This is a genomic window from Halopiger aswanensis (genome assembly GCF_003610195.1).
GTDB lineage: Archaea > Halobacteriota > Halobacteria > Halobacteriales > Natrialbaceae > Halopiger > Halopiger aswanensis.
Map to the genome: position 1 here is coordinate 167,751 of NZ_RAPO01000003.1, position 54,883 is coordinate 222,633.

At 66.5% G+C, this 54,883-nt stretch carries 57 protein-coding genes and 1 pseudogene (2 of these 58 only partly in view); 26 read left to right on the forward strand and 32 right to left on the reverse strand.

Annotated features, from left to right (window positions below):
* From ATJ93_RS14780 to ATJ93_RS14815, 8 genes and pseudogenes are all read right to left on the reverse strand, one after another.
* Positions 1 to 2,098, reverse strand: partial view of a DNA-directed RNA polymerase subunit A' gene (locus ATJ93_RS14780; protein WP_120245430.1) — the 5' portion only. 830 nt of this gene lie to the left of the window's left edge; only the first 2,098 of its 2,928 coding nucleotides appear in the window; the start codon lies at positions 2,096 to 2,098; its stop codon lies off the left edge, out of view.
* Between the two features lie 9 nt (positions 2,099 to 2,107).
* Entirely contained in the window at positions 2,108 to 3,937 is a 1,830-nt protein-coding gene (rpoB, locus tag ATJ93_RS14785) for a DNA-directed RNA polymerase subunit B (RefSeq protein WP_120245431.1), read from the reverse strand.
* Between the two features lie 3 nt (positions 3,938 to 3,940).
* Positions 3,941 to 5,521: a DNA-directed RNA polymerase subunit B'' gene (locus ATJ93_RS14790; protein ID WP_120245432.1), complete on the reverse strand. Its 1,581-nt coding sequence runs from the start codon at positions 5,519 to 5,521 to the stop codon at positions 3,941 to 3,943.
* Positions 5,522 to 5,749, reverse strand: a complete 228-nt coding sequence (locus ATJ93_RS14795; RefSeq protein WP_013879254.1) for a DNA-directed RNA polymerase subunit H — start codon at positions 5,747 to 5,749, stop codon at positions 5,522 to 5,524. It abuts the gene before it with no gap.
* Positions 5,750 to 6,027: 278 nt separating this feature from the next.
* A complete protein-coding gene (locus tag ATJ93_RS14800; protein ID WP_120245433.1) occupies positions 6,028 to 7,461 on the reverse strand; it encodes a hypothetical protein in 1,434 nt (477 codons plus the stop codon).
* A gap of 139 nt (positions 7,462 to 7,600) precedes the next feature.
* Positions 7,601 to 8,029: a universal stress protein gene (locus ATJ93_RS14805; RefSeq protein ID WP_120245434.1), complete on the reverse strand. Its 429-nt coding sequence runs from the start codon at positions 8,027 to 8,029 to the stop codon at positions 7,601 to 7,603.
* A 192-nt stretch (positions 8,030 to 8,221) separates the two neighbouring features.
* Positions 8,222 to 8,464 (reverse strand): annotated as a pseudogene (locus ATJ93_RS14810) (amphi-Trp domain-containing protein); the annotation flags it as partial.
* 134 nt (positions 8,465 to 8,598) lie between these two features.
* Positions 8,599 to 9,858 (reverse strand): KaiC domain-containing protein, encoded by a 1,260-nt coding sequence (locus tag ATJ93_RS14815; protein WP_120245436.1) that lies wholly within the window; start codon positions 9,856 to 9,858, stop codon positions 8,599 to 8,601.
* A 184-nt stretch (positions 9,859 to 10,042) separates the two neighbouring features.
* On the opposite strand from ATJ93_RS14815, the gene ATJ93_RS14820 reads away from it, so the two are divergent.
* Complete coding sequence (locus tag ATJ93_RS14820) at positions 10,043 to 10,885, forward strand: NAD(+)/NADH kinase (RefSeq protein ID WP_120245437.1); 843 nt, start codon at positions 10,043 to 10,045, stop codon at positions 10,883 to 10,885.
* Between the two features lie 4 nt (positions 10,886 to 10,889).
* On the opposite strand, the gene ATJ93_RS14825 is transcribed toward ATJ93_RS14820, so the two are convergent.
* A complete protein-coding gene (locus tag ATJ93_RS14825) occupies positions 10,890 to 11,201 on the reverse strand; it encodes a hypothetical protein (protein WP_211334070.1) in 312 nt (103 codons plus the stop codon).
* A gap of 222 nt (positions 11,202 to 11,423) precedes the next feature.
* Between ATJ93_RS14825 and ATJ93_RS14830 the strand changes: the two genes are divergently transcribed.
* The 5 genes from ATJ93_RS14830 to ATJ93_RS14850 all read left to right on the forward strand — a co-directional run bounded on the left by ATJ93_RS14830 (position 11,424) and on the right by ATJ93_RS14850 (position 13,624).
* Complete coding sequence (locus tag ATJ93_RS14830) at positions 11,424 to 11,774, forward strand: hypothetical protein (RefSeq protein WP_211334071.1); 351 nt, start codon at positions 11,424 to 11,426, stop codon at positions 11,772 to 11,774.
* A 62-nt stretch (positions 11,775 to 11,836) separates the two neighbouring features.
* Complete coding sequence (locus tag ATJ93_RS14835; RefSeq protein WP_120245440.1) at positions 11,837 to 12,121, forward strand: ubiquitin-like small modifier protein 1; 285 nt, start codon at positions 11,837 to 11,839, stop codon at positions 12,119 to 12,121.
* A gap of 95 nt (positions 12,122 to 12,216) precedes the next feature.
* Positions 12,217 to 12,417 (forward strand): hypothetical protein, encoded by a 201-nt coding sequence (locus tag ATJ93_RS14840; RefSeq protein ID WP_120246016.1) that lies wholly within the window; start codon positions 12,217 to 12,219, stop codon positions 12,415 to 12,417.
* A 102-nt stretch (positions 12,418 to 12,519) separates the two neighbouring features.
* Entirely contained in the window at positions 12,520 to 13,296 is a 777-nt protein-coding gene (locus ATJ93_RS14845) for an AzlC family ABC transporter permease (RefSeq protein WP_211334072.1), read from the forward strand.
* Positions 13,286 to 13,624, forward strand: coding sequence for an AzlD family protein (locus ATJ93_RS14850; protein WP_245977586.1), 339 nt, complete (start codon positions 13,286 to 13,288; stop codon positions 13,622 to 13,624). Before ATJ93_RS14845 ends, ATJ93_RS14850 begins: the two co-directional genes overlap by 11 nt.
* Before the next feature lie 40 nt (positions 13,625 to 13,664).
* Here ATJ93_RS14850 and ATJ93_RS14855 read toward each other — a convergent pair whose 3' ends face one another.
* The gene (locus tag ATJ93_RS14855) at positions 13,665 to 15,305 is read right to left on the reverse strand and encodes an ABC transporter permease (RefSeq protein ID WP_120245442.1); all 1,641 of its coding nucleotides are present in this window, start codon (positions 15,303 to 15,305) and stop codon (positions 13,665 to 13,667) included.
* Complete coding sequence (locus tag ATJ93_RS14860) at positions 15,306 to 16,211, reverse strand: ABC transporter ATP-binding protein (RefSeq protein WP_120245443.1); 906 nt, start codon at positions 16,209 to 16,211, stop codon at positions 15,306 to 15,308.
* Between the two features lie 141 nt (positions 16,212 to 16,352).
* Here ATJ93_RS14860 and ATJ93_RS14865 point away from each other — a divergent pair, with 141 nt between their 5' ends.
* From ATJ93_RS14865 to ATJ93_RS14875, 3 genes are all read left to right on the forward strand, one after another.
* Positions 16,353 to 16,610 carry a hypothetical protein gene (locus tag ATJ93_RS14865; protein ID WP_120245444.1) on the forward strand — a complete coding sequence of 86 codons (258 nt, stop codon included), beginning with the start codon at positions 16,353 to 16,355 and terminating at the stop codon, positions 16,608 to 16,610.
* A 4-nt stretch (positions 16,611 to 16,614) separates the two neighbouring features.
* Positions 16,615 to 16,998 carry a hypothetical protein gene (locus tag ATJ93_RS14870; RefSeq protein ID WP_120245445.1) on the forward strand — a complete coding sequence of 128 codons (384 nt, stop codon included), beginning with the start codon at positions 16,615 to 16,617 and terminating at the stop codon, positions 16,996 to 16,998.
* Positions 16,999 to 17,127: 129 nt separating this feature from the next.
* Positions 17,128 to 17,580, forward strand: coding sequence for a pyridoxamine 5'-phosphate oxidase family protein (locus ATJ93_RS14875; protein WP_120245446.1), 453 nt, complete (start codon positions 17,128 to 17,130; stop codon positions 17,578 to 17,580).
* A gap of 217 nt (positions 17,581 to 17,797) precedes the next feature.
* On the opposite strand, the gene ATJ93_RS14880 is transcribed toward ATJ93_RS14875, so the two are convergent.
* Positions 17,798 to 17,947 (reverse strand): DUF7560 family zinc ribbon protein, encoded by a 150-nt coding sequence (locus ATJ93_RS14880; RefSeq protein WP_120245447.1) that lies wholly within the window; start codon positions 17,945 to 17,947, stop codon positions 17,798 to 17,800.
* A gap of 127 nt (positions 17,948 to 18,074) precedes the next feature.
* Positions 18,075 to 18,743, reverse strand: coding sequence for a helix-turn-helix domain-containing protein (locus ATJ93_RS14885; RefSeq protein ID WP_120245448.1), 669 nt, complete (start codon positions 18,741 to 18,743; stop codon positions 18,075 to 18,077).
* Between the two features lie 251 nt (positions 18,744 to 18,994).
* Between ATJ93_RS14885 and ATJ93_RS14890 the strand changes: the two genes are divergently transcribed.
* Positions 18,995 to 19,399, forward strand: coding sequence for a winged helix-turn-helix domain-containing protein (locus ATJ93_RS14890; protein WP_120245449.1), 405 nt, complete (start codon positions 18,995 to 18,997; stop codon positions 19,397 to 19,399).
* Positions 19,400 to 19,562: 163 nt separating this feature from the next.
* Here ATJ93_RS14890 and ATJ93_RS14895 read toward each other — a convergent pair whose 3' ends face one another.
* The 4 genes from ATJ93_RS14895 to ATJ93_RS14910 all read right to left on the reverse strand — a co-directional run bounded on the left by ATJ93_RS14895 (position 19,563) and on the right by ATJ93_RS14910 (position 24,871).
* Positions 19,563 to 20,225, reverse strand: a complete 663-nt coding sequence (locus ATJ93_RS14895; protein ID WP_245977588.1) for a metal-dependent hydrolase — start codon at positions 20,223 to 20,225, stop codon at positions 19,563 to 19,565.
* Between the two features lie 186 nt (positions 20,226 to 20,411).
* Entirely contained in the window at positions 20,412 to 22,349 is a 1,938-nt protein-coding gene (locus ATJ93_RS14900; RefSeq protein ID WP_120245450.1) for an aldehyde ferredoxin oxidoreductase family protein, read from the reverse strand.
* 249 nt (positions 22,350 to 22,598) lie between these two features.
* On the reverse strand, positions 22,599 to 22,784 hold the full coding sequence (locus ATJ93_RS14905; RefSeq protein WP_120246018.1) for a DUF1328 family protein: 186 nt from the start codon (positions 22,782 to 22,784) through the stop codon (positions 22,599 to 22,601).
* 104 nt (positions 22,785 to 22,888) lie between these two features.
* Positions 22,889 to 24,871, reverse strand: a complete 1,983-nt coding sequence (locus tag ATJ93_RS14910; RefSeq protein WP_120245451.1) for a bacterio-opsin activator domain-containing protein — start codon at positions 24,869 to 24,871, stop codon at positions 22,889 to 22,891.
* Between the two features lie 107 nt (positions 24,872 to 24,978).
* On the opposite strand from ATJ93_RS14910, the gene ATJ93_RS14915 reads away from it, so the two are divergent.
* Both ATJ93_RS14915 and ATJ93_RS14920 read left to right on the forward strand, forming a co-directional pair.
* Positions 24,979 to 25,167 carry an HVO_0649 family zinc finger protein gene (locus tag ATJ93_RS14915; RefSeq protein ID WP_120245452.1) on the forward strand — a complete coding sequence of 63 codons (189 nt, stop codon included), beginning with the start codon at positions 24,979 to 24,981 and terminating at the stop codon, positions 25,165 to 25,167.
* A gap of 338 nt (positions 25,168 to 25,505) precedes the next feature.
* Positions 25,506 to 26,603: an archaeosine biosynthesis radical SAM protein RaSEA gene (locus tag ATJ93_RS14920; RefSeq protein WP_120245453.1), complete on the forward strand. Its 1,098-nt coding sequence runs from the start codon at positions 25,506 to 25,508 to the stop codon at positions 26,601 to 26,603.
* A 38-nt stretch (positions 26,604 to 26,641) separates the two neighbouring features.
* Here the strand turns inward: ATJ93_RS14920 and ATJ93_RS14925 are convergent, their stop codons facing one another.
* From ATJ93_RS14925 to purS, 3 genes are all read right to left on the reverse strand, one after another.
* Complete coding sequence (locus ATJ93_RS14925) at positions 26,642 to 29,707, reverse strand: PAS domain S-box protein (RefSeq protein WP_120245454.1); 3,066 nt, start codon at positions 29,705 to 29,707, stop codon at positions 26,642 to 26,644.
* Between the two features lie 118 nt (positions 29,708 to 29,825).
* Positions 29,826 to 30,515 (reverse strand): phosphoribosylformylglycinamidine synthase I, encoded by a 690-nt coding sequence (purQ, locus tag ATJ93_RS14930; protein WP_120245455.1) that lies wholly within the window; start codon positions 30,513 to 30,515, stop codon positions 29,826 to 29,828.
* Positions 30,516 to 30,767 (reverse strand): phosphoribosylformylglycinamidine synthase subunit PurS, encoded by a 252-nt coding sequence (purS, locus tag ATJ93_RS14935; protein ID WP_120245456.1) that lies wholly within the window; start codon positions 30,765 to 30,767, stop codon positions 30,516 to 30,518.
* 234 nt (positions 30,768 to 31,001) lie between these two features.
* Here purS and ATJ93_RS14940 point away from each other — a divergent pair, with 234 nt between their 5' ends.
* Positions 31,002 to 31,427: an SHOCT domain-containing protein gene (locus tag ATJ93_RS14940; protein ID WP_245977590.1), complete on the forward strand. Its 426-nt coding sequence runs from the start codon at positions 31,002 to 31,004 to the stop codon at positions 31,425 to 31,427.
* Positions 31,428 to 31,472: 45 nt separating this feature from the next.
* Here the strand turns inward: ATJ93_RS14940 and ATJ93_RS14945 are convergent, their stop codons facing one another.
* Positions 31,473 to 31,787, reverse strand: coding sequence for a HalOD1 output domain-containing protein (locus ATJ93_RS14945; RefSeq protein WP_120245457.1), 315 nt, complete (start codon positions 31,785 to 31,787; stop codon positions 31,473 to 31,475).
* Between the two features lie 318 nt (positions 31,788 to 32,105).
* On the opposite strand from ATJ93_RS14945, the gene ATJ93_RS14950 reads away from it, so the two are divergent.
* The 3 genes from ATJ93_RS14950 to ATJ93_RS23725 all read left to right on the forward strand — a co-directional run bounded on the left by ATJ93_RS14950 (position 32,106) and on the right by ATJ93_RS23725 (position 33,927).
* Positions 32,106 to 33,056: a formyltetrahydrofolate deformylase gene (locus tag ATJ93_RS14950; protein WP_120246020.1), complete on the forward strand. Its 951-nt coding sequence runs from the start codon at positions 32,106 to 32,108 to the stop codon at positions 33,054 to 33,056.
* 363 nt (positions 33,057 to 33,419) lie between these two features.
* Positions 33,420 to 33,593 carry a DUF7556 family protein gene (locus ATJ93_RS23720; RefSeq protein ID WP_170155588.1) on the forward strand — a complete coding sequence of 58 codons (174 nt, stop codon included), beginning with the start codon at positions 33,420 to 33,422 and terminating at the stop codon, positions 33,591 to 33,593.
* Between the two features lie 169 nt (positions 33,594 to 33,762).
* Entirely contained in the window at positions 33,763 to 33,927 is a 165-nt protein-coding gene (locus ATJ93_RS23725; RefSeq protein WP_170155589.1) for a DUF7576 family protein, read from the forward strand.
* Positions 33,928 to 34,037: 110 nt separating this feature from the next.
* Here the strand turns inward: ATJ93_RS23725 and ATJ93_RS14955 are convergent, their stop codons facing one another.
* On the reverse strand, positions 34,038 to 34,445 hold the full coding sequence (locus ATJ93_RS14955) for a DUF2267 domain-containing protein (protein ID WP_120245458.1): 408 nt from the start codon (positions 34,443 to 34,445) through the stop codon (positions 34,038 to 34,040).
* A gap of 127 nt (positions 34,446 to 34,572) precedes the next feature.
* On the opposite strand from ATJ93_RS14955, the gene ATJ93_RS14960 reads away from it, so the two are divergent.
* The gene (locus ATJ93_RS14960) at positions 34,573 to 35,526 is read left to right on the forward strand and encodes a TIGR03560 family F420-dependent LLM class oxidoreductase (RefSeq protein WP_120245459.1); all 954 of its coding nucleotides are present in this window, start codon (positions 34,573 to 34,575) and stop codon (positions 35,524 to 35,526) included.
* A gap of 101 nt (positions 35,527 to 35,627) precedes the next feature.
* Positions 35,628 to 36,935, forward strand: coding sequence for an acetamidase/formamidase family protein (locus tag ATJ93_RS14965; RefSeq protein WP_120245460.1), 1,308 nt, complete (start codon positions 35,628 to 35,630; stop codon positions 36,933 to 36,935).
* 43 nt (positions 36,936 to 36,978) lie between these two features.
* On the opposite strand, the gene ATJ93_RS14970 is transcribed toward ATJ93_RS14965, so the two are convergent.
* The 3 genes from ATJ93_RS14970 to ATJ93_RS14980 form a co-directional block, all read right to left on the reverse strand.
* Positions 36,979 to 37,254, reverse strand: a complete 276-nt coding sequence (locus ATJ93_RS14970; RefSeq protein ID WP_120245461.1) for a MoaD/ThiS family protein — start codon at positions 37,252 to 37,254, stop codon at positions 36,979 to 36,981.
* 119 nt (positions 37,255 to 37,373) lie between these two features.
* Positions 37,374 to 37,580 carry a hypothetical protein gene (locus ATJ93_RS14975; RefSeq protein WP_120245462.1) on the reverse strand — a complete coding sequence of 69 codons (207 nt, stop codon included), beginning with the start codon at positions 37,578 to 37,580 and terminating at the stop codon, positions 37,374 to 37,376.
* Between the two features lie 162 nt (positions 37,581 to 37,742).
* Complete coding sequence (locus tag ATJ93_RS14980) at positions 37,743 to 38,783, reverse strand: phosphoribosylaminoimidazolesuccinocarboxamide synthase (RefSeq protein ID WP_120245463.1); 1,041 nt, start codon at positions 38,781 to 38,783, stop codon at positions 37,743 to 37,745.
* A 206-nt stretch (positions 38,784 to 38,989) separates the two neighbouring features.
* Between ATJ93_RS14980 and ATJ93_RS14985 the strand changes: the two genes are divergently transcribed.
* The 4 genes from ATJ93_RS14985 to ATJ93_RS23925 all read left to right on the forward strand — a co-directional run bounded on the left by ATJ93_RS14985 (position 38,990) and on the right by ATJ93_RS23925 (position 45,393).
* The gene (locus tag ATJ93_RS14985) at positions 38,990 to 41,635 is read left to right on the forward strand and encodes a methyl-accepting chemotaxis protein (RefSeq protein ID WP_120245464.1); all 2,646 of its coding nucleotides are present in this window, start codon (positions 38,990 to 38,992) and stop codon (positions 41,633 to 41,635) included.
* 83 nt (positions 41,636 to 41,718) lie between these two features.
* On the forward strand, positions 41,719 to 43,089 hold the full coding sequence (gene cofH / locus ATJ93_RS14990; protein WP_120245465.1) for a 7,8-didemethyl-8-hydroxy-5-deazariboflavin synthase subunit CofH: 1,371 nt from the start codon (positions 41,719 to 41,721) through the stop codon (positions 43,087 to 43,089).
* A 247-nt stretch (positions 43,090 to 43,336) separates the two neighbouring features.
* Positions 43,337 to 44,356, forward strand: a complete 1,020-nt coding sequence (locus tag ATJ93_RS14995) for a S49 family peptidase (RefSeq protein WP_120245466.1) — start codon at positions 43,337 to 43,339, stop codon at positions 44,354 to 44,356.
* Positions 44,353 to 45,393 (forward strand): DUF4350 domain-containing protein, encoded by a 1,041-nt coding sequence (locus ATJ93_RS23925; RefSeq protein ID WP_211334073.1) that lies wholly within the window; start codon positions 44,353 to 44,355, stop codon positions 45,391 to 45,393. Before ATJ93_RS14995 ends, ATJ93_RS23925 begins: the two co-directional genes overlap by 4 nt.
* Before the next feature lie 38 nt (positions 45,394 to 45,431).
* Here ATJ93_RS23925 and ATJ93_RS15005 read toward each other — a convergent pair whose 3' ends face one another.
* Entirely contained in the window at positions 45,432 to 46,457 is a 1,026-nt protein-coding gene (locus ATJ93_RS15005) for an AI-2E family transporter (RefSeq protein WP_120246021.1), read from the reverse strand.
* A 121-nt stretch (positions 46,458 to 46,578) separates the two neighbouring features.
* On the opposite strand from ATJ93_RS15005, the gene ATJ93_RS15010 reads away from it, so the two are divergent.
* Positions 46,579 to 47,319 (forward strand): DUF547 domain-containing protein, encoded by a 741-nt coding sequence (locus tag ATJ93_RS15010; RefSeq protein ID WP_120245467.1) that lies wholly within the window; start codon positions 46,579 to 46,581, stop codon positions 47,317 to 47,319.
* 21 nt (positions 47,320 to 47,340) lie between these two features.
* On the opposite strand, the gene ATJ93_RS15015 is transcribed toward ATJ93_RS15010, so the two are convergent.
* A complete protein-coding gene (locus tag ATJ93_RS15015) occupies positions 47,341 to 48,105 on the reverse strand; it encodes an amphi-Trp domain-containing protein (RefSeq protein ID WP_120245468.1) in 765 nt (254 codons plus the stop codon).
* A 119-nt stretch (positions 48,106 to 48,224) separates the two neighbouring features.
* Between ATJ93_RS15015 and ATJ93_RS15020 the strand changes: the two genes are divergently transcribed.
* The 3 genes from ATJ93_RS15020 (at position 48,225) to ATJ93_RS15030 (ending at position 50,722) form a co-directional block, all read left to right on the forward strand.
* The gene (locus ATJ93_RS15020) at positions 48,225 to 49,127 is read left to right on the forward strand and encodes an HNH endonuclease (protein WP_211334074.1); all 903 of its coding nucleotides are present in this window, start codon (positions 48,225 to 48,227) and stop codon (positions 49,125 to 49,127) included.
* Between the two features lie 102 nt (positions 49,128 to 49,229).
* A complete protein-coding gene (locus tag ATJ93_RS15025; RefSeq protein WP_120245469.1) occupies positions 49,230 to 50,396 on the forward strand; it encodes a hypothetical protein in 1,167 nt (388 codons plus the stop codon).
* An 89-nt stretch (positions 50,397 to 50,485) separates the two neighbouring features.
* On the forward strand, positions 50,486 to 50,722 hold the full coding sequence (locus tag ATJ93_RS15030) for a hypothetical protein (protein ID WP_245977592.1): 237 nt from the start codon (positions 50,486 to 50,488) through the stop codon (positions 50,720 to 50,722).
* Positions 50,723 to 50,734: 12 nt separating this feature from the next.
* On the opposite strand, the gene ATJ93_RS15035 is transcribed toward ATJ93_RS15030, so the two are convergent.
* The 5 genes from ATJ93_RS15035 to ATJ93_RS15055 form a co-directional block, all read right to left on the reverse strand.
* Positions 50,735 to 51,463: a nucleoside phosphorylase gene (locus ATJ93_RS15035; RefSeq protein ID WP_120245471.1), complete on the reverse strand. Its 729-nt coding sequence runs from the start codon at positions 51,461 to 51,463 to the stop codon at positions 50,735 to 50,737.
* A 194-nt stretch (positions 51,464 to 51,657) separates the two neighbouring features.
* Positions 51,658 to 51,957: a HalOD1 output domain-containing protein gene (locus ATJ93_RS15040; protein WP_120245472.1), complete on the reverse strand. Its 300-nt coding sequence runs from the start codon at positions 51,955 to 51,957 to the stop codon at positions 51,658 to 51,660.
* 133 nt (positions 51,958 to 52,090) lie between these two features.
* Complete coding sequence (locus ATJ93_RS15045) at positions 52,091 to 52,981, reverse strand: carbohydrate kinase family protein (protein WP_120245473.1); 891 nt, start codon at positions 52,979 to 52,981, stop codon at positions 52,091 to 52,093.
* A 39-nt stretch (positions 52,982 to 53,020) separates the two neighbouring features.
* On the reverse strand, positions 53,021 to 53,842 hold the full coding sequence (locus ATJ93_RS15050) for a DUF63 family protein (RefSeq protein WP_120245474.1): 822 nt from the start codon (positions 53,840 to 53,842) through the stop codon (positions 53,021 to 53,023).
* Between the two features lie 88 nt (positions 53,843 to 53,930).
* A protein-coding gene (locus tag ATJ93_RS15055) for a ribose 1,5-bisphosphate isomerase (protein WP_120245475.1) crosses the window boundary here: on the reverse strand, positions 53,931 to 54,883 show its 3' portion. Its footprint extends 103 nt past the window's final position; the window shows 953 of its 1,056 coding nt (coding positions 104-1,056); the start codon falls outside the window, past its right edge; it ends in the stop codon at positions 53,931 to 53,933.

The window sequence follows — 54,883 nt, forward strand, 5'->3', positions numbered from 1 at the left end:
TCGAGAACCCGAAGTGCATGATCGCACGCATCGCCAGCGTCGAGACCTCGTTGATGAAGATCCGGGCGCGGGTGTTGCCGTAGATCTTCGTGATGGTGTCGACGATCTCGCCGCCGAACTCGCCGACCTCGTCCTCGGCGATGGTGCCCTCGATGAGCTGGCCGTCCTCGATGACGACCTCGTCGCCGACGGTGCCGGTGAACTCGAGGTTCAGGTCGTCGGGCAGCAGCTCGGAGAAGACGTCGTAGCCGGTCCAGAACGGCTGGCCCTCGTCGTCGATGCCGCTGGGTTCCGGCAGTTCGTCGATCCGGGTCGCACGCAGCAGGTCCAGGGCCTGCGTCTCGTTGAACCGCGGATTGTCCGCGGTCAGCAGGTACATCCCGCTGATGTGGTCCTGGATGGCGCCGATGATGTTCTCGCCGAACCGGGGGCTCAGGATCTGTTCCTGCACGCGCATAAGGACGCGCGCTTCGGCGCGGGCCTCCTCGTTCTGGAGCGCGTGCATGTTCATCTCGTCGCCGTCGAAGTCGGCGTTGTACGGCGGGCAGACGACGGTGTTCAGCCGGAAGGTCTTGTACGGCATGACCACGACTTCGTGGGCCATGATCGACATCCGGTGGAGCGACGGCTGGCGGTTGAAGATGACGATGTCGCCGTCCACGAGGTGGCGGTTGACCTCCCAGCCGGCCTCGACCTTCTCGGCGAGGGCTTCGCAGTTCTTCTCGGTCACCTTCAGCCGGCGGCCGTCCGGTCGGCGGACGTAGTTCGCGCCGGGGTGGGCCTCGGGCCCGTTGGCGACGAACCGCCGCGCGTCCTCGACGTTGCGCTCGGTGACGTTCATCGTCTGGGTCATCTCCTTGGCGACGCGGTCCGGGACGCCGACCTCGTTCAGGCTGAGCGTCGGGTCCGGGGAGATGACGGTCCGGGCCGAGAAGTTCACGCGCTTCCCGGACAGGGAGCCACGGAAGCGACCCTCCTTGCCCTTCAGGCGCTGGGAGAGGGTCTTGAGCGGCCGACCGGAGCGGTGGCGGGCCGGCGGCGTCCCCGAGATCTCGTTGTCCATGAAGGTGGTGACGTGGTACTGGAGCAGTTCCCAGAGGTCCTCGATGATCAGCTGGGGCGCGCCGGCCTCGCGGTTCTCCATGAACCGCTGGTTGATCCGGATGATGTCGACCAGCTTGTGGGTCAGGTCGTCCTCGGAGCGCTGGCCGTTGTCCAGCGTAATCGACGGTCGCGCGGTGACCGGCGGGACGGGGAGGACGGTGAGGATCATCCACTCGGGCCGGGAGCGATCGGAGTCGATGCCGAGCACCTCGATGTCCTCGTCCGGGATGTCCTCGAACCAGTCGCGGATGTCCGAGGGCATCAGCTTGTTCGTGTCCTCTTCGGTCAGATCGATATCCAGGGCCTTCTCGATGGCCTTGCGCTGACTCTCGCGCGGGCGGAACGAGCCCGAGAGGATCTCGTTGACTCGCTGGAGGTCGATGTCGGTCTCCTCGGCGAGTTCGTCCGGCGACATGCGCTCGCCGTCCTCCTCGCCCTGCATCGCGGCCGCGATCTGCTGGGAGTACTCGCTGGTGAGGACCTGCTGGACCTCGTAGTAGGTGGTCGGCTTCTCGTGGTCGATGTCGTACTGGACCTCGCCACAGAACGGACAGCGGTCCTTCTTTCGAGCCTGGCGGATCGCCGCCTTCGTCACGTCGTTCAGGTCGCGACCCAGCTTGCGGGACTCGTCGAGCTGGCCGCGGAACTCCTCGCGCTCGTCCTCCGTGAGCAGGAGCCGCGAACACTCGCGACAGGTACCGCGCAGCAGGCGGCGGATGAGCTTCGTAAAGCCGACGTGGATGACCGGCGCGGCCAGTTCGATGTGGCCGAAGTGACCGTTACAGGAACCCGAGTGCTTGCCGCAGGTCTTGCACTCGAGGCCGGGGTCGATGACGCCGAGCCGCGGGTCCATCAGCCCCATGTCGATGGGGAACCCGTCGTCGTCGTAGGTGTCGGCGGTGATGATCTTCGTCGCGCTCATCTCCCGATACTCCTCGGGCTCCATGAGCCCGAAGTTGATCGATCCGATGTCTTTTGGTGTACTGTTTTGCATGGTGAGACGTTAGACGGCGTCCTCCAGTTCGAGTCGCGGTGCGATGCCGAGCGCCTTCATCTCGTCGAGCAGGAGCTTGAACGCGTAGCTCATCTCGATCTCGTGGATGTCGGTCTCCTCGTCACAGTTCGGACAGTAGACGCGGCGTTGCTCGACGTTTTCGACGGCGCTCATCCCGCAGTTCGCACAGATGGGGATGTACTCGCGGTCGGATTCGTCGAGCAGGCGCTCCTTCAGCGTCATGGCGGCGCCGTGGCCGATGAAGACGTCCCGCTCCATCTCCCCGATACGGAGCCCGCCCTCGCGGGCGCGACCCTCCGTGGGCTGGCGGGTCAGGACCTGCACGGGACCGCGCGAGCGGGCGTGTAGTTTGTTCGAGACCATGTGGTAGAGCTTCTGGTAGAAGATCACGCCCACGAAGATCTCGGCCTCGATCTTCTCGCCGGTGACGCCGGAGTACATCGTCTCCTTGCCGGAGGATTCGAAGCCGGCCTCCTCGAGGCCTTCGCGCAGCTTGTCCTCGTCCTCGCCGAGGAACGGCGTCCCGTCGACGCGCCGACCCTCGAGCGAGCCGAGTTTGCCGCCGATCATCTCGAGGATGTGCCCGACGGTCATCCGAGACGGCAGGGCGTGGGGGTTCAGGACGAGGTCGGGGACGAGCCCGCTCTCGGTGAAGGGCATGTCCTCCTGGGGCGCCAGGTGACCGACGACACCCTTCTGGCCGTGTCGCGACGCGAACTTGTCCCCGAGTTCGGGGATCCGCTCGTCGCGCACGGAGACCTTCGAGAGCTTCGAGCCGTCCTCACCCTCCATGAGGGTGACGGTGTCGACGACGCCGCTCTCGCCGGATCGCATGGTAACGGAGGTCTCGCGGCGCTTCTGGGGCGAGAGGCCGCCCATGTCGTCGGGCTCCTCGAGGAATAGCGGCGGGCTCGTCTTCCCGAGCAGGACGGAGTTCTCGTCGACCTCGGTCTCGGGGTTGACGAGGCCGTCCTCGTCGAGGTGCGCGTAAGCGTCCTCGCCGCGGGCCCCGCGGACGTCCTGGGAGGGAATCTCGAAGCGGTCCTCCTGGCCGCCCGGATACCGGCGCTCCTCGCCCTCGTAGGTCCGGAAGAAATGGGAGCGGGCGAGCGCGCGCTCGACGCTGGCCTTGTTCATGACCAGCGCGTCCTCGATGTTGAACCCCTCGTAGCTCATGACGGCCACGACGAAGTTCTGCGCGGCGGGCCGGTCGTCGTACCCGATCTGCTCGGTGGTCTGGGTCTTGACCATCGAGAGCTGCGGGTAGTGCAGCAGGTGTTGGCGCGTGTCCGGCCGGATCCGATAATTAGCCGACGGGAGGCCCAGCGACTGCTTGATCATCCCCGCCCCCATCGTAATACGCGGACTGGCGTTGTGCTCGGGGTAGGGGATCATCCCCGCACCGATCGAGAACATCAGCGAGGGGTCGATCTCGAGGTGCGTGTGCTTCTCGGTCAGGTCGTCTTCGTCGACGGCGACGAGGATGTCCTCTTCCTCCTCGGCGTCGATGAATTCGATGTACCCGTGGTCGACGAGGTCGCTGAACTCGAGGTCGCCGTCCTCCATCGCCTCGATCTCCTCCTGGGAGATACGGGGTTCGCCGTCCTCGACGACCAGCAGGGGGCGTCGTGCGCGGCCGGCGTCGGCGTTGATGATGACCTCTCGGGTACGGTCCTTGACCGAGACGTTGACCATCTCGCTGACGTCGCCGATACGGCGCGCTTCGCGGATCTGTTCGGCTAACTCGTTCGGGTTCGGGTGTGTTCCCACCAGCGACCCGTTGACGTAGACTTTGGCTTCGCGTTCTTGGCTGCTCATGGATTAGTCGTCCGCCGCGGATGTCGATCGTTCGATGCTGTCGATGCCCGGAATGCCCTCGACGCCCATCGAGGCGAGTTCGCGCTTCAACGCCTGCTCGTCCTCGATGTTCTGCGAGAGCTCGACGGCCTGGGCGAAGTTCTTCACCAGGCCACAGTTCGGTCCCTCCGGGGTCTCGGAGGGGCCGATGCGACCCCACTGGGTCGCGTGCAGGTCCCGCGCTTCGAAGTGCGGCTGCGAGCGCGAAAGCGGGCTGCGCAGGCGCCGCAGGTGCGAGAGAACCCCCATGTAGTTGGTGCGGTCGACCAGCTGGGAGACGCCCGAGCGGCCGCCGACCCAGTTGCCCGTCGCGATCGGGTGCTCGAGGCGCTCGGTCAGGACGTCCGACCGAACGACGGTCGAAACGGAAAGCTGCCGATTACGCATGTTGGCGCGCTCGAGTTGGTACTTCACGTCCCGGGCCAGCTTGTTCAGCGCGGTCCGGAACAGGTCCTTCATCAGGTCGCCCGAGACCTTCAGCCGCTTGTTGGCGTAGTGGTCCTTGTCGTCGGCCTCGCGGCGGCCGAGCGCGAGCTCGAAGCAGGCCTCGGCCATCCGACAGAGGTAGTGAGCCTTGTTGATGCGGACGTCCTCCTCCGGAACGCCGTCCTCGTGGAGGTGCGGGAGAAGGTAGCGGTCGATGACGTAGTTGGCCCGCTTGAGCTGGTAGTTCTTGCCCTGGCCGGAGGCGACCCGCTTCCCGAGGGCTTCGATGGCTTCCTCCTCGGTCTGGACTTCCGCTTCCTCCAGGTTCTCGAGCATGTACTTGACGACCTCGGGGTCGTTCGAGACCTTGTGGACGATCTCCTCGTCGGACTCGAGCCCCAGCGCACGCACGAGGGTGACGAAGTTGATCGATCCCGAGACCGAGGGGAACGAAACCTCAAGCAGGCCGTCCCGGGTCCGTTCGCAGAGAACGAGCGCGCGGTAGCCGCGGCGTTGCGAGAAGGTCTTGGCGACCTGAATCTCGTCGCCGTACTTGGTGTCGTACTCCGCGAGGATCTTGTTCGGTGCGAGGTCCTCGCTGGTCATCAGGACTCGCTCGGAGCCGTTGACGATGAAGTAGCCGCCGGGGTCGGCGGGGTCCTCGCCGATCTCGATGAGTTCTTCGTCGGAGAAGCCGGCGATGTTACACTTCTCGGAGCCGACCATGATCGGCATCCGACCGATCTTGGTCTCCGTCGAGTCGACGACGCGCTCGTCGCCCTCCTCGCCCTTGACGATGGACATCTCCATGAAGACGGGCGCGGAGTAGGTGATGTTACGCAGGCGCGCTTCCTGCGGATACAGCAACTCCTCGGAGCCGTCGGCCTCCCGAACGCGAGGGGTGACGACGCGCACGTCGCCCAGTTCGACGTGAACCGGTTCCTCGCCTTCCTTGTCGCCGATGTCAGTGTCGATCGTCTCCTTCTCGTCGACGACCTCCTGCATCCCCCGGTTGAGGAAGGAGTTAAAGGAGCGGTAGTGGTGTTCAGCGAGCCGTTCCCTCGAGAAGTATTCGCGCGAAATTTCCCGCCGCGTGTCGCGATCCAGTTCCATTGCCATTTATTCCACCACGAGTCGGTATACGACTGCCTGGTCGGTTGTCCGTGAGTCCCGAACGATCTTGATGACGTCGCCGACCTCCGCTTCGTCGGGGAGAGCGGGGTCGTTGCGCTTGATTTTCGGCAGATCTGTACGATCGATGTCGTACTCGTCGAGCACCTCCTCGAGCGTCTCCTCCTCGAGGACGGTGTGCTCGGGTACGAGTTCGTGTTGGCTTACGTCTACCATGTGTTGTGGGTGTGCGTGTCGGCTATCGGGAGAGAAGCGGCTGTCACGAGATACTACAGTTAGATACCGGCGGGAGGCATTTAACGGTTACTAACTCGACCCACAAGCACGGCTACCCGGCCGGCCGATCCGGTCCGGAACGACCGAGCACGTCTGAGAGTACCTGACTATCGGTTAAATTCCTTGTGGGTCGTGCGAGTAACTGACATTCGGTTCGTCGGGGTCCCAAAGCGGTCCGCTCGAGAACGGCAGCGGCGGACGGGAACGGACGCGACGGGCTACAGATATCCCAGCAGCGTCCCGGCGAGGACGGCGATCCACCCGACGGCGCCGACGACGAGCAGATCGTTGAGTCGACCGTCCCGCGTCGCCCGGCCGACCGCGCTGCCGGCGATCAGTCCCAGCGCGGCGACCACGAGCATCCGCTGGAGGATGACGTCGACCGGTAACACGTCGACGCCCAGCAGCGCGTAGTCGAGCCAGATCGCTACCGCGAGCGACAGCGACGCGGCGAGGGCGGCGTCGAGTCGCCGCTCGAGGCCGCTCGCGATCGCGTAGGCCGCGACCGGGAGTCCGACGGCGATGAACGGATACAACAGCCCTGCGATCATGTGCGCCGTGAGCGCGTCGACGGTCCGATCCAGGGCGATGCCGGCGATACGGACGCCGAGGACGATCGCGAGAATCGTCGCGGCGAGCACGAGGTGGCGTGCGTCGACCCGCTCGGCGGCGGCCGCCAGTCGCGCCCGATCGGTCTCGGTCACGTGGGCGGCGACTCGCTCGCGGAACCGCTCGCGACGGGTCGTCGAGCGCGCGTCCCGCCGCGCCGCGAGTCCGAGGGCGACCGGCAGGATCGCCATCGCGGTGAGATCGACCCGCGTCGCCCAGCCGTCGGCGTCCGACCCGCGAGCGTTCCCGAGGTAGATCCGCTGGACGTCCTCCTGGATGTCGACCGAGGGAATCGCCATCAGATCCGCCTCGAGTCGCGCTTGGGCCTGGGCGGAGCCGTGGACGCGGTGGCGCAGCGTAAACCAGTCGAAGTGCTCCGAGTGGGTCTGCATGACGACCCACCGATCGTCGGGGTTGGGACTCTCGTACGCGCGGATGTGATAGCGGTGGCCGTAGTACTCGCCGTCCTCGAGTTGGAGGGTCTCGGTGGTCCAGTACCCCTCCTCGTCGGGCCCCGGATCGAGGTAGGCGTACCGGGTTGCGCCGTCGGCCTGCGACCACGGAATCGAAGTCGGCGCGATTGCCCGCGGAGCGTCGGTTTCGGCCGTCGCGTTCGGCTCCGGGGGCGGCACCGAACTGTTGTCGGGTGCCTCCGCCGGAATCGTCTCGTTCCCGGATTCGGTTTCGGTCTCGTTATCGGCCGCGCCGACGAGGTCGCCGGACTCGAGGTGGTCCTCGGCCGTCTCGTTCCAGTCGCCGTCCCCGTGTTCGGCTAACAGGCGGACGATCTCGTCGGTCTCGCCGCGGACGATCACGTTGATCGGACTCCGCTTCTCGTGGGCGGTTTGTGCGCTTAAGTACGGCCAGAACCGACTGTCGCTGTCCTCGAGTGAGACGAGTTCCGGTTCGGGTTCGGATCCGGACTCGATCGCCGGGTCGGAAGCCACCTCGTCGCTTGTGGGAGTGAAAAACAGCGACGGCCCGCCGACGAACAGGAACGCGACCGCGACGACGACCGCGGCGATGACGAGCGAACGACGCATGTCTCCGGCACTAGCAAGGGCGAGTACATCAATGTGACTGGTCGCGACGCCTCGAGCCGGACTCGAGACCGCAAGGCGAGCCCCCGCAGGTAGGGGTGACGACCGAGAAACGAGTCGACAACTGAGAGCCGAGCGGCGATTACGCGTCCGGGCCGACCGTCAATACCGGCACCGGTGCCGTCCGGACGACGCGCTGGGAGACGCTCCCGACGACGTTGTTCTCGTAGTCGTCGCCGCTGGTTCCCATGACGATCAGATCGATCCCGTGCTCGTCGGCGTACTCGACGATACACTCCGCCGGATTACCGGTCTCGACTGCCGTCTCGACGTCGAGGTCGTGTTCGGCCGCACGCGTCGCCGCCGCGTCGGTCGCCTCGCGGGCGCTCGCCTCGAGGTCGCTGCGGACGTCCGCGACGCGGTCGTCGTCGAGAACGAGGAAGGCGCGATCGTCGACGACCGACAGAACGTGGACCGCAGCGTCCCGCGTCGTCGCGATATCGATTGCGTGGGCGGCGACGGTCTCGGCGCGGTCGCTCCCGTCCGTCGGAAAGAGGATCGTCTCGTACATCGAGTCGAACCTCTCGCGCTCGAGGAAAAATACGTTCGGTCTCTTCTTCGGCGGCGGGAACGAGCAGCCGTTCGAGTCGGTGGGCTGACGACTCGGACGGCCAGCAGCCGATCACTCGACGTTCGGGTTTGGATTCGGATCCGAATTCGGGTTCGGCTCCGCCTCCGCGTCTGTTTCCGCCGGTGCCGTGTTCGTGTTCGCCTTCCAGTTCAACTCGAGTTGGATCGTCTCGCGGTCGCCGCGGAACATCGTCGAGCGTTCGATCACGTCGACCGACAGGTCGACCTCGTTCGGCGGGTTCAGTTCGACGGTCTTGTTTCCGACCTCGACGTTGATCTCCCGGCCACCTTCGCCGAACTCCTCGGCGAGGCGATGGAAGTATGCCGCGAGTTCTTCGCGCGCGATGGTTTCGTCGGCCGTCGTGCGCTGTGCCATACCAACACTCACACGCTCCACGCCGGAAAAGTATGGGTTGCAAACGCCGCCTCAACGCCGGCTTACTGACTGTTGACGGGGTGAAACTGATAACTACGTGACAGTGGAGCCATCACGGCATCGGCGAACGGCCCTCAAAAGAGGTTCGCCTGCTGATAGACCGAGATCCCGTCGGCGGTGAGTTCGTACGGCTTCTTCTCCCGGGAGTGGTTCGCGTCCCGGATCTTCTGGATCTCGATCGCCAGCCGCGTCTCCCGGAAGTCGTCGGGCCGGACGTACTGCATCACGAAGACCGCGTCCGTGAGGTACTCGACGATCCCGTGGCGCGAGGTGTAGGGGTTCTCCGCGGCGGCCTCACTCGTCAGCAAGGCGGTGACGCCGGCCTCCTTCAGCCCGCGCGCGAACTCGTAGATCTCGTTGCGTCGCTTGGCGCGGTCGTCGTACATCATCTCGAGCAGCGAGACCGAGTCCAGCACGAGTCGCTCGGCCCCGAACTCGTCGACGAGTCGCGGGAGTTCGTTCCGGATCGAGGCCAGACTGTTGGTCATCTCGACCGGGTCGAGGTCGACGATCGCGAGTCGATCGTCCGCGAGGAACTCGTCGAAGGCGTAGCCCTTCTCCAGGGCGCTGTCGAGCACGCGCTGGCGGCTCTCCTCGAGCGCGATGAAGACGGCGGGGTCGCCCTGCTCTAAGCCGTGGTTGAGAAACTGCAGGCCGAAGGTGGTCTTGCCGGTGCCGGCGCTGCCGATCGCGACCATCAGCGATCGTTCGGGGACGCCGCCCTGGATCATGCGGTCGAGTCCCTCGACGCCGAGTTCGATGCGGGGAAGCGCCGACTCGACCTCGTCGTCGAACTCGGCGTCACCCTCGCCGTCGAAACCGAAGTCGAGGTCGCCGAACCCCTCGGGATCGAGCCCGGCACCGTCGCCGACGTCGGGGACGTCGACGTTCTGCAGCGCCGCGCCGAAGTCCTCCTCGAAGAGCCCGTCGCTCCCGCTCGCTCCGGCGGCTTCGGTCGACTCGGTATCGGTCGTCTCGGCGGTAGTTAGCCCGGCGTCGCTCGCGTCGCGCTCGCTCGAGGCAGTAGCAGCCTCGGTTTCCGGGTCGAACTCCGACTCGGCGGAGACCGTCTCGGCGTCGAAGGCGAGTTCGTCGGCTCCGCTCGGCTCGTCTGGCTCGTTCGGTTCGTCCGATTCGTCTGCGTGTCTTCGTTCCGTTCCGTCGGAGCCGCTCGCCTCGCGTGCCGTGTCCGCGCTGGTGGCATCGGTAGGACCGCCAGTATCGTTACCACCGTCGGCACTGTCGGCACCGTCGGCACCGTTGGTACCCTCAGCACCCTCGGTATCGTCGTCGATCGCCCGCTCGAACCAGTCGTCGTCGCTCACGGCGACCACCCGCGGCTACGGGCCGGTCGTCGAACGCAGTCGAGAGTGATAGCGGCGATCTCCATGGCAGCGATCGCGACAGGTCCGTCGCGATGACGTTCAGATAGGTCGAATGTACCCGTCCAGCTTAATGGTGTTGCCCATCGATCCGCGAAGCGGGGCTTTTTGATGTCGGGGCGGGTAGCCGCCGACGATGGACGTCGCCGTCGGAATCGTTGCCCAGCGGAACAACGCGCGTGCACAAGAGCTCGCCCAGACGCTCGTCGACACCCTCGAGCGCGAGTACGAGGGCGTCACGACCGTCGTCGACGAACTGACCGGCGCTGCGATCGAGGCCGACGGCGTCCCGATCCCCGCGATGGGCGATCGCGAGTTCGTCGTGAGCATCGGCGGCGACGGCACGCTGCTGTTCGTCGCCCGCGAGGTCGGCGCGACGCCGATCCTCGGGGTCAACCTCGGCGAAGTCGGCTTTCTCAACGCCGTTGCGCCCGACGACGCCCGCGAGGTCGTCACCGAACTGGTCGGGCAACTCCGCGAGACGGGCTCGCTCGAGGGCCGGAAACTCGCGCGGCTGCAGGCCAGCGGCGCCGATGGCGCGTGGGCGCTCGATCCGGCCCTCAACGAAGTGGTCGTCCACGGGCCGCGGCGGGGCCACGGCGGCGGGGCGACGATCGAGGTCGAAATCGACGGCCAGCAGTACACGACGAGCCACGCCGACGGCGTCCTCGTGGCGACGCCGACCGGCTCGACCGCCTACAACCTGAGCGAGGGCGGCCCGCTGGTGCAGCCGACGGCCGACGCGCTGGTGGTCACGCAGATGGCCGCGAGCGACGGAATGCCGCCGCTGGTCGCCGATCCCGGCGCCGAGATCGCGCTGACGGTCTCGGATACCGAGACCGCGTACGCGATCAGCGACGGCCACGACCGACGGGAACTCGAGCCGCCCGCGACGGTGTCGATTTCGGTCGCGGACGAGCCCGTCACGCTGGTCGGGCCGCGGGCGAACTTCTTCGATGCGCTGGAGAAATTGGAGTAACGACTTACGCGCTCTCGTTGTCGCTTTCGTTCTCCATCGACTGGCCGTTCCCGGTTCCCTCTTCGGCCTCGAGTTCGTCGTCCGACTCGTTGGACTCGTTAGATTCGTTGTCGGACTCGTTCTCGTCCATTCCGGTCTCGTTCTCGTCGGTCTCGTTACCGCCCAGACCGGTCTCGTTCTCCTCTTCGGTTTCCGTGGTGTCGGTTTCGTTACCGGCCCCTTCGGTCTCGTTGCCGCCTTCTTCCGTCTCGTTGCCGCCACCGCCGGGACCACCGCAGCCGGCAAGGACCAGCGTCGATGCCGCGGCACCGACCATTCCGATTGTCTGACGACGCGTCTGTTGATTGTCTCGAACCATGTACCAGCGTCTTGCCCTCGAGTTCCATAAACCGATAGCCGGCATTCGCGTAGTTTCGGACGGTAGCGACCGATTACGGCCGGTTCTGCGCATTGGTACCGAGATTCACTCGAGGGGAAACATGGCGAGTACGCTAGACTTTCCAGCAGGTTCAAACCCTCCCGGTCGATACGGGGTGACATGGAGTTTGCCGTATCCCGGGCCGGAACGGCGCACGTGACCCTTCACGGCGGCGCCGACGCGACCGCTTGCGCCGACGCGCGAACGGAGTTCGCGACCACCCTCGAGCGCCTCGAGGCCGACGACGCGATCACCGACTGGGAGGTCACCGACGCCGGGGTCTACGAGCACCCGGCCGCCCCCTTCGATCCGTACACGATCGCCCTCGAGTTCACCGTCTCAGTCACCGTCGAGGCCGACGACGCCGACGCAGCGACCGAAATCGGCGCCGAAACGATCGACGAGATCCTCGAGCGCGCCGATCTGAGCGCCGTGTCCTTTGCGACGGCGCCGGCAGCATCGGCGGCCTGACGACGACCGGGCGCCGCGAAGCCACCGCCCGAACTTATGGCGTTTCGCGACGACTAGTCGGTATGGAGATCGATCTGCGATTTTTCGCCACCTTTCGGGACGCGGTCGGCGACAAGGAGCGCACCCGCACGGTCAACGAGGACGCGACCGTCGGCGACATCCTCGCCGCACTCGAGGACGAGTACGACGGCCTCGACGGACGGCTCTTGACCGACGACGGCGAGGCCGTCCGCGAGCAGCTGAGCGTGCTCAAAAACGGCCGCAACGTGGCCCACATGGAAGGCCCCGCCACCGCCCTCGATGACGGCGACGTCGTGTCGGTGTTCCCGCCGGTTGCGGGCGGGTAAGTCCGGCGAGCTGACCGTCTCGAGTGCGAGCCGCGGACGGCCCGGAGCTGACAGCTAACCGAACGCTTTTCACGACACTCGGAGAATCGCCGAACGTGTTAGTCGAGTTACTGCTCGAGATCGGGTTCGACGCGGTGCTCGAGCGCCGCAACGATCGAACCGGCCCCCAGTGGGCCGCGCTGTTTCTCGGCGTGCTGGTGTTGCTCGCCGCCGTCGCCGTCGGCGCCGCGAGCGGACTCTGGTACGGGCTCGCCGTCGCGGTCGTCGGGGTTGCGCTGGCGGCGTACGGGTTCTGATCGTTTCGGCCCGGGGTCCGCGGCACGAGCGTCCGTCCGCCGGCCGGCGGTTTCGACGACGATTTCGAGAAGGGTTTAGGCGTCGTGTTCGTCTGACAAAATGTGACCGAAGAGAGCCCTCCAGCCGACGGGAACGCCGCCGGCGAGAGTACCCCGGAGCCGTCGACGAGCGTCGCGGCCGACGCGGATCCGGACCGCGTGACGTTCAGCCGGGAGGGATTCCGCGCCGGGTTCGTTACCTGCGTCCCGATCGCACTGGGCGTCGGCGGCTACGGCATCGCCTTCGGCGTGCTCGCGGACCAGGCCGGGTTGAGCGTCGCCGAAGCCGCGCTGATGAGCGCGACCGTCTTGGCCGGCGCGTCCCAGATCATCGCCGTCGAACTCTGGGCCGACCCGCTGCCGATCGCGACGATCGTCTTTACGGTCTTCGCGATCAACCTCCGCTACTCGCTGATGGGGGCGGCGCTGCAGCCCTGGTTCCGGCGCCTCTCGCCGACACAGATCTACGGCAGTCTCTACTTCATGGCCGACGAGAACTGGGCCCTGACGATGCGCGATCTCAAGTCCGGCAGCGGCCGCGGCGCCTTCCTGCTGGGCAGCGGGATCGCCATCTGGGTCTTCTGGGTCGGCTCGACGATCCTCGGCGCGGTCGCCGGCGGCGTCATCGGCGAGCCGGCCCGGTACGGCTTCGACTTCATCCTCGCAGCCGTCTTCGTCGCCCTCGCGGCCGAACTCTGGGAGGGGAAATCGACGCTCGTCCCCTGGATCGCCTCGCTGGGTACCGCCGTCATCGCCGCTCAGTATCTCCCCGGTCGGTGGTACGTCCTGCTCGGCGGTCTCGTCGCCGCCGCCGTCGAGGTGATCCGCTATGATGCGTGAGCTCGGCCTCGACCTCGCCGACGCGCTCTCGCTCGAGCCGCTCACGGTCGGCGTCATCCTCGCGATGACCGCCGTCACCGTGCTCACGAAGGTCGGCGGCATCTGGCTCGTCCGCCACGTCGAGTTGAGCGACCGCCTCGAGGCCGGCCTCTCCGTGCTGCCGGGCGCGATCGTGATCGCCGTGCTGGGACCGGATCTGGCGAACGGCGGGCCGGCCGAGTGGGGCGCTGCGGGGCTGGTGCTGCTCGTAATGTGGCGCACCGAGAACATTCTGCTGGCGCTGATCGCCGGCGTCGTCGGCGTCGTCACGTTTCGGAGCGTGCTCTGAATCGGGCTGGCGACGCTCGAGTCCGAACCGGGTGTCGACGCTACGTTCGGCGCCACCGGTGCACTACCGCAGCACCGAGCGCGATCAACCCGACGGCGCCGAACGCAACCGGAATCGCGGTTCCGACGGTTTCGGTCGTCGCGCCCGCAAAGTCGAGCGGCGGAACGCCGTTCAGCGGTCCTGCGTACCAGAGAACGAGATAGATGAGTTCGAACGTCCGTCGGGTTCGACTCCAGAGACCGAGCGTCTGTGCGACCGACGGGACGAAAAGCACTGCACCGCCGAACACGACCGCGCCCTCGAGACCCGCCTCGAGGACCGTCGGCCAGACTGCGACGCCGAGAAACGCCCCCGTAACGAGTGCGCCGGCGGCCCACTCCGCGAGCAGTTGGCGGTACGGCTGTCTCGAGGAGACGATAAATGGCGTGACCCGGTGATGGACCGAGCGGTAGCCCATGCCGGACCAAACGAACAGCGGCCAGATCGCTGCGACCGAGACGATGGCTTCAGAGGGGACGGTGCCGGCGGCACCGACGACGGTGATGACGGCCGCACCGGCGTACCACCACCAGGGCCGACCTCTAATGAGGAGTCGCAGTTCCTGAACGAGGAGCCGACCGAATCCGCCGGCCGATCGGTTAGCGACGGGCGTCAGCGAGACGTTTGTGGGTTCGGTCGCATCGCCCTCCTCACTGTCGCGAGAGAAAACAGATGGCACGAACCGACGGAATCGGTCGACGAGGGTACCACTCGTCGATTCGTCTCCAGCGTCGTACCGATCGTAGGGCAGGGTCGCGACGAGCGCCAGTCCGATGCCCGCCAACGAGAAGCCGAGTCGGTTCGCGAAAAACCACGCGGGCCACGCGCCGCCGTTCCACTCGAACGTGACGACCTCACCGTCGATCGTCCCGGTCCCGTAGTTCGCGACCGGCGGGCCGTCGTATTCGGGGGCGACCGAGAGCAACGCGTCGACGGTCATCTCGCCCGTCCCGACCAGCCCGACGGAATCGACGGCCCGCACCCAGAACGGAATCGACGTTGTTCCCCCCGCATCATCCCCGACAGCAGCCGCTGCGGCCGTCAAGACCGCGATTGCGCCGAAAAAGTAGACCACGTTCCCGGCCGTCCCGCGTAGCCGGTCGGTCGACTGCAGGACGAGCGTGAAACCGGCCACGAAACAGCCCACCGGAAAGGCGATCAGAAAGACGCCGCCGACGATCCAGACCGGATCGGTCCTGCCGACGCCGTGGACGGCGTGATTGACGAGCGCAGCCCCGGCCAGCGTCGCCAGGATCGCCGCGACGACCGTGACGTGACTGAGCCAAGTACCGAGAAGGTACGTCCGGTCCCTGACCGGCGTGCTCGCGAGGAGTTCATCGAACCCCGTCGAACGATCCCGACGAAGCGAACTCGCGAGGACGTAGTAGCCGACCAGCAGCAGAAACATGCCACCGGTGAGTCCCGTGGTCAATCCGACGTACGGCGCGGTCCGCTCCCCACGGTAGTCGACGGTCGCCCCGTCGACGGTGTCCTGATAGAACAGGTCGAACGTGCCGACGTTCAACTGGTAGCCGATGACCGCGACGATCGCCAGCACGATCAGCAGCCGTCGAGAGCGGAATCGCTGGAGAACGTCGGCCCGAGCGACGCGGATCGCGGTCGAGAGCTCCCCACCAGCCATCTACCTCACCCCTCCCGACCCCGTCACCGCGTTCGCGTCCATCCGCGGTCCGACGTGATCGAGGTAGGCGTCCTCGAGCGTCGGCGTCACGGGTTCGGCGTCCGAGTGCGGACGCTCGTCGGCGATGAGCCGCACCCGGACGCCGTCGGCTCGCTGGACCGTGCTCGAGACCCGATACCGCTCGCGGAGGGTCTCGAGGTCATCGCGCGGCGCGAGGTACTCGTAGACCTTGCCCTGGGTGTCGGCGACGAGCGATTCCGGATCGGCGTGGGCCAGCAACTCGCCGTCGTTCAGGAGGGCGACCCGCGACGCCGTCGCTTCGACGTCGGGGACGATGTGCGTCGAGAGGAGGACGATGCGGTCTTCGGCAACCGAGGACAGCAGGTTCCGCACCTGCACGCGCTTCTCCGGATCGAGGCCGACTGTCGGCTCGTCGACGACCAGCACGTCGGGGTCGTTGACCAGCGCCTGCGCGATGCCGACGCTCTGGCGCATCCCGCCGGAGAAGGTACGGAGTTTCCGATCCGCCGCGTGCTCGATCCCCGTCAGGGCCAGCAGTTCGTCGATTCGGGCGCCAGCCGTCTCGCGGTCCAGCCCGCGCAGGGCGGCCACGTACTCGAGGAACTCCCGTGCGGTCAGGTCGGGATAGACGCCGAAATCCTGCGGCAGGTAGCCGAGTCCCTCCCGAACGGCGGCCGGCGACTCGGTGACGTCGGTCCCGTTCCAGGTAATGGTCCCGGTCGTGGGCTCGGCGACCGTCGTAATGATTCGCATCAGGGTTGACTTTCCGGCGCCGTTCGGTCCGAGCAGGCCGTGGATTCCCGTCTCTAACTCGAGGTCGACGTTTCGAACACCCCAGAGATCGTCGCCGTAGCGCTTGCCGACGGACTCCAGTCGAAGGGTCATTGGCGAGTCCATCGAACGCCGCTGTCATAAAATGGTTCCACAGTTACACTATCGGAAGCGGCGGCTTCGCGGCGACTAGATTCCCCGGACACGAGCGCGGACAGTACGCGAATTTATCCGTTCGGCACGCGAATCACCGCTATGGAACGACGGGAGCGATCCTTTCGCGGTATTTCCGAGCGGCTCGCGATTCGCTACCTGACGAACCTCGGCGGCGAGCAGGTCGACGACGGAACGATCGCGGGCGAGGACTGGACCGCCGCGGTTTCCTCGGAGAAGGTCGATATCGGCCCGTCGATGTCGCTAACTGAGGTGACCGTCGTCTTCGAGGGCGACGAGGAAACCCTCGAGCCGCTCGTGGACAAGTTCGCCCAGAAGGCGATGCGCGCGGGGGGATGACGTGATGGCGGGGGATCCCATCGACGGCCAGATCCTGCTGCTTACGGCGGCAAAGTCAGGGGTGTCGCCGACCCGACTGCCCGATCTGGTCGACCGTACCCAGGCACACCTCGCGTCCGCGCGCGAGGAATACCGCCGCGAGTACGAACGAATCGACGAGACCGAGACCTTCGAGGCGTTTCTCGTCGACTGGGGCCACTGGGACGAAATCGCCGACGCCGTCGGACTGGACGACCGCGAGCAGTCGGCCGTCCGGCGCGCCCACGAGGAACAGCTCCTGCGCGTCGGCCGGCGAAACGACCGCGAGGAGGAGTTCGAGACGGCCCTCGAGATCCGCGAGCCGGTGTTGATCGGGCCCGAAGGGAGCGGCGAGGAAGGCGACCACTGACGATCCCGTGTCGGCGGTCGGATCGAGACACGGGGTTGGATCGCGAGGACGGTGTTCGATCGGCCGCGCGGCTCGAAGTCGATGACAACGCTAAAGATACTGATTCACCTTTGCCAAGACACTGAGACGATGGCCATCGACAAGGAAACCGACATGACCGACGAGGAGATCGACGATTTCCTCGGCCGGCACGAGACGGGGGTGCTGTCGCTCGCGCGCACCGACGAACCGTACGCGATTCCGATCTCGTACGGCTACGACGACGACAATCGCGGGTTCTACATGCGACTGGTATCGACGCCGGACAGCGAGAAGCGGGAGTTCCTCGACTCGTCGCCTCAGGCTCGGCTCGTCGTCTACGACGAAGCGGAGTCGACCTATCGAAGCGTCATCGCCACCGGGACTCTCGAGGACATCGACCCGTCGGACCTTACGCCGGACCAGATCGCCCAGTACGGCGAGGCCAGACGGCCGCTCTTCGAAATTTGGGCTGAGGGGAAGGAAGATCTGAACATCGAACTCTACCAACTCGTGCCGGAGTCGCTCAACGGTCGACGGACCGAAGTCGACCGCGAGGAGTAATCGATAGCGCCGGGCGTCGCTGCGAGGTCAGCGAGTTGCATCCGACAATCGCTAGCGGGTCGGGGCGCGGCGATCAACAGTAGAATCGAGGAGCGGCGCGACTAGATTCACGCTCGAATCTCGAGGGCTCTCGAGGTCTCGAGACGCCCGAGCCCGCGTAACGAACCGAGCGATGGCACTGCGGGTCTCGAGACGGTGCGGTCGGCGTCGATAAGTATCAGTTGGTCTGTTGTTGCGTGGCGAACGCCGACTCGGTCACGTCGGCGCCACAGACCGGACAACCGTGGGAAAGCGTCGCTTCCCGCATCGACTCGTTGACCTCGATTTCTTGGCCGCACTCGGGACAGGTGAATTCGTATCTACTCATGTGCTCGTGACGACTCGGTTTGTATCCGGTATGGGTCGGCTACGTTCATAGCTGTGCGTCCACTATATATAGGGTTGCGGTTCGGTGCTGGGAACCTATAGTTCCCGAAGCCTTCTTACGGGAGGAGTCATCCCTCGTGGTCGAGGATCGCGTCCAGGAGTTTCGTCTGTGCCGCAGCGAGGTGTTCGGTGAACGTCGTACTCGTGATATCCAACTCATCGGCGACCTCCCCGGCGTTGGCCCGTTTGGGATGTTCGAAGTAGCCCATCCGGTGGGCCGTCTCGAGCACCTCGAGCTGGCGGTCGGTCAGCGTGCTGCGGTCGACGAAGACGAGGTTCTGCTCGGCGTGGTCCTGCTGGGACTGCAGCAGGCGCTGGACGTCGAGGTTCTCGCACTCGGCCTGCAGTTCGCCGATGATCGCCTGCAACCCCTGCATGTCCGGCGCGTGGAATGTGAGATATAGCGCCGTCCCCTGCGTGCGGACGTCGACGACGGGGCAGTCGAAGCCCTCGACGATCTCGCAGGGACACCCACAGCCGAGGTCGCGCTGGAACCGGTAGACCGAACTCGAGCCGTACGCGAAAACCGACTCGAGGTCGGCGTCGACGTCGAACGCGTCGTCCTCGGGATACTCCTCGGCCTCGAGCATGAACTCCTCCGTCACGCGCTCGGGCGCGTCCGGATTGACGCTCTTGGAGACCGACTGAACCGACCCGCCGGTCTCGCCGGCCGCTTGCGCGACGACGCAGTGGGGCGGATCCTCGAGTTTCACTTCGGCGCGTATCCCCGACGGCACGGCCGTGTCTGGGGGGCGGGGCAACCTAAACCCTGCGGGACGGGTCGTTTGGTGGGACTGCACCATCACCGGTAAGTACAGTGCTCACCTGCGCCCGCTGAGATCGAATACGCGCCGCCAGCAACCACCTTCGGCCCCGTGAGAACAGCCGCCACACCGCTCGAGCGGCGGATTCTGCCACCCCATATAAAGCACCCTGTATTTATTGGGACTCGTTTGGAGGGGGTCCGGTGGATACTAGGAAGTGAACGATGTCCGCTACGAACTCTGACGCGAAGCGAGGATGGCCCCGCGAGGAAGACACCGCCGACCCCCAGCACGTGCTCGCCGCGCTCGACGACGACGCCTGCAGAGCCATTCTGGAGGCGACGAGCGACGAGTCGCTGACCGCGACCGAACTCTCCGAGCAGTGCGACATCCCGACCTCGACCGCCTACCGCAAGGTCGAGAAACTCACCGAAGCGAACCTCGTCGAGGAACGCGTCCGGATCAACACCTCCGGCAAGCACGCGACCGAGTACCGCCGATCGTTCGACGACGTCGTCGTCTCCGTCGCCGACGGCGGCGTCGAAATCGAGATGACGAGCCCGGACGCCGACGGCGATTCGAGCGCGAACACTAACGCGAGCTCCGCCCAGCCCGTCGCCGGTGACTGACGACGGCCGACTGATCGACGCGACCGCGACCGGACGCACGTACACACCACTGCTCGGGTGACGTCGTAGCGGACGCCTCGAGCGGTTCCGGCCGGTGATTCGATTCTGCTTCTCGTCTCGAGCGTGAGATCGCGGAGCGACCGCAATTTGGACAGATCCGGAGCTAGTTACGATTCCGAGACTGCTCGAGGTTACTCGGGTCGGTCTCCGCTCCGCCAGCGTCCTCGGCCGACGGCAGCGAGCCCGCCGCAGCGACGAGCGGCGCCGGCAGTCGATCGGCGACCCACTCGCCGGCGTCGGCCAGCGGCTTTCGAACGACGGTGTACCCGATCGAGATGACGAGCATGCCGACGACGACCGTCCGAATCGTCCCGTCGAAGACGACCAGCGCGGGCAGCGCCAGCACGGCCGCGAGCGCGAGGTCGCCGGGCGAGCCGTCGTAGCCGATCCACCGCCGCGGCGCGAGCCAGCGCCCGTGGTAGTGACTGTAGACGGCTCGGTCGGAGGTTCCCAGCCAGGGTCTCGGCTCGAGGCCGCCGCCGAACAGATCGGTGACGGGGTGGAGCGAGGCGGTGAGGAAAAAGACGGCAGCTGCGACGGTCCAATCCGTCGGGACCGCGATCGCGACGACGACCGCGGGAACCGCGAGCAGCCAGGCGTAGACCGGAAAGTGCAGCGTCTTCCGGTGGGTGCCGACGAGATCGAGATCGGGAAAGAGGCCGCCGGCGATCGCGGCGACGGCGACGACCGGAGCGACCCCCGGCGCGACGAGGGCGACGGCGGCGGCGAGAAGGAGCCCAACCAGAGCGTGCGTCGTGGCCATCATAGGGTATACACGGATAGACGCGTCTCGAGCATATGTTCGTTGGTGTGGGCGGTCCGGTCGCCTGCACGCGGTTGGCGGTGCAGACACCGTCGGTTGAACGGAGCGTGGTCGAAAGAAATCGCGATCGATGGAACCGCGTGATCGAGGGACGGAACGGGACAGACCCGGCGTCTCTCGTCGATCAGCTTAGTCGTCGCTCGGGGCCGCCGCGGCGCCGTCGCCGGCGCTGACGCCCGTTCCGGGGCCGACCTCGATGTCGAGTTCGTCGAGCTTCTCGTCGGGCACGACGCCGTCGACCCAGCCGCGGTAGTCGTAGTACTCCTCTTTCATCTGCTCGAGTTCGCAGTACTCGCCCTCGCTGGCGCCCTGACCGGGGATGCCGTCGGGCAGGAACCGGTCCGGCAGCGAGTCGTCCGCGCCGTCGAAGCCGGCGAGGTTGTTGTAGTAGCGCTCGAGGTTGTAGACGCGCTCGCCGGCCTCCATCAGCTCGTCCTCCGTGACGTCGCGGCCGGTCATGCCGTTGTACTGGAGGACGTACTCCTCGATGCCCTCCGCGAAGGCGTTGAACTTGCAGATGTCGAAGGAGTCGCTGATGGCGTGGAGGTCCTGGAACTCCGCGGTCAGTTCGCCCTTGCCCTCCCACTCGTAGGGATCGACCTTCTCGGGGATCCCCAGGATTTCCGCGGCGGGCGTGTAGCCGCGCAGGTGGCAGGCGCCACGGTTCGAGGTGGCGTAGCCGATGCCCATCCCCTTCATGCAGCGCGGGTCGTAGGCGGGGATGGTCTGGCCCTTGACGGCCAGGGAGTTCTCGTGGGCGTCCATCTTCTCCGCGATGCGGTCGGCGCCCTCGGCCAGCAGGTCCGCGAGGTCGGTCTCGCGGTGGGCGATCCGCTCGATCATGTCGACCATCTCCTCGGAGTCGCCCCAGTCCATGTCGTGATCGAGGTCCTCGAGTTTGCCCTCCTCGGTCATCTCCATGGCCATGGCCATCATGTTGCCGACCTCGATGGTGTCGACGCCCATGTCGTTACAGCGGTCGATCATCAGGGCGATGTCGTCGCGCTCGGTGTGACCGGAGTTGGGGCCCAGCGCGAACGCGGACTCGTACTCGTAGGACTCCGTCCGGACGTTCATCTCCTCGCCCTTGTGCATCGTCTGGACTTCGACTTCCTTCTTGCAGGCGACGGGACAGGAGTGACAGGTCGGCTCGTCGACGAGGATGTTCTCGCGGACGTTCTCCCCCGACACCTGTTCGGAGTCGAACTCCTCGCCGCCGAAGCCGTCCTCGCGGGCGTCCCGCGTCGAGGTGTACTTCGCGTTGCGGGTCGGGAGCCCGGACATCTCCTCGGTGAGGTTCATGAGGACGTTCGTGCCGAACTTCGAGAGCCCGCCCTCGTTGGGCGCGGTGACGTCGGACTCCTGGATGACCTGCATGGCCTGCTGGTGGCCCTCCATGAACGTCTCCTTGTCCGCGGGTTTGGGCATCTTCGTCCCCGATTTGACGACGACCGCCTTGAGGTTCTTCGAGCCGGCGACGCAGCCGACACCGCCGCGACCCGAGGCGCGGTCGTCCTCGTTCATGATCGTGGCGTAGCGAACCTCGTTCTCGCCGCCGGGGCCGATCCCCATGATGCTCAGGTTCTTGCCGTAGGACCCCTCGACTTCCTCCTCGATGGCGTCGCGGGCGTCGTGGAAGCCCATCCCCCACAGGTGGGAGGCGTCGCGCAGTTCGACCTCGCCGTCCTCGACGAACGCGTAGACCGGTTCGTCGGCCTGGCCCTCGAAGAGCAGCCCGTCGAAGCCGGCCCACTTGAGTCGCGCGCCGGACCAACCGCCCTGGTGACTGTCGGTGACGGTGCCGGTCAGCGGCGACTTGGTACAGACGGCGATCCGGCCGCTCATCGTTACCTGCGTGCCCGACAGCGGCCCGTTCATAAAGGCGAGCAGGTTGTCGGGTCCGAGCGGATCGACGTCCGGTCCCTGTTCGAATACGTACTTCACCCCGAGGCCGCGCGCACCGATATACTTCTTCGCGTCCTCGTCGTCGATCGACTCGTACGCGACGTCCCCGTCCGAGAGGTCGATGCGAGCGACCCTATCTTGGAAACCGCCGAATTCTGTCATGATAAACCCCTCTTGTTACAGTACGCCCTCTACGCTGTTAGTAGTTCCCAACCATCAGTAACCACATGTAGTTAACACGCCGTCCGGTCGATCGCCCCGTCTCACTGAATTGTCAGTGGCGGGGCGGTGATCCCGCTCGAGCGCCGAGGTGGTAAGAACTGCGTACTCGTAACGACCCGTCCTTACTGCGACCGTGCCGGGAGCGGCCAGGAGCGGCCGAGAGCGACACGGAACGGGCGCCCCTCGTGGCTATAACAGTAGTGCCACGATCGCGAGGATGATGAAGATCAACACGAAGATCCGCGCGATCTCCATCGAGACCCCTGCGACGCCTCGCGCCCCGACGGCCGCGGCGATGATCGCGAGGACGAAGAACACGATCGCCCAGTACAGGAATCCGCCGCCGCCCTGCAACGGTATTGCGTGCTCGAGCATGCCGTCGGCTATCACGACCGGGTACATAAACGCCGGCGACCGTCCGCGGGGCTAAGAACGGACTACAGGACGGTAACCGCAGATTCAGACGCTGTGGGCGGGGACTACGCGGACTCGTTCGCGTCGGCAGCGTCGTCGAAGAACGCGCGACAGAGTTTCGCCTCGGCGGTCCGCAGGTGCTCGTGGAACGTCGGCCGCGAGACGTCCATCGACTGGGCGAGTTCCTCGCCGGTCGTCGGTCGGGGCCACTCGAAGTAGCCGCCGAGATAGGCGCGCCGTAACGCGTCCAGTTGGCGCTCGGTGAGGTCGTCCTCGAGGCGCCCCGCGAACTCTTGGCGCGTGTCGCCGCCGCGGTCGCGCTGCTGGAACGAGCGCACGTCCGTTCCCTCGTAGCGGTCCTCGAGGGATTCGACGATCGACCGGACGTTCGCCGACCGGGGAATCTCGAGTGTGACCGTCGCGCTGCCGTCCTCGCTCTCGATGGCGTGGGTGCGGACGCCGCGCTCGGAGAGCCAGCCGACGAGGTCGTCGTCCCGCTCGAGTTCGATCAGACACTCCTCGTCGCGCTCGACGACGATTCGACAGTCGACGTTGGGCAACGCTGCGGCGGCGTCGGTGAGTTCCGCGGCGCTGGCGCCGGTGGCGGTAAACAGCGAGGTTGTTCGTTCCTGCCCGTCCCCGTTGCGAGTACCGCCGGTCCGGTGAACCGACCGGCGGTACTCGAGCCGGCAGTCCGCGTCGGCCGAGAGTGCGACCGGCGCGACCCGGCGATCGCGGACCTCGAATTCGACCGCGACGACCGCGTCGGTCGCGAGCATGCGGCTGGTTTCGCGAGCGTTGATCCCGCTGGCGATCGCGCGGGCGAGCGCCGAGAGGATCGCGGATTCGCGCTCGTCGACGTCGGTGCCGTCGGCGAGGCGAACCGTCAGAACGCCGTACTCGATCTCGTTGTACTGAAGCGGAAACGCGGCCAGAGTGGCTCCGTCGACGGTTCCGACGGACACGCCGTCGCTCGAGAGCGCCGCGGCGGCGGGGTGGTCGCCGTCGGCCGAGATCGAGTCGTCGACGACGCTCGTCCCGGCGTTCGTGCGAACGTCGATCGTCCCCGTCGCGGGGTTGCGCTCGCCGATCCAGACGCCCTCGTAGGCCGGTTCGTCGGCGATCCGCTCGCAAACTGCAGCCTCGAGTTCCCCGCGATCGGTCGAGCCTGCCACGGACGCGGTGACGTCCCGAACGAGCCCCTCGACGCGATCGAGGACGTACTCGAGTTCCTCGGTGCGGCGCTCGAGGGCGCGTTCGGCTTCCTTGCGCGCGGTGATGTCGTTCTGGAAGCCGACGTAGTTGGTGACCTCGCCGGCGTCGTTGCGGACGGGCGCGATCGTCACCTCGTTCCAGAACTCGGTGCCGTCCTTGCGGTAGTTCTTGAGTTCGACGGTGACCGGTCGGTCCTCGTCGATCGCGGCCGCCATCTCCGCGATCGCCGCCGGATCCGAGTCCTCGCCCTGCAGAAACCGGCAGTTGCGCCCGACAACGTCGTCATAACTGTAGCCCGTCATCTCCTGGTAGGCGTCGTTGACGTACACAAGCGGGTTGTCCTCGCGGTCGGGGTCCGAGATCGTGATGCCGACCGGCGCCTCCTCGAGGGCGCGTTCCTTGACGGTGCGGTCGGTCGCCGGCGGAGACGCGGGCGCGGAGTCGTCGGCGTCGGCCGATTGCTCGGCGCCGGCGTCGAACGCGGCCGCTGCGTCCGGTTCGGCGTCCGTGCGGGCAGTCGACTCGAAGACGATCGTCACACCGTCCTCGTCGCGGTGGACGCGAGCGTCGTACCGGTCGTCCTCGAGGGGGACCGTTCGAACGGTCCCGACGACCGTCTCCTCGATCGCCGCCTCGAGCGACGGCCACGACGCGAGCGTCGCGGGATCGCGAGGGCCGCTCTCGGTGTCGATTCCGAACGCGTCACGGGCCGCCCGGTTGGCGTACGCGATCGTCCCGTCGGCGACCGAAATGACGGGCGCGACGACGCGCTCGAGCGCGGCTGCCGCCGGCGAGGTACTCTCGGCACCCGCTGCGGGATCGGCGTTAGTCATAGGTCCTCGTACGGAACTCGTCCCTAAGAACCGTGTGGCTCGGCGAACGGGTCACGATTCGAACCATAGGCGTGAGAGTTAATAACATGCACGGTAGATAATGATGTATGAGCACCTACCGTTCACCGTTCGAGCGACTCCGCGAGAAGTTCGACAAATCGGAACTACAGTGCCGACAATGTGGCTACCTCGACGAGGACGGCGGCTGGCAGGTGACCACGTCCGGGAATCGGGTCAACTACCGGTTCGTCTGTCCGACCTGCGGCGCGATCGAGACCAAGGAGATGCGACTGTAGTCGCGCGTGGAATCGAGACGCGACTAACGAGTATCGCCGCCCGAGCGGCGCCGGAAGCGCCCGCAGTCGACGGGCGGAGCGAACGTCTACGAACGGTGGACGGAGCGGCGCGTGCTCTCGTTGCTCTTCGATTCAGTCTCATCGACTCTCGAAAGGACCCACGCCGACCCGCTCTCGGAACGTGATCGCCGATCTCGAGTCGGGACTGGCAATATCGAGACGCGATCGCCGACCCTGAGACGCGACCGACGATCTCGAGTCACCGCCTGTTCGAATCGTCGCTCGCTCGAGCGATCCCAACGAAGGCGCTTTAGGCGCTGGCCCGCTTTCCCCTGCTAATGAGTCAACCGACGCCCGACGTCTACGAGCAGGGCAAGGGCATGGACGCCCACAACCAAGTGATGCGCGAGATCCGCTCGCGCAAGGAGGCCAGCTACGATCCCCACGAGCCCACCCGCGTCTGGCTCGACGAGGACAACACGCCCGACGGCGTCAAACGGAGCCTGACGATCATCCTCAACACGGGCGGCTGTCGCTGGGCCCGCGCCGGCGGCTGCACCATGTGCGGCTACGTCGCCGAGAGCGTCGACGGCGGCTCCGTCTCCCACGAGGCCCTGATGGACCAGATCGAGGTCTGCCTCGAGCACGAGCGCGAGAACGCCGACGAACCCGCCGGCCTCATCAAGATCTACACCTCCGGCTCCTTCCTCGACGAGCGCGAGGTCGGCGCCGAGACCCGCAAAGCGATCGCCGACACCTTCGGCGATCGCGACCGCATGGTCGTCGAGTCCCTGCCCGACTTCGTCGACCGCGAGAAGATCGCCGACTTCACCCAGTACGGACTCGACACCGACGTCGCGATCGGCCTCGAGACGGCGACGGACCGCGTGCGCCACGACTGCGTGAACAAGTACTTCGACTTCGCCGATTTCGAAGACGCCTGCGCCGAGGCCGCAGCGGCCGACGAGGAAGCCGACGACGCCGAGGCCGGCATCAAGGCCTACCTGCTGATGAAGCCGCCCTTCCTCACCGAATCGGAAGCCGTCGAGGACATGATTTCCTCGATCGAGCGCTGCGCCGACGTCGAGGGCTGTCACACCGTCTCGATGAACCCCTGCAACGTCCAGCGCTACACCATGGTCGACGAACTCTACTTCAACGACGGCTACCGGCCGCCGTGGCTCTGGTCGGTCGCCCACGTCCTCGAGGAGACCGCCGACGTCGACGCCATCGTCGTCTCGGACCCCGTCGGCCACGGCTCCGACCGCGGGCCGCACAACTGCACGGAGTGTGACGACCTCGTCCAGAAGGCGATCAAGGACTTCGACCTCCGGCAGGATCCTTCCGTATTCGACCAGGTCTCCTGCGAGTGCGAACTGACCTGGGAGACCGTCATGGAGCGCGAGCGGAGTTTCAACCAGCCGCTGACGCGGTAACGGTAACGGTAACCGACGACGTCGCCAGCCACCGATCGTCAGTCATCCCTCGGCGGTTCGTCGTCACCGCGCTGTACCGTCTCCGCGTCGACCCGCGGCAGCCGAACGTCGACGACCGTTCCTCGGGGCTGATTCGTGCGGAACGCGAGCTGGCCGCCCGACTGCGAGACGACCCAGTTGACAAGCCAGAGGCCGAGGCCGCTCGCGTGGCGTAACTGCGTAATCTCGCGATCTTCCTGCAGGAGCGCACGCTCTTCTTCGGGGATGCCGGGGCCGTCGTCCGCGATCGAGAGCACGACCATGTCGCCGGCGCTCTCGTGACGGCCACCCGGCTGGTCGTTCTTCGACGCGTCCAGCCGTATTTCGATCGTCGGCGACGCGCTGTCGTTGTGTTCGACCGCGTTCTCGAGCACCTGGAAGATCGCCGTCTCGAGGTAGTCGGTCCCGCGGACGAAACACTGCTCGGGGACCGAGTCGGCCAGTTCGACGGTGAGGTCGACGGAATCGGGTGCTTCGCTATCGGTGTCGGGATCTGCATCGGCGGTGGGTTCGCCTTCCACCACGGCGTACGCACACTCGAGCCGGTCGATCACCTGCTGCAATACTGCGACGAGATCGATCGGTTTGTGTATCGCCCCGTCGCGCTCGAGGGTGCGCTCGACCGCCCGGGTCTTCTCGGCGAGGCCGATGAGGTCGTCGGCTCGCTCCCGGATGATCGTCGCGTACTCGGCCGCGTCGGTCCCGTCATCCGCGAGGCGGTCGGCGAGTTCCTCGGCGCAGCCGTCGATGATGTTCATGCCGTTGCGCAGGTCGTGGCGTAACACGCGGTTGAGGATCTCGAGTTGCTGCTGTTGCCGTTTGCGATCGGTGATGTCGGTGTAGAGTCCGACGGTCCGTTCGACCGACGCCTCCCCGCCGGCTCCGTCCGCCGACGCGTCGGTCGTCACCGGCACGACGCGGATCATGAAATCCCGCAGGCCGTCCGCAGTCCGGCGTTTGCCTTCGGTTTCGACGACCGAGCCTCGGTTGCTCCGCCTGTTGATCGTCATCGCCGCGGCGCTTCGGTCGGGCGGGACGATGCGTTCGTCGAGCGGTTCGCCGACCAGTTCGTCCGCCTCGTAGCCGAAAAGGCACTCGAACGCGGGATTGACGGCCTCGACGATCGGTTCCTCGGACTCGGTGTGGCGTGCGATGACGGCCGCGTCGGGGACGTTCTCGAAGAGCGCGGCGAACCGGTCCCGCTCCGCGCGAATCTCTGCCTCGAAGTCGAATCGATCGAGCGCGTCGGCGACGTGGGAGAGCAGCAGCTCCGCGAGTTCTTCGTCGTCGGCGTCGAACGCGTCCGGCTCCGTCGAGACTGCCTGAAAGACCCCTTTCTCCCCGATCGGGACGGAAAGTGCCGACCGGAATTCGGCGCTTTCGGGCGCCGCATCCTCGTCGGCGGCGACGTCCGCGATCCGATAAGTTTGGCCCGTTTGATACGTCTTTCCGGCGATCCCCTCGTCGATCGACATCGGCCGGGCGAACGCCTCGTCGATCTCCGACGAGATCGCCTTCTTGACGAGGGATTCGCCCTCCGCGATGTCGACGACGCAGGCGTCGAAGTGCAGCACCTCCTCGGCCGCCTCGAGGGTGAGGTCGTAGATTTCCGCACGCGTCTCGCAGTCGTCCAGCCGGGACGCGACCTCGTGGAGGTTCTCGATCTTCGCCTCGTGGGCGACGAGTTCGTGTTGCATCCGCTTGCGGTCGCTGATATCTCGGACGATTCCGACGGTCCCCTCGAGATCGCCGTCCGGACCGGTCAACGCCGCGTTGATCTCGCAGGGAACGTGGCGGCCGTCGCGCGTCTCGAGGGTGACCTCGTAGGCGGCGATCGCGTCTCCGCCGCGTTCTCTGTCAGCGACTCGACCCGCGGAAGAGAGCGCGCGGAGTCGCTTGCGGCGGCGGTCGGCGCTCTCGTCGGTGAGGATGGTCGAGATGTGTGCGCCGACGAGGTCGTCGCGCTCGTAGCCCGTCACGTCGGTCATCGCGTCGTTGACCGTGACGAACCGGCCCGACCGGTCCAGCGAGTAGACGCCGTCGCCGACCGTTTCGACGACGGTCTCGGTGCGCTCGAGGTCGCGCTCGCGGACGGCCCGATCGAGCGCCGCTTCCGCCGTCGCAGCCAGCACGCCGAGGAGGTGAACGGCGACGGCGTCGAGGTCGCTCTCCGGCCCGGAGCCAACTGCCAACAGGCCGTGGTCCCCGAGCGGCTGCAGCGCGACGGTGCCGGTCGCGTTCGCGATCGGGTGGGCCGTGTGATCCGACGTAATGTCGGCGACGACCGTCGGCTCCGTGGCCGTGTACGCCCGCCAGAGGAGTCCGTCGTCGGGACCGATGCACTGAACGTCGCCAGCAGCCGCCTCGAGGCGGGTGGTCGTTCCGACGGGCTCGAGCGCGTCCGACGCGGTGCGGTCGCCGGTCGCGATCCCGCCGTCGCCGTCGGTCCGAAGATAGAGCGCTGCGAGCGGCTCGTCGACGACGTGTTCGGTTGCGGCCGTGACGATCGCCGCGATTTCGGCGGCAGACTCGGCGCGAAGCAGTTCGTGCGTCGTTTCCTGCAGGGCCTCGAGGGCGACGGCCCGGTTCCGATCGGCATCGGTGGCGGTCAGTTCGCGCCGCTCGGCGGCAGCGTCCGGGCTCGGCGACTCGGACGAGGTATCATCGTTATCGTCATCGTCATCATCGTCCGTCGCTCGTGACTGCGCCTGCAGCAGATCGTGCAGCCGCGTGGCGAGCATCGCGACGCCCTGCGACCGAGGGACGTAACCGTCCGCACCCGCGGCGATCACGTTGCCCGCGAGTTCCTCGCTGCCGTCGGCCGCCGTCGGCGTCACGACGATCGGAATGTCTCCGCGTTGCGCTCTGATTCGCGTACAGAGCGCGGTGGGCGAGCCGTCGGGGAGCGGCCCGCCGAGCACGACGCAGTCGGCACTCGAGAGCGTCGCCAGACAGTCGGCGGCCGTCCCGACGACGTCGGGTTCGATCCCGGCGTCTCGCAGGACGGCGACGACCTCGTCCGACGGGTTAGCGTCGGCGTAGACGGCACAGGTCGTGGGAGTCATCGTGCGTTGAAGCCGCGGACCGCTTTTGCTCGTCGCAACGCAGCGCCGCAACCGACGTCCCGCCGAACGGGACGTAATTGTTGCCTCTGTGACGTACGAGGAAAATAAGTGTGACGGCCTACGCGTCGATGCTGGTCTCGAAGCCCCGAAGAACCCCCTGGCCGTCGGTCGGGCCGACGTCGGGCAGCGTCGCGCGTTCGGGGTGGGGCATCAACACCGCGACGGTGTCGCGGTCGCCGAGGACGCCGGCGACGTTGTGTTTCGAGCCGTTCGGGTTGACCTCGGGGCCGGTCTCGCCGTTCGCGTCGCAGTACCGGAAGAGGATCCGGTCCTCGGCCTCGAGTTCCGCGAGTCGCTCGTCGCGGATCTCGTAGCGGCCCTCGCCGTGTGCGATGGGAACCTCGATGACCTCGCCCTCCTCGTAGGCGGCGGTCCAAGGCGTGTCGTCGCGCTCGACGCGCAGGTAGACGTGCTCGCACTGGAAGCGCGCGCTCTCGTTGGTCGTAAAGGCGCCCTCCGTCAGTCCGGACTCGCAGCCGATCTGGGCGCCGTTGCAGACGCCGAGGACGGGCACGCCGTCGCTTGCAGCCTCCCGCACTTCGGCCATGATCGGCGAGCGGGCGGCCATCGCGCCGGCCCGGAGGTAGTCCCCGTAGGAGAACCCGCCCGGTAGGACGATGCCGGTGGTATCCTCGGGGAGGCCGTCCTCGTGCCAGACGATTTCGGCGTCGATGCCGAGGTGCTTGAGGGCGCGTTCGGCGTCGCGGTCGCAGTTCGAGCCGCCGAATCGAATGATGGCGACGGTCATCTATCGTTCGTCGACCTCCACATCGTAATCGTGGATGGTCGGGTTCGCCAGCAGCCGCTCGGCCATCTCGTCGGCGCGTTCGCGGGCGTCGTCGGCCGATTCGGCCTCGAGGTCGACCTCGAAGCGGTCGGCCGAGCGCAGGTCCTCGAGTTCGAAGCCCAGCCGCTCGAGGGCCTGTTTCGTCGTCTCGGCCTCCGGATCTAACACGCCGCGTTTGAGTCGGACGGTCACCGTCGCGGTGTAGGCGGTCATCACCTGATATCCCGTAACCGTGCTCAAAAACGCTTTCGCCTTGGCGCTGTGTTACACGTTCGTGGATAAGGGAGCAGTCGCAGCGCACTGTCGCCGGCAACGAGCCGTCGACGGGTGCTCGACGGGACGAAACAGCCAGCGGAAACGGCCCGTCGATGACTACGGCGACGAACGGCGCTGATCACCCGCTCGAGCGGGGCGGAGCTTTTTGTGTTCGATCACGAACACTACCGCATGGTCACCGATCGGTCGAGGCTACAACTTACGATGCCCGCGGCCGCCGTCATCATCGCGCTCATCGCTGCGTTCGTCGCGCTCGCGGTGCTCGAGTCCTCGGTCGCGATTCTGCTCGTAATCTTCGGGTTCATCTTCGGCGGCGAGTTGCTCGACAGACTCATGTCGCTCCTCGAGCAGTCGGATGCGGAACCGCCGGACGAGACGGATGCGGCCCCCGAGGACGCGCTCGAGCGACTGCGAACGCGGTACGCGGACGGCGACCTCTCCGACGCGGAGTTCGAACGGCGACTCGAGACGCTGGTGGAGACGGAAACGGTCGCCGACGTCGAACGGTATCTCGCACAGCGTCGCGAAACCGAGCGGCCAGCCGACCGTGACGTCGCCGACGCTGGCGAGCGCGAACTCGAGCGATCGTCGGGATGACCCCGTCGAAAACGATGTGACCGCGCCGGCGTCTCCCGGTCGCCCCTACGTCGACCGGGCGACGACGACGGCGCCGGACGCGTGGACCGTGATCTCGTACGCGTCCAACCGGAAGGATACCTGCCCGCTGTCTCGGGTGACGGAGCCGTTGGCCGGCGCGAAGATCGTCTCGAGGCTGTCGGGATCGATGCGGTCGTAGAGTCGGTCGAGATCCGCCGGATCCGACCCCGAGAGATCCGCGATCGTCTCGATGATCGTTTCGGCGAGCGAGTCGTCGCCGGTCCAGTCGTGAGAGACGACCGCCGTCTCCGTTTCGTAGTCGATCCGGGTTCCGCCGTGCGTCGGTCGAGTTGCTGTCATCGTTTCACCTTGAGTTCGGTGACTGTCACGCCGCGTGACTGAAAACGCGTACCACAAACGGTGGCATAAAACCCCGTCAGACAATTTACACGAAATTGTACGACAAAACAAAGGAAACCCCGGGACGGGGGCCAGATCCGACGGCAGCGCCCGTCATACGCACACGCCCGCGAATCGGACTCGAGACGCGACACCGGGCGGCCGCGGCGCCGAATGCGGGTCCGTCGCACGTCGAGGGACGGAAAGCAGGACTTTTAGCCGCCCGCGGACTGAGACCGACGTGATGGATCGACGTACGCTCGAGCGGAGGTGGTCTCGATGACGACTGACCTGACCGAAATCACGGTGATCGGAGAGGACGACACCGGACTGATCGCCAACGTGACGAGCCTCCTGTTCGAGCGCGGAATCAACATCGAGGACCTCGACCAGGCGGTTCGCGACGGCGTCTTCCGGATGTACCTCGCCGTCGACACCTCGGAGATGGTCTGTACCGAGGAGACGCTGCGAGCGGATCTGCACGACCTCGGAGACGACCTCGGCCTCGACGTCAAGGTGCGGTTCCCCGCCGACCGCGAGCACCAGCAGATCGCCGTCCTCGTCACCAAGGAGAGCCACTGCCTCGAGGCGCTGTTCGAGGCGTGGGCCAACGACGAACTCGGCGCCGACATCGGCGTGGTGATCGGCAACCACGACAATCTCCAGCCGCTGGCCGAACAGTACGACGTCCCCTTCCACGACATCGGCGACGAGAAGGGCCGCCAGAACGAGGACGAACTGCTCGACCTCTTAGAGGAGTACGACGCCGACCTCATCGTGCTGGCCCGCTACATGCGGATCCTCAGCCCGAACGTCGTCTTCCGCTACGAAGACCGGATCATCAACGTTCACCCCTCGCTACTGCCGGCGTTCCCCGGCGCCGAGGCCTACCGACAGGCCTTAGACGAGGGCGTCCGCGTCGCCGGCGTCACCGCCCACTACGTGACGACCGACCTCGACCAGGGGCCGATCATCACGCAGCGCGCGTTCGACGTCCCCGACGACGCCGACATCGAGGAGATGAAACGGCGCGGCCAACCCCTCGAGGCCGACGCCCTGCTCGAGGCGGTGCGACTGCACCTGAACGGCGACGTCTCGGTCCACCGCGGCCGGACGTCCGTCCGGGAGAACGGCACGCAGTACCAGCTCGGCCTCCCCGAGGAGGTCGACGACGTGACGCCGGATCGGCCGGTCGACGGTATCGGCAGCGCCATCGCCGAGGATCAGTAGGCGTTCGAGTCGACGCGGAGATCGATTCCGGCTCGATTCGTTCGTTTTCCGCTCCCGTTTACGATTCAGTTCGTGACCGTTGTCCGAATAACGGACACGCTCGCGTACCCGTGCGATCGAACCGATCCTCAGACCCGTCTCGAGGGGCATTCTCCCCTCGAGCGTGCGCCGAGATGGCCTCGAGAGCGGACCGAACTGCCGTGATCCTCTCGGTTCGATCCGATCTCGATCAACAGTTAGATGTTTACTCAAATCCGGATATAGACTGATTTGTCCAGTAATATATCCGAATATAGGCCATATTCAACCACATATTGCACCACTTTCAGAACATTCATAGTGGATGGATGCTTACCTCCGAATATGGCACCCGACGCACGGTCGGTCGAGGCGGAATCGGCCGACAGCCACGAGGTAGTCGCGGCGATCGACGAGAGCGACGACGAGTCGCGTCTCGTTATCGCCGATATCACGCGCGACGGCGTCTGGCTCTCGATGGCCGAGACCGACGCCGCCTCGCTCGAGGCGTGGCGGTAAGGCGACTCCAGCGTTGCGTCCGCCGACCCACAGGCCCGCTCGATCGACGGCGACCGGGCTTCGTACCGCTGATTCTCCGCTAGAAGGCCGCTCGGACGGTATTTCTCGAGGGCGGCCGTTTCCGCCGGAACGAATCCGTTGAAGTAGGTCTCGGCCCATCGACCACGTAATGGCTGATTCGACGGACGAGGATTCACCCGAGTGCCGAGTATGTGACACGGCAGTAGCACAGTCGACCGACCAGCGAGTCGTTACGACCGTCGAGGACGGCACCGCCGTCTACCACTACTTCTGTAGCGACGACTGCCTCGAGACGTGGGAGGCCGACGCGTAATCGGCCGGTATACGCTCGGTCGCGCGTCACCTGGCAGAACTGACAGTGGCGCCGCTCGAGCGCATTCGACTCGATCGGAAGAAGGATGCTGACCGGTCTGAAAAGCCCTCCTAGACGTCCTCCTGATCGATCGTCACGCCCTCGAACAGGGGATGAAGGCCGCTGTCGAGTTGCGATTTCAGGTCCTCGAGTTCGCCGCCCGTGAGTGTGACTGCGAGCGCGTCGGTGACTGCATCGGCGTACTGTGCGGCGTCGTCGGACTCGAGATCCGTCTCGCGGAGGTGTTCCCCGACGCGCTCGACGAAGGCGTCGCGATCGTAGCCGGCGCCGTCGGGGTCGGCGTCCGCGACGATTCCCGCCAGTTCGGCGGGGAGTTGACCGGCGACGTCCTCGGCTTCGCCACCCGTCAACGTCTCGCCGAGCGTCGCGAGGACCGCCTCAGTCGCCGTCTGCGTTCGATCCATCGACTCGAGGTGCCCTGCCTGCTGGACGAGGCCGTAGAATTCGTTTTCCTGCATACGTCGATCATCGACGGACAGCGGTAACGGTATCGGGCTCTCAATTGCGAGCGCGGCGTCCGGCGCGAAACGCGACGAGACTGCCGCCAGGCCAACGGTCATGTGACTGCCGACTGGCAACTCCGACATGCGCTTTGGCTACCACAACGCGTCGTTCTATCCCGACGACCCGCAGCCGATCGAGGCGACCGTCGACCGGGCGAAACGCCTCGAGGACGCCGGCTTCGAGTGGTTCTCCTGTATGGATCACCTCTGGCAGCTGCCCTTCGTCGGCGAGCGCGAGGAGCCCTTCTTCGACTGCTACACGGTGCTGCCAGCCATCGCCCGCGAGACGGACTCGATGGAACTGAGCGCGCTGGTGACCAGTCCCCACTACCGAAATCCGGCGATGCTCGGGCGCATTCTCACGACGCTGGATCACGTCAGCGGCGGCCGGGCGGTGCTGGGTATCGGCGCCGGCTGGTTCGAGGAGGAGTATGCGGCCTACGGCTACGACTTCCCGGACGTCAGTACGCGCGTCTCGCAACTCGCCGAGACGGTCGAGTTGATCGAGGCCATCTGGACCGAGGAGTCGCCGGTCACCTACCGGGGCGACCACTACGAGATCGAGGACCTGATCCTCGAGCCCAAACCCGTTCAGGAGCCGCGTCCGGACGTGCTCGTCGGCGGGGGCGGCGAGCAACTGACGCTGAAGGCCGTCGCCGACCTCGCGGACCGCTGGAACGTCCCCGGCGTCTCCCCCGACGAGTTCGAGCGCAAGTGCGACGTCCTGGCCGACCACTGCGAGACGTTCGGTACCGACTACGACGCGATCGAGAAGACGGTGTTCCAGGGCGCAGTCATCCGCGAGACGACTGAGGAAGCTCACGAGGCCTACGAGGCGTTCCAGCGCGAAACCGACGCGGGCCAGCCGACCCCGCGCGAGGAGTACCGGGGCCTCGTCGGCACGCCCGGGGAGGTCAGCGCGGAGATCGAAGCCTTCGAAGAACGCGGCGCCGAGATGGTCATGCTCCGCGCCGAACGCGACGACCCCGAGACGCTCGAGTACCTGCTCGAGGAGATCGTGCCGGACCTGCGGTGACGGCTCGGCTCGAGTCGCCTCACCGCCACTCCTCGGGCCCCTCGAGTGTCAATTCCGCGAGCAGTAGGCTTATCGCCGGGAACGTCGAACATCGGCATGGTATGGCACAGCAAGAAGTCCAACAGGAGCTGTTCGTCGATCGGTACACGCTCGGCCTCGTCGGGCCGGACCAGGAGTGGGCGGGCACCGTCGCGGACGGCGGCACCGTCGAGACGTACACGCCGCCGGGCTGCTGGGGGCCGATGGTGACGCCGGAGTTCCGCGGCGGCCACGAGGTCACGCGACCGATCCGCGTCGAGGGCGCCGAGGTCGGCGACGCCGTCGCCTTGCACATCCGGGACGTCGAGGTGACGAGCATGGCCACGAGCACGGGGTCGATGGCCGAACGGGAGGGCGCGTTCGGCGACGATCCGTTCGTCGACCACCGCTGTCCGGAGTGTGGCACCGAGTGGCCCGAGACGGTCGTCGAGGGCACCGGCGAGGAGGCGATCAAGTGCGCCGAGTGCGGCGCCAACGCTTCCTCCTTCGGCTTCGAGTACGGCTATACCGTCGCCTTCGACGACGATAACACGGTCGGGATCACCCTCGACGAGGACGCCGCCCACGAACTCGCCGAGAACGCCGACGAAGTAATGGACATCCCCGAGAACTCCCGGCAACACCCCATCCTGCTGTACGAGCCCGGCGAGATGCCCGGCACCCTCGGCCGGCTCCGGCCGTTCATCGGGAATATCGGGACGACGCCGCCGATCACGATGCCCGACTCGCACAACGCCGGCGACTTCGGCCAGTACCTCATCGGCGCCGAGCACGACTACGGCGTCGACAGCGAGGACGACCTCGAGGCTCGCACGGACGGCCACATGGACATCCCGCAGGTGCGGCCGGGTGCGACGCTGCTCTGTCCCGTCAAGGTCGACGGGGCCGGCGTCTACGTCGGCGACCTCCACGCCAACCAGGGCGACGGCGAACTCTCCCTGCACACGACCGACGTGAGCGGCACCGTCCGGATGGACGTCGAGGTCGTCACGGATCTCGAGCTGGACGGCCCCGTCCTGCTGCCGCCCGCGGAGGACCTGCCGTTCATCAGCAAGCCCTACAGCGACGAAGAGCGCGAAGCGGGGCACGCGCTTGCAGCCGAACACGGCGTCGACCTCGAGGACGACATGGGGCCGATCCAGGTGATCGGCTCCGGCGCGACGGTCAACGACGCCACGCAGAACGCATTCGACCGCGCGACGAAGCTGCTCGACATGAGCGAGGGCGAGGTCCGCTCGCGGTGTACGTTCACCGGCGGGGTCCAGATCGGCCGCCTCCCGGGCGTCGTCCAACTCGATATGCTCGCGCCGCTCGACGTGCTCGAGGACCGCGGCATCGCCGGCATGGTGCGCGACCAGTACGACCTGTAGGTGCGGGCGCGGGTCGGCCCGCCACGGCGGCGGCGACCGACGACTACCGCGACCCGTCCCCGCCCTGCACCGCGGGAAAAACGGTTAGCGAGGCGTTTTCGCGGACCGGAGCCTCGAGCGCCGCGCGTTCGCCGTTGATCGAGACCCTGACGCTGGGTCGTATCACGTCGCCGTCGTAAAGGTGGGGTCCCGAACGCGGGTACGCGTCGACGAGAGCGGCGACGGCGTCGGCGACCGTGCCGCCTGCCCACTCGAGCGTGATCGTCTTGGCTCCGGTCGCGCTTCGAAGCGGACCGTAGACGGTGACCTCGGTTTCCATACGCGGTAGTCGTCGGCCGGACGGATAGCTGTCACCGTCGTCCGGTTCTAGCTCACAGGAGCTGCTACTGAATCGACGCAGCAAATAGGACGGCGGCAACCGAGAACGAACAGACGGGATCAGTCGTCGCTCGGCTCGGCACCGGCGGACGGCGAGGACTGCGCGGGCTGTGCGTCGGCCCAGTCGCCGTCGGTCTGCGAGAGGGCGGTGAACCCGACGATGACGAGGACGAACAGCGTCAGCATCCCGCTCGCGACGGCCGCGATCCCGCTGGTGAGGCTGAACGCGACGATACTCGCTGCGATTGCGGTGGCGGTGAGGCTCATTGACGTTCGTTCGAATGTGGCTCGTCCCCCAATATGAGGGTTACTTATCGGTCGGTGGCACGAGACACGATAGCGTTCGTCGTAGACGGCGATTCGCGTCGAAGCGGCAGTATCACCGCTAGAAGATCGGTGAAAACAGGAGAGGCGGGCGTTCGTGCCGGTCTATAGCCGTCGAACCGCACCGATCGCGCTCGAGAGCGGCGGCGCGTCGAACAACTCTCGGCCGGTGTAGGCGTTCGCGCCGGCGCAGTACATGTCGCGGGCGGTCTCGACGACCTCGTCCGCGAGCGGCTCCGGCTCGACGTCACACAGCGACTTCCAGTCGGCGATGTCCTCCCGCTTGGCTTCGGCCTTCGCCTGCTCGACCGCCTGCACCCACTCGGGCTGGGTGCGCTTGTGGTACTGGCGCAGCACCTCCTTCGAGAGCTGGGTGCCCTCGTAGCTGAAGCGGTTCTCGTCGAAGGTGCCGACGACGTCCGCAACGCGGATCTCGCCCCGGTGATAGAGACACTCGATCTTGCCGTCCTGGTGGTCGAGGCCCGCGGCGTCGGCCTGGTCGGTGACGATCCGGTTGACCTCGAGCGCCAGGTCGGCGAGGGCGTCGACGTCGGCTTTCCCCGCGATGAAGTCGGCCTCCTCGCGGTCGAGGTAGCGGTCGCCCTCCTCGTACTTCGTCGAGAACTCGACGATCGGCTCGTCGAGGTCGACGGGCTCGTCGGGCCACGAGTCCAGGTCGAGCCCGTGATCGGCGGGGTCGGTGCGGCGACGCAGACTCGAGCCGACCGGCACACGATTTCGGAAGACGATCTCGAGGGGGATCAGGTAGTTCTCCCCGGCCGCCTCGTGGTAGCTGTCGTAGTCGTACTCTCGCCCCTCGTTGGGCAGGTCCGGCACCTGCGTCAGGTCGATCGCCATCTCCCAGGGCGGACTCGAGGCCTCCTCGAGCGGGACGACCTCGCCGTTCTCACCGTTCTCGGCGCCGTGTTCGACGACGCCGCGGTAGTGGGTCGGCACGCCCTCGGACTCGAGCAGTTCGAAGTTGAAGGCGCCCATCGTACAGAGGCTGGCGCCCTTTTCGGGAATCTGGTCGGGCATCTTGCCCCAGTCGAACACCGAGTAGTCGTCGGTGAACACGAACGAGCCGCGGCCGAGCGAGTCGGCCGTCGCATCCTCCTCGATGCGGAATTCTTTGACGCTGGTCACGCGTGCCACCTCGACGGACAGTCGCCGTGTCGCATACTCGAGTTGCCGAGGCCGTGGGCCAAGAAGGTTTCAGTATCGGCCGATCGGATCCATCATAATTATGGGTTGAAGACGGGGCGCCACGAGACGGCAAAAACAAGCGGACAGAGCCGCGAAGCGGGCCGACGGCCACAACAGATTTTACACGATAGTGAAACATCTGCCACATGTTGGATTTCATCGAGCGGGTCGTTCCCGATCGGATTCGGGAAAGCTACCTCTTGAAGTTTGGCGTCAGTATTGCCGTTATTCTGGTCCTGACCAGCGCGGTCGCGCTGTTTTTCTACGTCGATATTACGGGCGACGTCACGACGAACGTCCAGGAGGAGATGGAACTGAACGCCGTCGGGGAGGCGAACGACTTCGCGGACTGGATCGACAGCCAGGAGCAGTCAGCGCGAATGCTCTCCTCGTACGGCGTGTTGACCGACGGCTCCGACGCGGAGATCGAGGCGACGTTAACCGAGGAACAGGAGTCGATGTCATCGGAGGTGTACGCGGTGCACTACGTCGATCTGTGGACCGAGGAGATCACGCACAGTAGCGAGCAAGGGGCGGTCGGCACCGACATCCGGGACCTGAATCTCACGCTCCACGTCAGGACGGAGGACAGGGTCTCTGAGTTCGACTACCGCGGCGCGATGAACGACGACGTCGTCTACTCCGACGTCTACGAGCGCGACGGCGAGCAACTCGTCGCGTTCTTCGGAAAAGTGGCCGAGACGAACGGCGACACCGCGGTGATGATCGAGATCTCCGCCAGCGAGATGGCGGACGGATTCGCCGATCCGATCGACGGCCAGTACACCGAGGTCGTCGACACCGGGAAGGGCGTCGTCGAGTTCAGCGGGAACGAAACCGCGATCCAGACGTCCTATCGCGAGGGGGACGAGAGCCACGTCGTCGACGCCATCGCGAATCGAGAACACGCAAGCGGCATCGTCGAGTACGACGACACGGACGAGGTCGTCGCGTACGCCGACATCGGGAGAACCGACTGGGCGCTCGTCTCCCACGCGCCGCAGTCGAACGCCTACGCGCTCACCAGTTCCGTCGCCAGATCGCTCGGCGGCCTGATCGTCCTCTCGCTGGCCGGCTTCCTCGTGATCGGCGCGACGCTCGGCCGCACGACCGCCCGCGCGATGGACGACCTCGCGACGAACGCGACCGCCCTCTCCCGCGGCGACACCGACATCGAAATCGACGACGACGGCCGACTCGACGAGGTCGGGCAGGTCCGAACCGCCTTCGAGGGCATCCGCCAGTACCTCGGGACGGCCGCAGCCCAGGCCGACGCCATCGCCCGCCAGGAGTTCGACGATCCCGCCCTCGAGCGGGACGTCCCCGGCCAACTCGGCGACTCCCTCGCGACGATGCGGCGCGAACTCGAGAGCTACATCGACGATCTCGAGGCCTCCAAAGCGGACGCCGAGGCGTCCAAGGAGGAGGCGGCCCAGGCTCGCCGCGAGGCCGAACAACTCGCCGAGCGCCTCGAGCGGAAAGCCGCCGAGTTCGGCGACGTGATGAACGACGCCGCCGAGGGTGACTTCACCCGGCGGCTCGACGAGGACGTCGACAACGAGGCGTTAGCCGAAATCGCGACCGCGTTCAACGGGATGCTCGAGGACCTCGAGGCGACGATCGTCGACATTCAGGAGCTGGCCGAGGACGTCGATCGGGTCAGCGCCGACGTGACGGGGCAGGTCGAGGAGATCGAACGGGCCAGCGGCGAAGTGAGCGAGTCCGCCGAGGAGATCGCCACCGCGACGGCGGACCAGAGCGACCGCTTCCAGGACGTCTACGGCGAGATGAACGACCTCTCCGCGACCGTCGAGGAGATCGCCTCGACCGCCGACGACGTCGCGACCGTCTCCGAAACCGCCGCCGACCGCGCCGAGGACGCCAGCGAGGCGACCGGCGAGATCCGGACGGAGATGAATCGGCTCGAGAACCGGGCGGAGGCGATCACCGACCAGGTCGCGCAACTGGACGAGGAGATGGACCAGATCCGCGAGATCGTCGATCTGATCGACGACATCGCCGAGCAGACGAACCTGCTGGCACTCAACGCGTCGATCGAAGCGGCCGGCGCCGGCGAGGAGGGCGACGGGTTCGCCGTCGTCGCGAACGAGGTCAAATCGCTCGCCGAGGAGACCGGCGAAGCGACCCAGGAGGTCGACGAGTTGATCAGCAGCGTCGAATCCTCGGTCGACGAGACGGTCGACGAGATCGACCGCATGCGCGAGCAGGTCGACGAGGGGACCGCGGTCGTCGACGACGGCATCGAAGCGATCGACGCGATCGCCGAGCAGGTCGAGGAGGCCAACGCCGGCGTCCAGTCGATCAACGACGCGACCGACGAGCAGGCCCGCGCCAGCGAACGCGTCGTCACCATGGTCGACGAGGCGACCGAGATCAGCGAGGAGACGAAAGACGAGACGGAAAACGTTGCCGCCGCCGCCGAAGAACAGACCGCGACTATCTCCGACGTCTCGGCCGGCACACAGTCGCTGACCGAGATGGCCGACGACCTCCGGACTTCGCTCGACGCATTCACCGTCGGGGACGAGACTCGCGGGGTCGACGGGGCGGAAGCCCTCGAGAACGCGGCTCGAGACGACGCCGGACTCGAAGCCGACTCCGACGACGACCACGCTCTCCCTGCGGACGGCACGGACGAGGACCCCCGCGCGCTCGAGGCCGCCGAAACGGACGCCGTGCCCGCGACCGACGAAACCGACGAGGTGCCTCCCGCTGACGAAACCGACGTCGTCCTCGAGTACGACGAACGCGACGACTCGAGCGGGGAGTAAGACGCCGGGCCGCGATCCCAGACGAGCGCATCGGGTCGCCGTTATCACTACGCTTTTCTCACTGTATCCTCAGTGTAGTGACGATGGAGCAACCGGTGACCGAGGCCGACCTGGCCTTTGACCACGTTCCCGAGACCGACCAATCGTTCGAGAACGCACTCGCGAAGGCGCGCGACGGCGACCGACTCACGGTCGACGACGCGATCGAGTTGCTCACCACGGGAACCGACAGCGACGGCATCGACCGCCGTCGCAAGGAACGGGTCTTAGAGGCCGCCGATCGGCGGCGCGCCGAGGTCGTCGGCGAGGAGGTCACCTTCACCGCGAACCTGAACAACAACGTGACGACGGCCTGTAACGTCGGCTGTCTGTTCTGTAACTTCAAGGACGCCGCCCACACCTTCGAGCGCGAGACCGAGATGGAGACGGCCGGCTTCACGAAGACGCCCGAGGAGTCCCGCGAGATCGTCACGGACGCCGTCGAACGGGGCATCTACGAGGTCTGTTCGGTCTCCGGGCTCCACCCCGCGTTCGCGCTGGACGAGGAACACCGGGAGATCCTCGATGCCCACCCGAACCCGAAGGAAGTCAACTACAAGCCGCCCGAAGTCTACGAAACCAGCCCCGGGACCTACGTCGATCAGATTGCGGCGATGAGCGTCGACGGCGTCCACGTCCACTCGATGACGCCGGAGGAGGCCTACCACGCCCGCCGCGGGACCGACTGGTCCTACGAGGAGGTCTATCGCCGACTGAAGGAGGCCGGTCTCGACACGGTGCCCGGCACTGCCGCCGAGATCCTCGTCGAGGAGGTCCGAGACGTGATCTGCCCCGGCAAGATCGGCACCGACGACTGGCTCGAGGCGATGGAAGCCGCGGCCAACGTCGGCCTCGGGATGACCGCGACGATCATGTACGGCCACGTCGAGAACGAGGCCCACCGCGCGCTCCACCTGAAACGGGTCCGGGACCTGCAGGACCGGACCGGGAACATCACGGAGTTCGTGCCCCTCTCCTTCGTCCACCAGAACACCCCGCTGTTCGAACACGACGTCGTCTCGAGCGGCCCGAGCACCGACGAGGACGAACTCATGATCGCCGTCTCGCGGCTCTTCCTCGATAACGTCGATCACGTCCAGTCCTCGTGGGTCAAGTACGGTGACGAGCAGGGGCTGAAGATGTTAAACTGCGGCGCGGACGACTTCATGGGGACGATCCTCTCGGAGGAGATCACCAAGCGCGCGGGCGGGGGTTACGGCGAGTTCCGCTCGTTCGACGACTACGTCGAGATGATCGCCTCGATCGGACGGATTCCGGTCGAGCGGTCGACCGACTACGAGAAACGGCGCGTCATCGATCCCGACGATCCGCCGTTCGGCCCCGAACTCGGGCCGAAGGCGGACGGAACGCCGCTGCTCGAGGGTGACGAACGAGCGGTGCCTGCGGACGACTGAAACGGGAGCGGGCGACGGAACCGCGGTTTCACGGCCGGAAAACGGTCACGTCTCTCTTTTATATGGTGTTGCGTACGCCGTAGTAACGAGCGAACGCCGCGTGCAGTCTGTAGCGCGGGTGCAGTGGTGGGACGACGCCGTTTCCGTCGTAATTCGCCTTCGGTTAGCCGTTAGTGTAGTAAAATAAATGTAAATGAGATAGAATATTTTTTATGTTGGCGGTTTTGATTGTAATTCGCACTGAAACATGAGCGGTACAACAGCTACAATCCGAGACACGCTCGGGACGATCGCACGGTCGTACGTGACGGTCGTCGTCGTCGCGCTGCTCGTCGGCGCGGCGGTCGCCCCGATGGCGTGGGGCGCGACGAGCAGTCCGGACGGGACAGTCGCAGTAATCGAGATGGACCGATCGATAACCGAGTCGGTCGCGGACGGCGTGACCGACGACCTACGAGAAGCGCGAGAAAACGAGTCGATCGACGCCGTCGTCCTCCAGGTCGATAGCCCGGGTGGCGGCGTGACCGCAAGCGAGAGCCTCTACCTGGCCGTCGATCGGACGGCCCAGGAGATGCCCGTCATCGCGAACGTCCAGTCGACCGGCGCGTCGGGCGGCTACTACATGATCGCGCCGAGCGACGAGATCTACGTCAGCCCGAGTTCGACGGTCGGCAGCATCGGCGTCCGAGCGACGTACACCGACATGCCGATGAGCGAGGGGATGATCGCGACCGGCCCGGACAAGGTCGGCTCGAACGAGGCCGAGATCAAGCGGCAAGTCGAGAAGATGAAACAGACGTTCATCGGGTCGGTGATGGAACACCGCGGCGACGACCTCGAGCTTAGCGAGACGGAACTCTCCTACGCGAAGACCTACACCGGCATGGAGAGCGTCGAGAACGGCCTCGCAGACGATATCGGCGACCGAGACGTCGCGATCGGCGCGGCCGCCGACCAGGCCGGCCTCGAGGACTACGACGTCGTCGAGATGGAACGCGACTCCCTGTCGTCGGGCCTGATTCTGCTCGAGGACGGAACGACGGCGGAACAGCCCCAGAGTCACGAACAGACCTTCGGCGAGTACGGCAACGTCAACACGCCCGCGTTCCTCGCGCTGTGGGGTACCGTCGAGGGCGAGACCGTCGTCGAGACGAGCCAGCCGGCGGACGCCGACGCGACGACGCCAACCGCGGCCCAGCCCGCGGACGCAGAGGCGAGTACGGCGACGGACAACACGGCCGCCCAGCACGGAGGTGAGGGAGCATGAGCAGCCTTCGCGGTCGACTCGCGGTCTTCGTCCTCGTCGTCGCGCTCTCGGTGAGCGCCGTCGCCGGCGCCGGGATGATTACCAACCAGGGATCGACCGAGCGCCCGACGGTCGAGCAGAGACACCTCCAGCCCGGCGCGACCGACGTCCCCGCTCTCGAGCGAGGCGGCGAGATCAGCTTCGACGACGGTACCGACAAGACCGTCGTAATCGATGTCGCGCACTCGAACGACGTGTCCAGAAGCGACCTCCAGCCGGTCGTCTCGGCGCTGACGGCCGAGGGTCACACCGTCGAGTACCACGCACAGGAGCAGTCCGGCTTCAGCGACGGGCCCGAAGTCGCGCTCGCGGAGACGCTCCAGGACGCCGACGCGCTGATCGTCGTCGACCCCGGCACGCGGTACAGCGGCGCCGAAGCCGACGTCGTCTCCGAGTTCGCCGACGCCGGCGGCCGGGTGATGGTCGCGGCCGGACCGGAAACGGGCGGCACGGCGACGGCCCTCCTCGGGTCGCTCACCGGCATCACGGCAGCCGGTGGCGGCGAGGTCGAATCGGTCTCCTCGCCGCTCGGCATCGCCTACGACACCGGCTACCTCTACGACATGGAGAACTACGAGACCAACTACCGGACGATCACCGCGACGCCCGCGGTCAACTCGACGCTCACCGAGGGCGTCGACGAGATCGTCCTCGACGCGCCGACGCCGGTCGCCACGGAAGAGACTACTCTCCTCACGACGACGGCGACGACCGAACACTCCGAAAACCGTGTGGCCGACGAGTACGGCGTCGTCGCTCGCAGCGGCAACACCGTCGCGGTCGGCGATACCGGATTCATGGCCACCGAAACCCACAACATCGCCGACAACGAGGTGCTTATCGGCAACATCCTCGAGTTCCTCGTGACCGGCGATAAGGCGTCGGGAGCCCCGTCCGTGCCGGGTGAGGAGCCCCAGCCCGGAGCGGGTGCTGGCGCAGGTGCTGGCGCCGGTGCCGGTGCTGGTGCAGGGACCGGGACCGGTGGCGCCGGTACCTGACGACGCACTGCCGAACCGCTTTTGACAGCCCGCGGCCGTTAGGTCGCGTCACTCGTTCCGTCTCCGCCAAGTCGGTCGTAGTGTTCGTCGACGACCGAGAGGGTCGCAAGCAGCGCGCCGAGCAGGACGGGACCGAAGAACAGTCCCATGACGCCGAACGCGTAGATACCGCCGAGGACCCCGAGAATGATGATCGCGGGGTTGAGTTTGGCGTAGCGATCGACGACGATCGGCCGGAGGTAGTCGTCCGAGGCGCCGACGATGACGGTACTGTACGCGAACAACGCAACGGCCAGAATCGGCTCGCCCGTCAGCAGGAGGTAGCCGACGGCGGGTCCCCACACCAGAAACGAGCCGATCAGCGGAATCAACGCGAGAACGATCATGATGAACGTCCAGAACGCCGCGTTGGGAATCCCCGTCGCGAACAGGCCGATGCCGGCGATGAACCCTTGGATGAGCGCGATCAGGACGTGACCCGCCAGAACCGCCCACATGACCTCCGCGAGTTCGTCGTAGAGGTCGTGCTGGACGTCGTCCGGCAGCGGCGTCGTCGTCCGGAGCCACGCCAGCAGGTCGTCGCCGTCCTTGAGCAGGTAGTACAGCAGGAACAGCGCGAGGCCGAAGCCGATCAGCGCGTGCGTGAAGACGCCGAACCACTCGGTCGTCCGCTCGAGCGCGACGGTACCGATCTGTTCCGCCGAGCCGGCGATAGTTTCGCTGATGTTGACGCTCATCCCAGTCTCCGCCTGGATTTGCTCCTCGATGTCGGCCAGCTGGAAGGTCGACGGATCGAGCGACTCGAGCATCATCGCGGCGTCTTCGGCGACCAGCGCGATGATGAGGACGAAGGGAAGGATAAACGCGAGCACTGCGAACACGACGAGGATGAACGCGGCAATCGACGAGGAAATGTGGTTCTCGAGGCGCCGCTGGCCGGGGTAGAGGACGAACGCGAGCAGGATTGCGGCGAGGACGTACTGGACGAACGGCGTGACGAGTTGCCACGACAGGTACGCAAAGAGGAGGACGAGCGCCAGCAGGTAGCCGCGACTGAGGTTCACGCCGAATCCGTCCACGTACGGCCGAATAAAACTGGGCCTTGGATAGACCTATCCGTCCGCGAGACTGTCGGTGCCACCCGCCACACGGCTTGAAGGGTGTGGTAGCCGAACCCACGAACGAATGTCGACTCAGCTCGATCCCCTCTCCCTCTCGGGCGATCTCCTCTACGCGGTCAAGACCGAAGGCGAGATCGACCCGCTCCGCGATCGGCTGGCGACGCTCGACCCCGACCGACTCGAGCGGGCAGTGGCGACTCGCGAGGGGAAACTCGCCTTCTGGCTCAACTGCTATAACGCCTACGCCCAGTTGCGCCTGGAGGAAGAACCGGGGCTGCTCGAGGGCGGACGACTCGATCGCTGGAAGTTCGTCGCCCGCGATCGGATCCCCGTCGCCGGGACGTGGCTGAGTCTCAACGACATCGAACACGGCCTGTTGCGCAGTTCGAAGCACCCGTGGGGACTGGGCTACCTGCCGCGCCCGTTGCCGTCGTCGTTCGAGCAGCGGTTCCGACTCGAGGAGTGTGATCCGCGGGTCCACTTCGCGCTGACCCGCGGGATCGAGAGCCGGCCGCCGATCACGGTCTACTCGCCGGCCGACGTCGACGACGATCTCGATATCGACGTCGAGTGGTTTCTCGAGGAGACCGTCGAGTACGATGCCGACGAGAACGTCGCCTCGGTTCCGAAGCTCTTCCGATGGTACCGCGGCGATTTCGGCGGGAAGCGCGGCATCGTTTCGTTTCTCCGGGAGTACAACGCGATTCCGGGGGACGCGCGGCCGGCGTTCGAGTACGAGGCGGCGAACCAAACGCTCGACGTGGATCTCGACGGCGACGTGGAAGTCGACGATCTGCGGCCGTAGCCGTCGGCACCGTCCAGCCCGTCAGTTTTCGTTCGCGTCGCGGTCCGTGACCCGCGCGGTCGGTGCCGTCCGCATGACGCTTCGTGCGGCGCGCTTGGCGTTGCTCCGCGTCGTGTACCCTTCGCCGCTGTCGGCGACGATGTTGCCGTTCCAGTGGACCAGCCGCCAGCGCCACTCGTCGGCCCGGTCCTGATACACCTCGAATCGGCTGGTGCGGCCGCTCGAGGACGTTTGCTCGCCCGCGTCCTGCTCGGGAGGTGCCGCCTGCTCGTCCGTTGATACACCGTCAGCGGTCGACTCGGGGGCGGCATCGTCGGAATCGGTATCCGTTCCGGCGACGCCCTCCGGCGGCATCGTCGCCATCGCCGAATCGGTCGTCGACTCCTCGCCGGTCCGCTCCGCACCGGCGAGCACGACGGCATCCTCGCGGTCGGCTTCCGCGTCCGAGGCGAGTCGGACGCTCGAGCCGTCGGGATCGTCCCACTCGAGATCGACCCCCAGTTCGGCGACCGGCGGCTCGTCCTCGGGGTCGCGCTCGGCCTCGAACTCGGCGACGACGCGCGACGGGACTGCGACGATGGCGCTCTCCTCGTCGCCGTCGAGGCGGACGGGAGAGCCGTCCTCGAGCGCGGCTGCGAACGATCGGAAGACGGTCGCGAGGTCCGCGCGGTCGTAGGCGCGCTCGAACTCGAGGTCGACCGTCGCCGGTGGGGTCGAATCGTCGTCAGCATCCCGGTCCGCTCGGTCCGAATCTCGGTCTGGATCTGGGTCTGGATCGTCGGCCATACCGGTCCTACGACGACCTCGGTTATGTTTCCGGGGGAAACCGGGTCCTGTAATGGGACTCCGGCGTCCGGACGCCGGGAGCCGGAGCGTTTTTGCCGCCGCGCTGTCTTCGCTCGCCCGTGACTTCCCGCGAACGCGACCGCGAATCCGAGTGGCGCGGCGACCGCGCCGCCGTGCTCGAGCGAGACGACCGCACCTGTCGCCGCTGCGGCGCCGACGGCGACGGCGACGCCGACGATCCGTCGTCGCTTCGATGCTACCCCGTCGGCGACGTCCCGCTCGAAGGAGCGGTCCACGAGAGCGCCCTCGTCACCGTCTGTTCGTCGTGTTTCACCGCCCTGCGGAACCCGGTCCCGGCCGAACCGATCCGTCCGAACGGCGAGGAACTCTTCGATCTCGCCCGCGAGACGACCCAGCGCCAGGGCGTGACCGTCTCGGCGGTCGCCTCCTTCGCCTCGCTGGCGACCTCGCTCCCCGGTGAACTCGCGGCTGCAGGGGCGGATGCGGATGGCGGTGCAGCTACGGACGACGAGTCAGCAACCGACCCCGACGGGGGAGACGACGACGGCGCAGCGAGCGCGAGCGACCCCGTCAGCGAATACGTCACCGCCCGACGCGAGGTACTGCTCGCGATCGATTCCGTCCCCTCCCGCCTCGAGCGCCTCTCAGCCGTCGAGCAGGGGGCGATTCGGGGCGACCTCGTCGACCCGCTCGAGGAACTCGTCGACGCCGCGACGCGACTGCAGACCGAACTCGGCGAAATCGTCGCGCGGTCCGAAACCGTCGCCGCGAGTCTCGATCGGTGTCACGGCTGTCTCGAGCCGCTGGACGAGAACGCCGAGCGCTGTTCGGTCTGCGACCTCGAGCGCCGAGACGCGACGGAGTGGACGCGCGACGACGGAACGGTCGCGTTCGAACCCCTTTTCACGGCGATCAACGAGACGCTACAGGACGCCGCCGGGACGACCGAGGCGCTCACCGAGTCCGCTGCGACGCTGGCCGAGGGACTGCGCGGCACGTGAGGAGTCGCGTCGCCGATACTGTTTGGTATCTCACATCTCCGTTGCAGCAGGCGATGGCCACCTCAAACGCCTATACGACTGCACGTCGTACTGAAGGGCTACGTGTCGAACCCGAACGACGACCCATCAGACGAGACTCCCGACGACGCGACGGACGGGATGGGGCGCCGCCGGCTGTTGCGTGCCGGAGTGAACACCGGCGCCGCAGCGACACTCGTCTGGGGCCTCGGCACGGCGAACTACGCCACTTCGAGCGACCTCGGAACGATCACCTACGCGATAGCGCGACCGCACCCGGACGCGGACGGCGACGCGACCGAGCCGCGGCGGAAAGACGTCCCCGTCGCCTGGCACGAGAGCCTTCGGTTGGCGTTCGAGGCACAAGATGCCATTCACGAGATGGGGCTGGCGCCGCTGGTCTCCTCGTTCGTCGTGCCGGGCAGCTACGATCAACCGGAGGCGTCGATTTCCGTCGAAGCGACCGATGAGAACATCAGCGACCAGATCGAGGAGGTCGCGGCGAACGTCCCGATCGACGTCAACATCGTCGACGAGCTGCCGCCGGCACCCGAACGGGACCCCGAACACGAGCAGGCGTACCAGCTTCCGAAGTTAGAGCGCGACCGCGTCCCCGGCGGCGTGGTTTGCGAGAGCGACTACGGCGCCGGGACGCTCACGCCGGCCCTGTTCGATTCCCAAAGCGGCTCGCGGTTCTTCGCGACCTCGAATCACGTGTACGGCGAGGAGGGGACGAAGGAGACCGAACACCGCGGCGAAGCGCTGTGGCTTCGCCACGACGACGAGCCGCACCGGGTCGGCGAGGTCGTCCGCGGCTATCCGAGCGCCGATATCGTACAGATCGATCCCGTCGACGGCTACCGGCCGGGATCGGTGATCGAACGCGCCTCGCCGCCCGCGGTCATCGGTCAGTACACGCAACTGGGGCTGGCCGACCTGATGGCTCAAAACGAGACCCTCGAGAAGATCGGCGCGATCTCCGACCACACCGCGGGGGAGATCAAGGGCGTCAACGCCATGACCTGCTACACCGGCGAGGTCTGCAAACCCGGCCAGCTCGTGTGGGGCGACGAGGAGACCCTGACCGACGGCGACAGCGGCTCCGTCAATTTCCATCCCGACCCCGAGAATCCGGACGAGTACGTCCTCGTCGGCGGGATCAACAACGCCCGGACGTGGTGGCCGGGGTCGGACTTCACCTGGGGCACGGCGGCCCACGAGTTGCTGGACGAGCACGGCCTGCACTTCTGATGGGGGCGATCGTGTCGGGTCCGCATCGCTGGGCCGCGATGAATCCGCCTGGGCGAACCTTTACCCGAGCGCTCGTTGAGGCTGCGTGCATGGGTGCGACCGATCGGTTACAGGCGTTAGAACGAATGGTCGGCGACACCGCCGCTCGATATCTCGTCGATCTCGCGATCGTCGTCGTCTGGGTCGTCGCGGCGACGGTCGTCTTCCGGACGGCCGGCTGGCCGGTCACGGCGTACTACGTCGTCGTCTTCGGCGGCGTCCTCGGCTACTCGCTGCTGGTCGATCCGTGGGCTCGAGTGCAGTCCCGGTCCCGTGAACGGGAGTAACAGTATCGGGTCTTACAGCTCCGTCGCGGCCTCGAGCGCGATGTCGATCGCGCGGCCGACGTTGTTCTTGGCCTTGTCGGGCAGTTCGTCGTCCTCGGTGTCGGTCCCCTTCTGCGTGCCTTCGACGAGGTTGCCGTCGACGGTACAGATCGCGCCGGCGCGCAGTCCCTTGCGTCGGGCGAGCGTGAAGACGGCGGCGGCCTCCATCTCGACGCAGAGCAGGCCCGCGTCCTCCCAGTCGGCGACGTACTCGTCGGTCTCGGCGTAGAAGGCGTCGTCGGAGGCGATCGGGCCGACGTGGACGTCCTCGTCGTTGGCCTCTGCGGAGTCGACCAGGGCCGAGAGGACGTCGTAGTCCGGCACGGCGGGGTACTCGGCGTCCTCGTAGCGCTTCGAGGTCCCCTCGTTCTTGGCGGCGCCGGTCGCGACGATCATGTCGCCGATCTCGATGTCCGACTGGAGGGCACCGGTCGTCCCGACGCGGACGAACGTCTCGACGCCGACGTTGGCCATCTCCTCGATCGCGATCGCCGCGGACGGACAGCCGATCCCGGTCGAGCAGATCGTCAGGTCCCGACCCTCGTAGGTCGCGTTGACGAGCTTGTACTCGCGGTTCTGTGCGACCGTCTCGGCCTCGTCGCAGTGGTCGGCGATGCGGTCGACCCGTCCCGGATCGCCGGGAATGAGCGCGATATCGTTCAGGTCTCCCTCTTCGACGAGCAAGTGCGGTTGCGTTCCCATACCTGCGCGTTCCCGCGGTGACGAGAAAAAAGGTTCGAGAATAGCGCCACCGGACGGAAACCGACAGCACTGACGGCGACGCGCACCCTCGAGCACTCACCGCGAAAAGAAGTCCCGCCTTCGGAGCCGTCGCTGTGCGCTGCCCGCCGCGTTCGTAGCCGATACCCCCGGTCACCCCCGCCCGCCACGTGCAGTCAGTTCGGGGCGACCTCGACGCGATCGGGGCGAACGGTCACTCGTGCCCCGTCGACGTCGAACTCGACGACTGCGACCGAGCGGCTACCGCGACTGCACGTATCGTCGAACAAGGCGTCGAGCGCTTCCGGATCGACGTAATCGTACAGTTGCGTGCTGGCCGCAGTGACGTCTTCGTCGTTGTATTGTGCCAGTGCCGTCGCGGCGGCGATGCTCGGCGGCTCCCCTGCAGGTCGTTCGTATCGAACCCGCCGACCGCACTGGCGTTCGTCGGACTCGCGTATCCTTCCATCCGTCATGTCTCTCCGTCACGTCTCCGTGACTGTTCATTCGAGTGACCAACGTCCCCATTCATATAGTTACCGTCAGACAGCACCCGCTGAGAACCGCCCGACGGCGCCGGATTTGACCGAAAACTGATTATAAATCGTTTTAATCAAACCGCTCGTCGAGAAACGCCGCGACCGTCTCCGCCGTCGGCGCACTGCGTGCTCCCTCTCGACCGGCCGTCAGCGCGCCGCAGGCGTTTGCGTACTCGAGGGCGCGTTCGACGTCGCCGTCGGTGAGCCACGTCGCGATGAAGCCGGCCGCGAAGGCGTCCCCGGCACCGGCCGTATCGACGGCGTCGACGTCGAATCCCGGGTGGACGTACGAGCCGGTCGGCGTGTGCACCTCCGCGCCGTCGGAGCCGTGCTTGACGGCGACGATCCGATCGTCGAAGTCGGAGCCGACGTACTCGTACTCGTCCTCGAGCAAGGCGGCGAGTTCGCGGTCGTTCGCGAAGAGGACGTCCGCGGCCGCGAGCGCCTCGCCGTAGTCGCGGTCGCCGAGCCGACGACCGGGATCGAAGCTGACGGTGACGCCGGCCTCGGTGGCCGTTTCGGCGATTGCAGCGGCGGTGTCGGGACGCTGGCTCGTGAGGTGAACGTGGTCGGCGGCTCGAATCCGACGCTCGTCGATCTCTTCCGGTCCGACGGCCTCGTTGACGCCGTCGTTGCCCAGTACCGCGACCTCGCCGTCGTCGTCGACGAGCAGATACTTGACGGCCGTCTGCCCCGCCTCGACGATGCGGACGCCCTCGAGGTCGACGCCAGCGGACTCGAGTTCGCGGCGCGCGAGGACGCCGTTGTCGTCGTCGCCGACGCTGCCGATCAGGCCGGTGTCGATCTCGAGGCCGGCGAGGGCGGCGGCGACGTTGGCCGCGCTGCCGCCGCCGGACTGACGTTGCGAGCGGATCGACGCCTCGCCGTCGGCTTCCGGGAGCCGATCGACGCGGAGGGTCACGTCCCAGTTAACGTGACCGGCGGAGAGTACCCGTACCATTCGTCGGCAAAACGGTCGCCGATGAGAAAAATCTAGAGATTACGTGACCATGAACAGCAGCGTGTTGTGAATCCCCGGACCGAGGCCGATCGCGGCCAGCAGGCCGAGGATCGTCCGCGCCTGTCGGGGTTCCTCCTCGACGTACTCCTTGAACAGGCCGAGGACGACCAGCGCGAGGACGACCTTCACGAGGACGAACAGCCAGCCGGCGCCGATGTACTCGGCGGTCGGCAGCGACTCGCCGAGCTCGAGGATGGCCCGGGAGAGCGGGACCTCCTCGCTGGACCCCAGTACGGCGTAACCGACCGCGGTCGAGACGCCGTCGATCGTTTGCCCGAAGACGACTAAGGCGCCGGTCGCACCCGTCGTCGCGGCGACGTCCGTAAACCAGAGGCCGAGCGCAACCCACGCGACGGCGGTCACGACGCCGGCGATGACGACGGCGATGACGGGCCAGAACGGATCGAACGACCCCGAGTTCCAGCTACTGATAACCGTAAACATCGCGAAGACGACGAAGAAGCCGGTGCCCGCGGTGCCGACGACTCGCTCGATCGTCGGCTGGAGGCCGCCCGCCTGCAGGAAGATGCCGACGACCCAGACTAGTCCGGCGATGATCGCGGTCACGAGGTAGACGCTCGGCGACGTAAACAGCACCGCGATATTGTCGGGATAGGCCTCGAGTCGGTAGAGGACGTGCAGCGTCGATCCGAACATCATCCACGGCGCGAACGCGACGACCGTCCGATCGGTGACCGGCGGCTCGAGCGCCCACAGCAGGGCGAGCGTGCCGCCGAGCACCACGAGCAGCGGAACGAGAAGGTACCACGGCGGGAGGGTAAACCCCTCTGGTAATACCATACAGGTAGTGGTACACACCAGCGACTAACACTTTCCGATTACCGACTGTTCGACACGGCGAACGGTAATCGATGTCGACGCGTTCCGGTCAGCGGTCCCGGCTTCGGCCCTGTTCCCAGGGCTCGTCGGTCGTCTCGCCGAACAGCTCGCGCATCAGGGTCACGATGCTCTCGGGCGGGAACTGACCGCGCTCGGTGACGATCGCGTCGACGTGTCGCGGCGGGGTAACGTCGAAGGCGGGGTTCTCGACGGTGAGCCCGTCGTCCGCGGCGGATTCGGTGCTCGAGTCCACGGCGTCTCCGGCGACCGACTCGGTGGCGTCGCCGACGATCTCCGCTCGCTCGTCCGCCGGCAGCACCTCGTGCTCGTCGCGCATCTCGATCGCGACGGTGTGGCCCGTCATCGTGTCGGGGTGGAGTTTGATCGTCTGGGCCGCGACCATCACCGGGACGCCGCGCTCGCGGGCGTTGACCGCCAGGCCGCTGGTACCGATCTTGTTGATGACGCTGCCGTCGGCGGCGATGCTGTCCGCGCCGACCAGTACGTGGTCCGCGTCGTCCAGATACCGGCGGGCTGCGTTGTCGACGATCAGCGTGACCGGCACGCCGAGCTCGCGCAGCTGCCGGGCCGTGATGTGGCCCTGCTTTCTGGGCCGGGTTTCCTTGACGATCGCCTCGATGTGTTTGCCGTCCTCGAGGGCGGCCTTGATACACGAGAGGGCGTCCGTCGAGTGGCAGTGGGTCATCACGACGTCGCCGTCGCGCAGGCGGTTGGCGCCGATCTCGCCGAGGGTCGCCTGGGCCTGCTCCAAGTCCTCCCGGAACTCCGCAGCGCGCGCGGTCGTGGCCCGCCGCAGTTCGGCGACGGTCTCGCCCTCCATGCCCCGAAGGACGTACCGCAGGGCGTTCGGGAGGCTGACCGCGGTCGGACGCGTCTCGTAGAGGGTTCGGGCGGCGGCCCGCAACTGCTCGCGGAAGGCGGCCGGCGTCTCCGCCTCGGAGCGCTCGGCCTGCGTGGCCAGCGCCTCGGCGGCCGCGTCGG

Excerpts from the sequence above, each read along its gene's own strand:
- rpoB (WP_120245431.1), bottom strand. The coding sequence starts at position 3,937 with ATGAGCAGCCAAGAACGCGAAGCCAAAGTCTACGTCAACGGGTCGCTG.
- ATJ93_RS14790 (WP_120245432.1), bottom strand. The coding sequence starts at position 5,521 with ATGGCAATGGAACTGGATCGCGACACGCGGCGGGAAATTTCGCGCGAA.
- ATJ93_RS14795 (WP_013879254.1), bottom strand. The coding sequence starts at position 5,749 with ATGGTAGACGTAAGCCAACACGAACTCGTACCCGAGCACACCGTCCTC.
- ATJ93_RS14800 (WP_120245433.1), bottom strand. The coding sequence starts at position 7,461 with ATGCGTCGTTCGCTCGTCATCGCCGCGGTCGTCGTCGCGGTCGCGTTC.
- ATJ93_RS14805 (WP_120245434.1), bottom strand. The coding sequence starts at position 8,029 with ATGTACGAGACGATCCTCTTTCCGACGGACGGGAGCGACCGCGCCGAG.
- ATJ93_RS14820 (WP_120245437.1), top strand. The coding sequence starts at position 10,043 with ATGGACGTCGCCGTCGGAATCGTTGCCCAGCGGAACAACGCGCGTGCA.
- ATJ93_RS14825 (WP_211334070.1), bottom strand. The coding sequence starts at position 11,201 with ATGGTCGGTGCCGCGGCATCGACGCTGGTCCTTGCCGGCTGCGGTGGT.
- ATJ93_RS14830 (WP_211334071.1), top strand. The coding sequence starts at position 11,424 with ATGGAGTTTGCCGTATCCCGGGCCGGAACGGCGCACGTGACCCTTCAC.
- ATJ93_RS14835 (WP_120245440.1), top strand. The coding sequence starts at position 11,837 with ATGGAGATCGATCTGCGATTTTTCGCCACCTTTCGGGACGCGGTCGGC.
- ATJ93_RS14850 (WP_245977586.1), top strand. The coding sequence starts at position 13,286 with ATGATGCGTGAGCTCGGCCTCGACCTCGCCGACGCGCTCTCGCTCGAG.
- ATJ93_RS14855 (WP_120245442.1), bottom strand. The coding sequence starts at position 15,305 with ATGGCTGGTGGGGAGCTCTCGACCGCGATCCGCGTCGCTCGGGCCGAC.
- ATJ93_RS14860 (WP_120245443.1), bottom strand. The coding sequence starts at position 16,211 with ATGACCCTTCGACTGGAGTCCGTCGGCAAGCGCTACGGCGACGATCTC.
- ATJ93_RS14865 (WP_120245444.1), top strand. The coding sequence starts at position 16,353 with ATGGAACGACGGGAGCGATCCTTTCGCGGTATTTCCGAGCGGCTCGCG.
- ATJ93_RS14870 (WP_120245445.1), top strand. The coding sequence starts at position 16,615 with ATGGCGGGGGATCCCATCGACGGCCAGATCCTGCTGCTTACGGCGGCA.
- ATJ93_RS14875 (WP_120245446.1), top strand. The coding sequence starts at position 17,128 with ATGGCCATCGACAAGGAAACCGACATGACCGACGAGGAGATCGACGAT.
- ATJ93_RS14880 (WP_120245447.1), bottom strand. The coding sequence starts at position 17,947 with ATGAGTAGATACGAATTCACCTGTCCCGAGTGCGGCCAAGAAATCGAG.
- ATJ93_RS14890 (WP_120245449.1), top strand. The coding sequence starts at position 18,995 with ATGTCCGCTACGAACTCTGACGCGAAGCGAGGATGGCCCCGCGAGGAA.
- ATJ93_RS14895 (WP_245977588.1), bottom strand. The coding sequence starts at position 20,225 with ATGATGGCCACGACGCACGCTCTGGTTGGGCTCCTTCTCGCCGCCGCC.
- ATJ93_RS14900 (WP_120245450.1), bottom strand. The coding sequence starts at position 22,349 with ATGACAGAATTCGGCGGTTTCCAAGATAGGGTCGCTCGCATCGACCTC.
- ATJ93_RS14905 (WP_120246018.1), bottom strand. The coding sequence starts at position 22,784 with ATGCTCGAGCACGCAATACCGTTGCAGGGCGGCGGCGGATTCCTGTAC.
- ATJ93_RS14910 (WP_120245451.1), bottom strand. The coding sequence starts at position 24,871 with ATGACTAACGCCGATCCCGCAGCGGGTGCCGAGAGTACCTCGCCGGCG.
- ATJ93_RS14915 (WP_120245452.1), top strand. The coding sequence starts at position 24,979 with ATGAGCACCTACCGTTCACCGTTCGAGCGACTCCGCGAGAAGTTCGAC.
- ATJ93_RS14920 (WP_120245453.1), top strand. The coding sequence starts at position 25,506 with ATGAGTCAACCGACGCCCGACGTCTACGAGCAGGGCAAGGGCATGGAC.
- ATJ93_RS14925 (WP_120245454.1), bottom strand. The coding sequence starts at position 29,707 with ATGACTCCCACGACCTGTGCCGTCTACGCCGACGCTAACCCGTCGGAC.
- purQ (WP_120245455.1), bottom strand. The coding sequence starts at position 30,515 with ATGACCGTCGCCATCATTCGATTCGGCGGCTCGAACTGCGACCGCGAC.
- purS (WP_120245456.1), bottom strand. The coding sequence starts at position 30,767 with ATGACCGCCTACACCGCGACGGTGACCGTCCGACTCAAACGCGGCGTG.
- ATJ93_RS14940 (WP_245977590.1), top strand. The coding sequence starts at position 31,002 with ATGGTCACCGATCGGTCGAGGCTACAACTTACGATGCCCGCGGCCGCC.
- ATJ93_RS14945 (WP_120245457.1), bottom strand. The coding sequence starts at position 31,787 with ATGACAGCAACTCGACCGACGCACGGCGGAACCCGGATCGACTACGAA.
- ATJ93_RS14950 (WP_120246020.1), top strand. The coding sequence starts at position 32,106 with ATGACGACTGACCTGACCGAAATCACGGTGATCGGAGAGGACGACACC.
- ATJ93_RS23720 (WP_170155588.1), top strand. The coding sequence starts at position 33,420 with ATGGCACCCGACGCACGGTCGGTCGAGGCGGAATCGGCCGACAGCCAC.
- ATJ93_RS23725 (WP_170155589.1), top strand. The coding sequence starts at position 33,763 with ATGGCTGATTCGACGGACGAGGATTCACCCGAGTGCCGAGTATGTGAC.
- ATJ93_RS14955 (WP_120245458.1), bottom strand. The coding sequence starts at position 34,445 with ATGCAGGAAAACGAATTCTACGGCCTCGTCCAGCAGGCAGGGCACCTC.
- ATJ93_RS14960 (WP_120245459.1), top strand. The coding sequence starts at position 34,573 with ATGCGCTTTGGCTACCACAACGCGTCGTTCTATCCCGACGACCCGCAG.
- ATJ93_RS14965 (WP_120245460.1), top strand. The coding sequence starts at position 35,628 with ATGGCACAGCAAGAAGTCCAACAGGAGCTGTTCGTCGATCGGTACACG.
- ATJ93_RS14970 (WP_120245461.1), bottom strand. The coding sequence starts at position 37,254 with ATGGAAACCGAGGTCACCGTCTACGGTCCGCTTCGAAGCGCGACCGGA.
- ATJ93_RS14975 (WP_120245462.1), bottom strand. The coding sequence starts at position 37,580 with ATGAGCCTCACCGCCACCGCAATCGCAGCGAGTATCGTCGCGTTCAGC.
- ATJ93_RS14985 (WP_120245464.1), top strand. The coding sequence starts at position 38,990 with ATGTTGGATTTCATCGAGCGGGTCGTTCCCGATCGGATTCGGGAAAGC.
- cofH (WP_120245465.1), top strand. The coding sequence starts at position 41,719 with ATGGAGCAACCGGTGACCGAGGCCGACCTGGCCTTTGACCACGTTCCC.
- ATJ93_RS14995 (WP_120245466.1), top strand. The coding sequence starts at position 43,337 with ATGAGCGGTACAACAGCTACAATCCGAGACACGCTCGGGACGATCGCA.
- ATJ93_RS23925 (WP_211334073.1), top strand. The coding sequence starts at position 44,353 with ATGAGCAGCCTTCGCGGTCGACTCGCGGTCTTCGTCCTCGTCGTCGCG.
- ATJ93_RS15010 (WP_120245467.1), top strand. The coding sequence starts at position 46,579 with ATGTCGACTCAGCTCGATCCCCTCTCCCTCTCGGGCGATCTCCTCTAC.
- ATJ93_RS15015 (WP_120245468.1), bottom strand. The coding sequence starts at position 48,105 with ATGGCCGACGATCCAGACCCAGATCCAGACCGAGATTCGGACCGAGCG.
- ATJ93_RS15030 (WP_245977592.1), top strand. The coding sequence starts at position 50,486 with ATGGGTGCGACCGATCGGTTACAGGCGTTAGAACGAATGGTCGGCGAC.
- ATJ93_RS15035 (WP_120245471.1), bottom strand. The coding sequence starts at position 51,463 with ATGGGAACGCAACCGCACTTGCTCGTCGAAGAGGGAGACCTGAACGAT.
- ATJ93_RS15040 (WP_120245472.1), bottom strand. The coding sequence starts at position 51,957 with ATGACGGATGGAAGGATACGCGAGTCCGACGAACGCCAGTGCGGTCGG.
- ATJ93_RS15045 (WP_120245473.1), bottom strand. The coding sequence starts at position 52,981 with ATGGTACGGGTACTCTCCGCCGGTCACGTTAACTGGGACGTGACCCTC.
- ATJ93_RS15050 (WP_120245474.1), bottom strand. The coding sequence starts at position 53,842 with ATGGTATTACCAGAGGGGTTTACCCTCCCGCCGTGGTACCTTCTCGTT.